Below are 54,341 nucleotides of genomic sequence, written 5' to 3' on the forward strand. Positions count from 1 at the left end.
AGGGCGGCAAGCTCGTCCTGCGCGGCAGCGGCTTCTCGAACACGCTCACCCAGTACGACGACTTCAAGTACGGCACCCTCTTCGACCCCGACGACCTGCCGCCCTTCTCGTTCACCCTGGACAGGTTCGACGCGACGTACGAGAAGAGCGGCCCGCAGCGGGGCACCCCGCGCGACTTCAAGGCGTACGTCACCTTCAGCGAGGGCGCGGCCGGCAAGCCGCAGAAGCGCGAGATCCAGGTCAACGAGCCCCTTCAGGTCGACGGCTCCAAGGTCTACCTGCTCGGGCACGGCTACGCACCGGTCATCTCGGTGACCGACCCCGCCGGCAAGGTGATCTTCAAGGACGCCGTGCCGATGCTCCCCCAGGACGGCAACCTCACCTCCACCGGAGCCGTCAAGGTCACCGACGGCTACAAGGACAAGGACGGCAGGAAGGAGCAGCTCGGCTTCAACGCCGTCTTCGTCCCGACGTTCGCCGGCGAGGGCCAGGGCGTGATGTTCTCGCAGTTCCCGGAGCTGGGTAATCCGCGGCTCATGCTCAGCGCCTGGCACGGCAGCCTCGGCGTCGACTCGGGTCTGCCGCAGAACGTGTACCAGCTGGACACCGCAAAGATGCAGTCGTTCAAGGACGAGTCGGGCCAGCTGTTCAAGCAGAAGCTGGCGACCGGCGAGTCGATGGTCCTGCCGAACGGCGCGGGCACCGTGAAGTTCGAGGGCATCGAGCGGTGGGCCACCTTCTCCGTCACCCACCAGCCCGGCAGCGGCCTCGCCCTCGCGGGCGCGATCGCCGCCATCGCGGGCCTGGCCGGGTCGCTGTTCATCCAGCGCCGCCGGGTCTGGGTGCGCGCGGTGCGCGGCGAGGACGGTGTCACCGTCGTCGAGATGGCCGGCCTCGGCCGCAGCGAGTCCACCCGGCTCCCGGAGGAGCTGGCCGAGCTCGCCGCCACCCTGCACGAGCAGGCGCCGACCGCGACGCCCGCCGAACCTGTCGAAGAAACCACCGAAGGAGAGCGCGGATGACGCCGCTCGCTGCCGCAGCCAACGAGAACCTGGCTCAGATCAGCAACTACCTGGTCTATTCGTCGATGGCGGTCTACATGCTCGCCTTCTTCGCGCACATCGCCGAGTGGACCTTCGGCAGCCGCAGCAAGGTGGCCCGTACGGCCGCCGCGCTGACCGCCGCCGCACCCGCACCCGCCGTGCAGGTCCGCAGCAAGGGGGGCGGTACGGCCGTCCTCGACAAACCGCAGGTCGTCACACGCTCCGCCGCGGGCACGCGCGACGTGCCCGACGGCCCGGGCGCCGCGGGCGGCACCGAGCAGGGTGACCTGTACGGGCGGATCGCGGTCTCGCTGACCGCGCTCGCCTTCCTCATCGAGGCGGCCGGCGTCGTCGCCCGGGCGATGTCGGTGCAGCGGGCCCCCTGGGGCAACATGTACGAGTTCTCGATCACCTTCTCCACGGTGGCCGTCGGCGCGTACCTGGTGCTCCTCGCGCTGAAGAAGAACGTCCGCTGGCTCGGCCTGATCCTGGTCACCACCGTCCTGCTGGACCTCGGCATCGCCGTGACCTGGCTCTACACCGACAGTGACCAGCTGGTCCCGGCCCTGCACTCGTACTGGCTGTGGATCCACGTCTCCACCGCGATCTTCTGCGGCGCCGTCTTCTACATCGGCGCGGCCGGAGCGGTCCTGTACCTCTTCCGCGACTCCTACGAGGCCAAGATCGCGGGCGGCGGCAAGCCGGGCCGGTTCGCCTCCTCCGTGCTGGAGCGGCTGCCCTCGGCGAGCTCGCTCGACAAGTTCTCGTACCGCATCAACGCGGCCGTCTTCCCGCTGTGGACCTTCACGATCATCGCGGGCGCGATCTGGGCGGGCGACGCCTGGGGCCGCTACTGGGGCTGGGACCCCAAGGAGGTCTGGTCCTTCGTGACGTGGGTGGCGTACGCCTGCTACCTGCACGCCCGCGCCACCGCCGGCTGGAAGGGCCGCAAGGCCGCGTACCTCGCGCTCTTCGCCTTCGCCTGCTGGATCTGGAACTACTACGGCGTGAACATCCTGCTCAGCGGCAAGCACTCGTACGCGGGCGTCTGACCGGCGGGAGTGGGACGCTGGTGTCATGCCTCCTGTGAGCCATGGCACCAGCGAGAGCCCCGGCGGCGGCCGCCTGCGGATCCGCTTCGAGCTGCACCTCCCGTACGCGTACGAGGAGCTGTGGCCCGCCCTGACCACGTCGGACGGGCTGCGCGGCTGGCTGGCCGAGGCGGAGGTCCTGGAGCGCAGGCTCGGCGGGGAGGTCACGATGCACCGGCTGGGCAGCCCGACGATGGAGACCGGCCGCGTCACGGCCTGGGACGTCGAGCGGGTCGTGGAGTACACGCTGGGCGGGGACGAGCGGATCCGTTTCCACCTGGAACCGGTGGGGACGGACTCGACCGTCATCCGGTTCGTGAACGAGCGCCGCGTGGACGACCGGGCCGGGGCGGACGAGGCCGAGGCCGACCGCCTGGACTGGCTCGCGGTCTGGCACGACCACTTCGAACTGCTGGAGTCCGCGCTCGCCGGGCAGCCGGTCGACTGGGTCCTGTGGACGGGCGCGCGCCGGGGCGAGCTGTGCGAGGACTACGCGGCCCTGTCCAGGACGTAGGCGCTCACCCGCTCACCCAGCTCGCCCGCTCACCACACCGGCCGCAGGGCCGGCAGTTCCGCGTCCCCGTTGAGGGTGCGCACGACGCGCCAGAGCTCGCCGCGCAGGGCGGGGAGATCGGCGCTGCGGCCGAGTTCGTCCTCCAGCTGGTGCAGGATGCGGCCCGCGACGGCCAGGTGGTCGACGGCCGCCGGGGTCAGCACGACCAGCTTGCGGCGGCCGCCCTCGGGGTGCGGCTCGCGGCGGACGTAGCCGCGCTTCTCCAGGTCGTCCACGAGCTGGCCGGCGGCCTGTTTCGTCACTCCGAGCCGCTCGGCGAGCTCGGAAGCGGTGGCTCCGGGGCCCTTGAGTACCTGGAAGGCCATCCCGTGCTGGGGCCGCAGGTCGGCGTATCCGGCCTCGGCCACCCGCCGCGTGAACTCGCCCAGCAGCAGCTGGAAGCCCAGGCCGAGCAGGAAGGCCAGCTCGACACCCTCGTCTTCGTCTCCGGTCACGGAAACATGGTGACACACATGAGTCAATCTGCTTTACTCATGACAAGTAAAGCTCCTTGACTCGCAGATCGTGAGGAACCGCCTTGCACGTGATCACCACGTCTCCCGAGCACGTCACCGTCTCTCCGAACGCCACCATGACCGGCCTGGCCGCCCCCAGCCGGGGCAGCGCCGAACTCAGCACCTGGCACGTCGACATGCCCGTCGGCGCGACCGGCCCCGAGCACTCCGTCAGCCGCGAGCAGATCTGGACGCTCACGGCCGGATCGCTGGAGATCACCTGGGACGGTGGCCGCACCGAGAAGGTCACCGCGGGCCAGACCCTGGTCCTGCCCCCGGACGTACTCCGCCGGATCCACGCCACCGAGTCCTTCGAGGCCTACGTCGCCATGCGCGCGGACGGCGTGGCCTCGGTCCCGGGCACCGAGGGCACCCGCGTCCTGCCCTGGGCGCAGTGAACGGCCGACCTGGTCCGGGCTAGTCCTTGTCCTTGCCGGTGTCCTTCTTCTTCTCCTGCTCGTCGCGCAGCGACTTCAGGAACTCCGGGTTGTCGTCGGGCGCGACCCACTGTGCCCGGCGCGCCCGGCCGCCGCCGACCGCGGAGCGCTTCTTGCCCGCGGCCAGCCACACCACCGGCCCGACGATGGAGAAGAGCAGGATGATGATCACCCACACCACCTTGGGCAGGTGCTTGACCTCTTCCTCCGGCGTGTTCAGGCAGTCGATGAAGGCGTAGATGGTCAGCGCGAGGATCAGCAGGAACGGCAGATAGCGCAGCACGGTGTGGGACCGACTCCCGGGCAGTGGCGGCGGGCCCGCAGCGGGCCCCGGTGACAGATCCAGGGTAGTTGGTGACGGATACTTGCCCCCATGGCTTACGACGATCTCCGCTCGCTGCTCCGGGCTCTGGAGCGGGAGGGCGACCTCAAGCGCATCAAGGCCGAAGTCGACCCGTACCTGGAGGTCGGGGAGATCGTCGACAGAGTGAACAAGGCGGGGGGTCCGGCCCTCCTCTTCGAGAACGTCAAGGGCTCGGCGATGCCGCTGGCCATGAACGTCTTCGGCACCGACCGCCGCCTTCTGAAGGCCCTCGGCCTGAAGTCCTACGGCGAGATCAGCGAGAAGATCGGCGGCCTGCTCAAGCCGGAGCTGCCCCAGGGCTTCATCGGCGTCCGCGAGGCCTTCGGCAAGCTCGGCTCGATGGTCCACGTGCCGCCGAAGAAGATCAAGGGCGAGGCCCCGGTCCAGGAGGTCGTCCTCACCGGCGACGACGTGGACCTCGACCAGCTGCCGGCGCTCTTCACCTGGCCCAAGGACGGCGGCTCCTTCTTCAACCTCGGCCTCACCCACACCAAGCACCCCGAGACCGGCGTGCGCAACCTCGGCCTCTACCGCCTCCAGCGCCACGACAAGCGCACCATCGGCATGCACTGGCAGATCCACAAGGACAGCCGCAACCACTACGCGGTCGCCGCCAAGCGCGGCGAGCGGCTGCCGGTCGCGATCGCCTTCGGCTGCCCGCCCGCAGTGACGTACGCGTCCACCGCGCCGCTGCCCGGCGACATCGACGAGTACCTCTTCGCCGGCTTCGTCGCGGGCAAGCGGATCGAGATGGTCGACTGCAAGACCGTGCCGCTCCAGGTCCCGGCCAACGCGGAGGTCGTGATCGAGGGCTGGCTGGAGCCGGGCGAGACGCTCCCGGAGGGCCCCTTCGGCGACCACACCGGCTTCTACACCCCGCAGGAGCCGTTCCCCGCGCTGAAGATCGACTGCGTGACGATGCGCAGGCGCCCGCTGCTCCAGTCGATCGTGGTCGGCCGGCCGCCGACCGAGGACGGGCCGCTGGGCCGCGCGACGGAGCGCTTCTTCCTCCCGCTGCTCAAGATCATCGTGCCGGACATCGTGGACTACCACCTGCCCGAGTCGGGCGGCTTCCACAACTGCGCGATCGTCTCGATCGACAAGAAGTACCCCAAGCACGCGCAGAAGGTCATGCACGCCATCTGGGGCGCGCACATGATGTCGCTGACCAAGCTGATCATCGTGGTGGACGCCGACTGCGACGTCCACGACCTGCACGAGGTGTCGTGGCGGGCGCTCGGCAACACGGACTACTCCCGCGACCTGACGGTCGTGGAGGGCCCGGTGGACCACCTGGACCACGCCTCGTACCAGCAGTTCTGGGGCGGCAAGGCGGGCATCGACGCCACCAAGAAGCTCCCCGAGGAGGGCTACACCCGCGACGGCGGCTGGCCCGACATGGTCGAGTCGGACCCGGCGACGGCGGCCCTGGTGGACCGCCGCTGGAAGGAGTACGGGCTGTGAGTACCGCAATGGGTGGCCCGGCGCTGTTCATCGGCGGCGACACGACGTTCGTGCTCCTCGTGCGCCCGGAGCTCGATCCGGCGGACCCGGGCGTCCGGGCGGCCGCCGAACAGGCGGGCGTCTCGCCCGAGGAGTTCGCGGGCCCCGGCGACGTGTGGGCCCTGGTGGTGGACGACACATTCGAGGCCGATGGCGGCTTCGAGCTGCCCGGCCTGCGCGATGCCGAGGCCGACCACTTCGCGGAGCAGCTGCACACCGCCCTGGGCACCGGGGAGCCGTTCACCGTCGAGGCCGGGCCGGTCCTGCGGCTCGACGCCCGCCCGGCAGCCGGCGAGGCCTACGCCTTCACGGCCCACGTCACCCCGCCCGAGCCCGAGGGGGCGCCCACGGTCTCCCTGGAGATCGGCCCCCTGCCCCTCGCCCCGCTCCTGGCCGACCTCGAGGACTTCCGCCGGAGCCTGGCGTGACCCCGAGACTGCGGATCGGTGGCGACGAGGTCTGGGTCGCGCTCACCGCTCCCGAGCAGCCGTCCGACGGCTGGCGGGTCACCGCCGACTGGGGCAGTGAGTTCACCGCGGACTTCGAGGCGTACGTGGAGGCCGAGGAGGTCTCCGCCTTCGCCGAGCTCCTGCTGGCCCGCACTGGCGCCGCCGAACCCGAGGCCTTCCGGGCCGAGGTGAGCGAGGGCCGCGGCAACCCACTGAGGCTGGCCGTCATACCGGTGGACGGCGGGGAGGCCCTCGCCTTCGTGGTCCGGCTGACCCCGATGGGGCACGACGAGACCAATCACCTCGACATGGAGATAGGGCCGGTTCCGCTCGACGGGCTGAGGGCCGAACTCGAACAGTTCCGGAAGGACCTCGCATGATGACCACCGCCGACGGAGTGGTCGGGCCCGGCCCTTCGCCCGAGGCCGGCAACAAGGTCAAGGCCTTCCTGCGGCTCGTGATGATCGAGCACTCGGTCTTCGCGCTGCCCTTCGCCTACATCGCCGCGCTCACCGCGATGTTCCAGCTCGACCGGGACGTGCACTGGGGCAGGCTGCTGCTCGTCACGACCTGCATGGTGGGCCTGCGGACCTTCGCGATGGCCGCCAACCGGATCATCGACCGCGAGATCGACTCCCGCAACCCGCGCACCGCGGGCCGCGAGCTGGTCACCGGCGCGGTCTCCGTCCGCTCCGCGTGGACCGGGGCCGGGATCGCGCTCGCCGTCTTCCTCGGCTCGGCGGCGCTCCTGAACCCGCTCTGCCTGGCGCTGGCGCCCGTCGCGGTGGTCCCCATGGTGGTGTACCCGTACGGCAAGCGGTTCACGAACTTCCCGCACGCCATCCTGGGCCTGGCCCAGGCGATCGGCCCGGTCGGGGCCTGGCTGGCGGTCACCGGCGAGTGGTCCTGGGACGCGGTGATCCTGGGGCTCGCGGTGGGCGTGTGGATCGGCGGCTTCGACCTGATCTTCGGCTCCCAGGACGTGGCCGCGGACCGCACGGAGGGCGTCAAGTCCGTCCCGGCCCGCTTCGGCGTCCCGGCCGCCCTCTGGGGGGCCCGCGGCGCGCACGTCGTGACCACGGCCCTGCTGGTCTGGTACGCCCTCGCCACGGACGCGGGCGTCCTGTTCTGGTCGGGCCTGGCGATCGTCGCCTGTGCCTTCTGCTACGAGCACACCATCGTGAAGCCGCACGACCTGTCCCGCCTGAACCGCGCCTTCTTCACGGTCAACGGCTTCATCGGCATCGCCCTCTTCGTGTGCGCCCTGCTCGACCTCGTGGGCCGCGGTCTGACCTTCTAGACCAACTGGCCCCGGGCCGCCGGACGGACCGGGCGGCGGAAGAACAGGGCCGTCAGGACGCCCACCGCGAGGCCGCAGAGGTGGCCCTGCCAGCTGACCGCGGTGTCCGTCGGCAGGACGCCGAGGAGGAACGAGCCGCCCCAGATCGCGGCGATCACCACGCCCACCGCGATGCCGAGGGCCTTGCGCTCGACGAAGCCGCGGACCACGAGGTAGCCGAAGAGGCCGAAGACCAGGCCCGAGGCGCCGGCGGTGTTGGCGTGCGAGGGGGCGATCAGCCAGATGCCGATCCCGTCCCCGAGGATGACGATGGCGCAGACGGCCAGGAAGTGGCGTATGCCGCTGAGCGCGGCGACGAAGCCGAAGATCAGCAGGGCGACGCTGTTGGCCGCCACGTGCGCGAAGCCGAAGTGCAGGAACGGGGCGGTGAGGATGCCGCTGAGTCCATCGACGCTGCGCGCGGTGATCCCGTACGGGTCCAGGGCGTGGCCGGTGGCGAAATCGACGGCCTCGATCAGCCACAGGAGGGCCACCCAGCCGAGCATCAGCTTGGCCGCGGCCTTCGCGCGGCCGGTCTGCGTCCAGGTGTCCTGAGCCGTGCTCACCGTCGTCCCCTTCGTCGTGCGTCCCACCCCCTGGAACGTCCGGCCACCATAGCGAGTGCCCGCCCGTGGTGGCCGGATAGTCTCGGAGGTATGACTGAGCGCAAGCGCACCCCGTGGGTGGTCGGGGTTTCCGGGGCGTCCGGGACGCCGTACGCGGCGGCCGTGCTCCGCGGGCTGCTCGCGGCGGGGGAGAGCGTCGACCTGGTGGTCAGCCGGGCTTCACGCCTCACTCTGCTGGACGAGACCGGGATCGCCTTCCGCGACGCGCACTGGCGCGACGATCTGACGCAGTGGCTGACATACGGCGCCGACGGCAAGCCGGGAACCTTCGCACCGTTCGAGGGCGATGTCCGGTATTGGGGCGCCGGGGACCTGGCGGCCGGTCCGAGCTCGGGCTCGTACCCCGTCAAGGGGATGCTCATCGTCCCCGCGTCCACGGCCTGCGTGGCGGGGGTGGCGCTCGGGCTGTCGAAGGACCTGCTCCAGCGGGTCGCGAGCGTAACGCTCAAGGAGCGGCGCCGGCTGGTGGTCGCGGTGCGGGAGACCCCGCTGAACGGGCAGACGCTGAAGCATCTGGTGGCGCTGGACGAGGCGGGCGCGATCGTGCTGCCCGCCTCTCCGGCGTTCTACGCGGGTGCGACGCACATCCAGGACCTGGTGGACTTCGTCGCGGGGCGGGTGCTGGACGCGGCAGGGGTGCCGCACCGGCTGTACCGCCGTTGGGAGGGGGACCTCGGTGGATCCCGCCCTCAGGGTTAGGCCTTCTTGGTCCGGCCCGGCTTGCGGGCCTTGTCGATGCGGTGGGCGGCGGCGGGCTGGTGGGCACGGGATCGGTTGGCCAGCTCCTGGAGCTGTCGCATGTGTGCGTAGGCCATCTCGATCGTGTACACGGTGAACCACTCCTGAAGATCGTTATTGATCTGCTGAAAGATTTCGCAGGGCGTTTACCCTGCATGCCTTAGATTCTATACCTAAACTTGCAGGATCGCCGAATAATGGAAGGCTCCACGTAATGGACACGGTGGACAGGCAGCTCATCCAGGCACTTCGCGAGAACGGTCGTGCCTCGTACGCGGAGCTGGGCCGTCTCGTGGGCCTCTCCGGCCCCAGCGTCACCGACCGCATCAACCGGCTGGAGACGGCCGGCGTCATCACCGGCTACCGCGCGACGGTGGCCGCGGCCGAGCTCGGCCTCGGCGTCACGGCGCTGATCGGCATCTCGCTCTCCGATGCCGCCGACCACGAGGACGTGGCCCGCCGGCTGCGCGACCTCGCGGAGATCGAGGACTGCTGGTTCATCGCGGGTGACGACTCCTTCATGCTGAAGGTGCGCGCCAGCGACGTGGACGGCCTGGAGAAGATCATCCGCAAGCTGTCCGGCACCAGGGGCGTCTCGCGTACCCGTACCACCATCGTGCTCTCCACCAAGTGGGAGAACCGGGTCGGGGAACTGCCCGAGGAGGGCTGAGAGTACGGTTGGTCGGGTTGCAGGTCAGGTATCTAGAGGAGGCGACCGGCTGATGGACGCTGGGCTCAAGCGCGAGCTGGAGGAGAAGGTCCGCTCCGGCGAGCGGCTGACCCGTGAGGACGGCATCGCCCTCTACGAGTCGGACGACCTGGCCTGGCTCGGTGGCCTCGCCCACGAGGTGCGCACGCGCAAGAACGGCGACGTCGTGCACTTCAACGTCAACCGCCACCTCAACATGACGAACGTGTGCACCGCCTCGTGCGCGTACTGCTCGTTCCAGCGCAAGCCGGGCGAGAAGGACGCGTACACGATGCGCATCGAGGAAGCCGTGCGCCTGGCCAAGGCCATGGAGAACGACAGCCTCACCGAGCTGCACATCGTCAACGGCCTGCACCCGAACCTGCCCTGGCGCTACTACCCGCGCTCGCTCTCCGAGCTGAAGAAGGCGCTGCCGAACGTCTCGCTGAAGGCGTTCACGGCGACCGAGATCCACCACTTCGAGACGATCTCCGGCATGTCGGCCTCCGACATCCTGGACGAGCTGATCGAGGCCGGCCTGGAGTCGCTCACCGGCGGCGGCGCGGAGATCTTCGACTGGGAGGTCCGGCAGCACATCGTCGACCACCGCACCCACTGGGAAGACTGGTCGCGCATCCACCGGCTCGCGCACTCGAAGGGTCTCAAGACCCCCTCGACGATGCTCTACGGGCACATCGAGGAGCCGCGCCACCGCGTGGACCACGTGCTGCGGCTGCGCGAGCTCCAGGACGAGACCGGCGGCTTCCAGGTCTTCATCCCGCTGCGCTACCAGCACGACTTCGTGGACATGCAGGACGGCAAGGTACGCAACAAGCTCCAGGCGCGGACGACGATGGCCACGGGCGCCGAGGCGCTCAAGACCTTCGCCGTCTCGCGGCTGCTGTTCGACAACGTGCCGCACGTCAAGGTCTTCTGGGTGATGCACGGCGTGCAGACCGCCCAGCTCGCGCTGCAGCACGGCGCGGACGACATGGACGGCTCGGTCGTCGAGTACAAGATCACGCACGACGCGGACAACTACGGCACCCCGAACAAGCTGGGTCGTGAGGACCTGCTGGAGCTGATCCGGGAAGCGGGCTTCCGCCCGGTCGAGCGCAACACGCGCTACGAGATCATCCGCGAGTACCCCGGCCCGGACGCGGGGCTGCGCGAGACGCCGCAGGCGATGCGCGTCTGACGCGCTGTGCGCGTCGTGCTCCGGTGATCCCGGAGTCCCGGGAGCCCCGGTCCGCTGTGCGGGCCGGGGCTTCGCCGGGTCCGGGCGCGGGATGCCGCTGCCGCTGCACTGACCCCAGCGGGCCGGAGCCGGGGCCCGGCGTGCTTCACTGGGTGGGAACGTGCCGCCGTACGACCACGACGAGAGAGAAGGGGTCACCGTGTCCCTCAAGCCGAGCGCAACGATCCGCTACACCGCGATGCGTCTGGGCATCTTCGTCGGATGCCTCGTCGTCGTGTCCGGCCTGGTCCGTCTCGGCTGGGTGCCCGCCGGGCTCGGGGACGCGAACGTCGCCTGGATCGTCCTGCTCGCCCTCGTCCTGTCCGCCCCGCTCTCCTTCGTCCTCCTGCGCAAGCAGCGCGACGAGATGTCCGTGCAGATCTCCGGACGCGTCGCGGGTGCGAAGCAGAAGCTCGCCGAGAACCGCAGCCAGGAGGACCTGGCCGACGACGCGGCGCGCGTGAACTCGTAACGCCGCAGTCGGCACAGTTGGGTTCATCACACGCCGAACCGCCCCAGCACCGGGAATACCACCCGTAGCGCTGGGGCGTTCGGCGTTTTACGTGGGGCGGCGCGGGTCCGGGCGGGAGGACCGCGTGCCCGTGCACCCCTGTCTCAAAGAACGCCTTTGAGATTCTCAAAGGAGAAGTGTTAGCGTGTTCACCATGTCGACCACAGCTGCGCACCCGATGACCGCGAGCATCCTGCTCGTGTCGCGCCTGCACGTCGACCTCTGCCGCCGCGTGTCCGCGGCCTGTTGCTGTTGAGCTGAATCGATACAGCAGCGGTCCTTTCGGTCCCGGCCGGCCCTTCTCCCTCAGGCTGCTGCCGCACCGTGTCACCGCGTCACCACCGCAGAACTTCCCCTGTTTTCGTGCGCCATCTCCGGAGAGTGTCCGTGTCCGCGACCCCTGAAGGCCCTGCCAAGGCCTCGTTCAAATTCCCCTTCTGGGCCCAGATCATCGCCGGTCTGGCCCTGGGCGTCCTCTTCGGATGGATCGCCCGCAGCCAGGACGTCAGCTGGCTCGGCACCACGCTGGAGAAGGTCGGCGACATCTTCATCCAGTTGCTGAAGCTGGCCATCGCCCCCCTCGTCTTCTTCGCCATCCTGGTGTCCATCACCAACCTGCGGAAGGTGAACAACGCCGCGCGGCTCGCCTCCCGCACGCTGCTCTGGTTCATGATCACCTCGCTGATCGCGGTCGGCATCGGCATCGCGATCGGCCTGCTCACCGACCCGGGCGCGGGCACCGGCCTCACCGCCGCCGACGGCAAGGAGCCGAAGAAGGCGGGCTCCTGGATCGACTTCCTGACCGGGATCGTGCCGACGGACATCGTCACGCCGTTCACCCAGCTCAAGGTCCTCCAGATCGTCTTCCTGGCCGTCGTCGCCGGTATCGCCGCCCTCCAGCTGGGCGGCAAGGCCAAGCCGGTCCTCGACCTCGCCGAGTCTGCCCTGGAGCTCCTCCAGAAGGCCCTGTGGTGGGTCATCCGCCTCGCCCCGATCGGCACCATCGGCCTGATCGGCACCGCGATCGCCACGTACGGCTGGGACCTCATCGGCAAGTACGCGACCTTCACCGCCGACATCTACATCGGCTGCGCGCTCGTGATGTTCGGCGTCTACCCGCTGCTGCTCGCCACGGTCGCCAAGGTCAGCCCGCTGCAGTTCTTCAAGGGCGCCTGGCCGGCCATCCAGCTGGCCTTCGTCTCCCGCTCCTCGGTCGGCACCATGCCGGTCACCCAGAAGGTCACCGAGCGCCTCGGCGTGCCGAAGGAGTACGCCTCCTTCGCCGTCCCGTTCGGCGCCACCACCAAGATGGACGGCTGCGCCGCGATCTACCCGGCGCTCGCCGCGATCTTCATCGCGCAGATCTTCGACGTGCAGCTGGGCATCAAGGAGTACCTGCTCATCGTCTTCGTCTCGGTGATCGGCTCGGCCGCGACGGCCGGTCTGACCGGCGCGACGGTCATGCTGACGCTGACCCTCTCCACGCTCGGCCTGCCGCTGGCGGGTGTCGGCCTGCTGATGGCGATCGACCCGATCCTGGACATGATGCGCACGGCCACGAACGTGGCCGGTCAAGCGCTGGTCCCGGTCATCGTCTCGGCCCGCGAGGGAATCCTGGACAAGGAGGCCTACGCGACCGCCTCGGCCTCCCCGCTGGACGAGTCCGCCCCGGTCACGCCGGAGCCGGTCGCCGTGGCCGCCTGACGCCGCCCGCCCGCCCGCCCGCCCGCCTGCACGCGCCGCAGCCCCGCCCCGTCCGGGCGGGGCTGCGGCGCGTGTCAGACCGTCTGGCCGCGGGCGTACGCGACCGTCGCCAGCAGGAGCGGCAGTGCGAACCACCACCGGCCCATGGTCCGCCGGAACACCGGGGTGATGGTGATCAGCAGTCCCAGGAGGCACAGGGAGAGGGAGAGGCCGGCCACCAGCCGGATGTCGTCCCGCAGGCGGTCGTCGCGGGGGTCCGACTGCATGGCCAGGGCGAGGTAGCACAGGTACACCGCAGGGACGTAGACGAGGGCGAGCGGGACTCCGAGCACCCAGCGCAGGCAGCCCTGGTCCTCGGGCAGGTCGATGTTCTCGCGGGGGAGCCTCAGCCGAGCGTCGCGATACGGACCCACGCGATCACCCCCAGCACGGCCGGCGGGACGAGCCACCACAGGCCCACCGTCCGGCGGACGGGCGGGAGGAGGGTGATCACGATCGCGCCCGCGCTCAGGAAGAGCGCGATCAGGCACTCCAGTTCGGTCCCGGCGTACCCCTGGTCGTCCCATGCGCCCGCCGGCCCGTAGGCCAGGGCGTAATAGACGACGACGGCGTTCAGCAGGTGGACGAGCGCGAGGGGTGCCCCGATCCACCAGCGGCGGTACGTCATCGCATCGCGTCCTTCACCTTGCCGAGGCTGTCGCCGAAGTCGTTGCCGTAGAACTGGGCCTTCTCCGACTTCCAGTACGGACCGCCGTTGTAGCGGGCGGCGATCTCCCGCATCTGGGCGTCGGTCAGCTGGTCGGCGGGGACGTCGCCGTAGCCGGCCTCGGCCTTGATCTGGGCGAGGAATCCGGCGGCGATGAAAGCATTCTGCCTCGGGTCCTGGAGCGACTCCTCCACCAGGGCCCGCTGATCGCCGGTGAGGTGCGCCGGATCGTAGCCGAGCACCTCGGCGCCGCGGCGGAGCTGGATGGCGATCGGCCCGAAGGAGGTCTCGTCGGGGGTTCCGCCCGCCCGGCTGAAGAGGTTCTCGGGCGTGATGGGACTGAGCGGCGAGTCGGCCAGCTGCCGGATCGTGTCGATGCCGTCGTCGACGATTCCGGGCTGACCGGCGATCTCCTTCCAGGCGATGCCCGCGACCAGTTCCTCGGGCAACCCGGCGTGCTGGGCGGCCGCCCGGAGGATCTCCTTCTTCTGGGAGATCCAGGCCGCCTTCTCCTTGTCGCCGTCCGGCGGGTTCCAGTAGCTGTCGTCGACCTCGGGCAGTCCCGCGATCCGCGTCCGGATGTCGCGCAGCTCCGGAGACATCTCGGTGTTCCCGAGCGGCCCCGTCATCTCCCGCTTCGGACCGCTGCCCGGCAGGTGGGCCAGCGGGCTGGTGCGGGCCTCCGCCGCCTCCCGGCGGATGTCCGCCATCGCGGCGTACAGGTCGGGCCGCTTGCCGCCGCCCTTCACCTGGAAGTCGGGCAGCAACTCGTACGCCTGCTTCAGCGCGTGCACGCACGCGCTGCGCGCCTCCTGCTCGGTGGTCTTCGCCAGGTGGAAGCTGCTGCCCGCGCCGTCATGGAGCCGGTTCGCCTCGTCCCGGATGTCGTCCACGTCCATCGTGACCTCGGCCAGCCAGTCGAAGACCCCGGTCGTCGCCCGCATGTCCTCCCACTGGCGCATCGGCTCCGCCTCCTGCGCGACCTTGGTGATCGCGGTGCCCTTCGTGCCGATCAGCGCGGCGAGCGCACGCTCGGAGCGCTTGCCGTTGCCGTAGTGGGACTTGGCGGTGGCCAGGGCTGCGGCGTAGGCGTTCAGCGCGCTCGCGGCCTTGTCGTAGCCCTCGGCCATGTGGGTCACCAACTGGCGGGCCTCGCCGAGGCGTCGGGTGTACGTGTGGCTGCCGTCGCTCTCCCATTGCGTACCGGTCTCCGCCCGCCGGGCGGGCTCCTCGACCTGGACGAGGAGATCGCGCAGCCGGCGGAACTCGGCGGCGTTGCGCTCGACGAGGGGCGGGTTGCACTCCTCCAGGAACGCGACGTCCTTGTGGTAGCTGAGGCCGCTCATTTGCACTCCGGCGGTACGTACTGCCCCGATTCGAGCAGGTTGTCGAGGAAGGACCGGGCGGTGCCGTCGTCCACGTGGGCGAAGCTGGTGCCGGTGGTCTTGAGACGGGTGGCCAGTCCGGCGAACAGGGCGATCGCGTCCTTGAACTGGTCGTCGGCGAACCGGGCGAAGTGGAGGGCTTCCTTCGAGACGTCCTCGTGCGCGCGGGGCGCGCGGGCCATGGTGCTCGCGTCGCCGTCCGGGCGGCCTTCGTGCAGGAGCGCGGCGATCTCGATGAGGAGGTTGGCGTTGCCGTTGATGGACTGGGTTCCGGCCAGCAGACTGCCCGCCGCACTGCCGCCCGCCTCGGGCGCCACCTGGTTGAGGCGCATCGCGGGTGACTGCTGCCCGGCCAGGGCGGCAGCCTTGTGCTGCGCCCACTCCGCGTCGAACGACATGTGGTTCCCCCCGACTTGACCCGGAACATGCCAGATCATGCTCATGCTAATACGGGGAAAACGGCACCTCTGCCGTCAGGAGAGCTTCCAGAGCCGGATGGTGGAGTCGCTGCTTCCGCTGGCGAGGGTCTTGCCGTCGTGGCTGAAAGCAACCGACGCGACGCCACTGGTGTGGCCGGTGAGGGTGGCGGTGCTGTTGCCCGATTTGACGTCCCAGAGCCGGACGGTGTTGTCGCTGCTTCCGCTGGCGAGGGTTTTGCCGTCGGGGCTGAAGGCCACCGAATCCACGTCACTGGTGTGGCCGGCGAAGGTGTACCTGCTCCAGCGCTCAATGGCGTCCCAGAGCCGGATGGTGTGGTCGCTGCTTCCGCTGGCGAGCCTCTTGCCGTCGGGACTGAAGGCCACCGACCGCACACCACCGGTGTGGCCCATGAGGGGGGCGGTGCTGGTGTGGGAGGCGAGGTCCCAGAGCTGGAGGGTGGTGTCGCCGCTGCCGCTGGCGAGCGTCTTACCGTCGGGGCTGAACGCCACCGAATGCGTTGCGTTGACAGGGTTGGTGAGGGTGGTGGTGCTCGTACGGGAGGCCATGTCCCACACGCGGACGGCGTTGTCCCAGGCGGCGCTGGCCAGGGACATGCCGTCCGGGCTGAACACCACCGACCGCACGCCACCGGTGTGGCCGGTGAGGGTGGCGGTGCCGGTACGGGAGGCGACGTCCCACAGACGGACGGTGTGGTCACTGCTCCCGCTGGCGAGGGTTTTGCCGTCGGGGCTGAAGGCCACCGAAACCACGGAATTCGTGTGGCCGGTGAGGGTGGTCAGGGTTGTGCGGGAGGCGATGTCCCACAGGCGGATGGTGTTGTCGCCGTAGCCGCCGGCGAGCCGCTTCCCGTCCGGGCTGAACGCCACCGATTCGACGCGAGAGGTGCCGTCGGCGAGGACGACGCCCGGGCCGCCGGTGTCGTCGGCGAAATGCCGAGCGGTGAGTACCCCTGCCGACCCCACGGCCAGTGCGGCGAGGCCGCCGAGGACGACGGTGCGGCGGCGCGGGCCGTGAGCAGGGGTACGCGGCGGTGCCGGTTCGCGGCTGGGCGACGGCAGCGCGGGCTTGGTGGGCGCGGTGTGCAGGTTGTGGGCGGCCGGGGCCGGGTTCAGGACCGCGCGTAGGCGCTCGGCGGTGGTGGGCGCGTCCGGCCGCCCGGCGGGGTCCTTGGCCAACAGCGAAGCGACCAGTTCCGCGAGCTCGGCCGATGCGTCCGCCCGTACGGTGCGCAGGTCCGCCGGTGTCTCGTCCAGGTGCCGGCGCATCAGTGCCCAGGGCTGAGCGGTGACGGGGAACGGCGGGGCGCCGGTCAGCAGGGCGTGCAGCACGCACCCCAGGGCGTACAGATCGCACCGCGAGTCGACGTGCTCGCCGCGCCACTGCTCCGGGGCCATGTAGGAAGGGGTGCCGAAAGGCCGACCGGTGACCGTCAGCCCGTCGGTGGCGTCCGCGGTACGGGCGATGCCGAAGTCGCAGATCTTCAGCCGTCCGTCGGCCAGCAGGAAGAGGTTGGCGGGCTTGAGATCGCGGTGCACCACCTTCTGGACGTGCGCGGCGGCCAGCGCCTCCGCGGCCTGTAACGCCAGTCCGACCGCCTCGGCCACCGGGAGGCCGCCCGGGGACCGGCTCAGCCGATGGGCGAGGTCCTCCCCCTCCAGCAGCTCCATCACGATGAACAGCCGGTTCTCGTGCTGCCCGATGTCGTGGACGACCGTGATCCCCGGATGCTGGAGCCGCGCCCCGATCGCCGCCTCGCGGCGGAACCGCCGTAGCAGTTCGTCCGTTGCGTCGAACTCCAGCAGCACCTTCACCGCGACCGGCCGGCCGAGCTCGACGTCGTACGCCCGCCACACCTCGCCGATGCCGCCGTGCCCGAGCCGGGCGTCCAGCCGGTACCGCCCGGAGAAGTGCTCTCCCGTACGCATGGTCCCTCCGGTCGTACGTGAACTCCCGTTGTGGCACGGGCCATTGTGTAACACGTGGGTCAGGCGGGCGAGATGCCACGAGGTGGCGGGGAGTTGGTCGCCGGTGCGGGCTCATCGGCACGGCGCGCCGCGGCCCGTTGGGTTGAACGCGTTCAATGAATTGTTAGGGTGGCTGTGCCGGGGGGATCCGACCGCCGTCCGGTGGGTTCGTCGTGCCGTGAACGGGGTGGTAGTCGTGGTTGTTGAAGGAAAACGGATGTCCGCCGTGCGGCGGCGGGTGCTGGTCGGGGTGGGTGTGACGCTGGCGCTCGTCGCGGCCGCAGCGCTGTGGGTACGTCAGTTCGCCCCTGGGCAGGAGCCTTTGACCAAGGCCCTGACGGCGAGGCTGGAAGCGACCGAGCTGTGGTGGGTGAACTGCGCGAAGGCGCTGGACTTCGCGGAGGCCACGATGCCCGAACGCGCCACGGATGCGTTCTGCACGAACGACACGTACCCGACGAGCGCCGGCTACATCGCCAACTTCCGGATGCCGCGCGAAGGTCTGGCCGAGGGGCTCAAGGAGGCTTTCCCCCGACTGCGCGCAGATCTTGAGGAGGACAGGCACGGAGTCCTCTCCAGGGGTGCGGACTGCGACCGGTTGATCGGCTGCTTCGACGGCGAAAGTGCGGGCACCCTGAGGCCGAGCCGGGCCTCGCACGTCACGCTGCGGATCACGTACGAGGACGAGCGCACCGCGGTGGTGAAGATGACCTCTTTCAGGGTCTGACCCCCGGAGAAGGGAGTCAGGCGTGGGTGATGAATCCCGTCCAGGCGCGGGGGGTGAAGGCGAGGTGGGGGAGGCGGGTGTCCTTGGAGTCGCGGACGTGGACCGTGGCGGGGGTGGTGGCCACCTCGACGCAGGAGTCGCCTTCGCTGCCGCTGCTGTAGCTGCTCTTGAACCAGTCGAGCTCGGGATTATCGATCATGTCTCTCCCAGCAGTTCCTTGATGAAGTCCCGCGACTCCCGCGGCGTGAGCGCCTCAGCCCGGATGATGCCATAGCGCAACTCAAGGATTCGGAGTCGCTTCGGGTCGGAGACCGGGCGCCCGTTGAACGCCCCCTCGGAACGCCCCACGGCGGTGCCGTCCTCGAACTTCAGGATCTCGATACCGCCGTCCATGCCGGCGTGGGCCTCGCGGCTGGTCGGCATGACCTGCAGGGACACGTTCCTCATCTGCCCCACCTCCAAAAGCCGTTCGAGCTGATGGCGCCACACCATTGTGCCCCCGATGGGACGGCGCAGTGCCGATGCTTCGTGTACGAAGCTGATGGCCGGTGCGGGTGTCCGGCCGAAGACGGACTGTCGGGCCACGCGTGCGGCCGTGTACCGCTCCACCTCGTCCTGTGAGTACGCGGGCTGCCGCATCTCGAACAGGGCCCGCGCATGGTCCGCCGTCTGCAGCAGCCCATGAACGACGTGCGTGCTGTAGACGCTGATCTCAGCAGCGCGACGTTCCATCTTCGCCAGGTCCCGCACCTTCTTCGGGTAGCGGACCTGCTCCATGTCCGCCTTCATCGCGACGATCTTCCCGCCCGCCCGCAGCACCTCGTCCGCCTTGTCCAGGTACTCGGGGCGGGGGATCCGCTTGCCCGCCTCGACCTTGCGGACCAGGTCCTCCCCGTACCCGACCGCCGTTCCGAAGTCGGCGGCCCGCATGCCCGCCTGCTCCCGCCATGCCTTGAGCTGGCGGCCCAGCGCGGCCAGTACCGCCACTCCCTGTTCGTCCTCAGGGTCGACGTCCCAGCCGGCGTCTTCCGTACCGTCACTGTCCACGCTCATGCGCGCCCACCTCCGACGAGCCGATGTCCTCGGCGCCCCATACCCGTCAGGCCGGTCCGGACAGCCAGGACAGCACCGGACAAGCTCCGGACAAACGCGGGACGCACGGGCGGCTTCCCTTCTCACGGTACGCACGGACGGACACGCTGAGTGACGTGATCACTCAACTCGTCGACTTTCACGTCCAGCTGTCCGCCACCCCGCGTGGTGCTCGACTCGGACGCGTACTCGCTGTCGAACAACTGCGCTCCTGGGGGCTGGCTTTGGAGACACCCGCACAGATCATCGCCGAGCTCGTCACGAACGCCGTGACCCATGGGCGGGTGCCCGGACGGGACTTCCGGCTGACTCTCACCGTCACCCCGGGCGTGCTGCGTGTCGAGGTGACGGACGCCAGGGGTGACCGGATCCCGGAGATCCACGAAGCGGGGCGGGGGCTGGTGCTCGTCGAAGCGCTCGCGGACCGGTGGGGCGTCGAGCGCGGGCCCGGTCCGCGCAAGGTGGTGTGGGCGGAGATCGCGGTGGCCTGAGGGGAACGGCGCATGACGTGCAGGCCGCAGGTGGTGCTGATGACGCCTCGCCCGGGTCGTGGGGGCGCGCGACCCGGTGCGGTCGGACGTCACCGCTTTAAAGCACGGGAGGTAAATCCAACCAACCCAACCCCTCCGGCTCCCCGTAACTCACACGGGTGAACTGTGCCAACTCGGCTGGATTTCGGGCCGGTTGCCGGGCATATGCTCGCCCCACAACATCAGGCATGAGACGGCCCCCGGCGGGACGGCAATCCCGGTCGAGGGCCTGACCAACTAGGAAGATTCACCCTTCCCAATGGCTCTTCAGCACCCTAGCGCGCCCTCGCGCGCCTCGTCCCGTGTTCACGCCGGGACCGCCCGATCCGGTGTCCTCCACGTCAACGTGCGGCACGCCGATCACTACACCGTGGTCGGCAACCACCTCGCCCAGCACCGCTCGCTGTCGCTGGTCGCGATGGGGCTCGCGCTCCACATCCAGTCGCTTCCGGACGGTGCGAAGGTCGGCATCAAGCGGCTCACCGACCGGTTCCCGGAGGGGGAGGTGCGGATCGCGTCCGCCCTGCGGGAGCTGGAGGCGTACGGGTACCTGGAGCGCAGCCGCGTACGGCTGGCCACCGGGCAGGTGGTCACGCGGACGGTGTCGTTCAACCACCCGCGCGCCGGGATGGCGGCACCCGTGCCGCCGCTGCCCCCGGAGCCGCAGCCCGAGCCTGCGCCCAGGCCCGAACCGGAACCGGAGCCCGATCCTGCGCCGCGGCCCGAGCCCCAGCCTGAGCCGGACGCGGAGCCCGAGCTGAAGGCCGAGCCGGAGCCGGAACCCCGGCCGCAGCCGGAAGCGGAGCCGGAACCGGACCCCGCACCCCCACCACCCGCCGCCGGGCCCGCCGGGCAGGACTGGCAGGCCCGGCAGGCGGCCGTCGACCTGCTCGCGCGGCTGCGCACCGACGATCCCCGGCTGTTGCTCTCCGACACGGCGGTGAAGCAGCTCGCGCCCGGCGTCACCGCCTGGCTGGACCGCGGGGCCGAACCGGACGCCGTACGCCACGCCCTGGCCGGAGACCTCCCCGGCGACCTCCGGAGCGCCGCGGCCCTCATCGCCCACCGCCTCAAGGCATGGATCCCGCCCCCGCTCCCGGCCCTCCCGGCAGCCGTGCCGGTCCGCCGCCCCGACCCGCTCCAGAACTGCGACGGCTGCGACCGCGCCTTCCGCGCCCCCGAACCGGGCCGCTGCCGTGACTGCCCACCCGACTACGGAGGATCTGAGTACCAGTACTCAGGACCCGGGCCTGCCGGGCTGCCAGCCTCGGCTGCATGAACAAGATCTACGGGGTGGCGGCCAGCGCGGCCGCCGGTGCGGTCACGGGCTGGATGGCGAGGGCCCTGTGGCTGTGGGCCATGGAGGAGGACCGGCGGAGCTGCGCCGACAGCGGCTCGCTCTGCCTGACCTACTACCCGCTCGTCGGGATCGGTCTCTGGGTGTTCCTGTCCGTGCCGGTACTCCTGCTGGTCCTGCGCGTGCTGAACGTACGGCCGTTGAAGGCGACGGTGCCGGCCGCCTTGGCCCTCCAGTTCTTCATCATCCAGGTTCTCGCCGGCCTCTCCCGGCGCGAGCTCCCCGGCTCCACGGCCCTGACCGTCGGAGCCATGGCCGCAGGCCCGGCGCTCGTCGCCCTGTGCACCGATCCCGCGCGGCGCCGGTACGGGATCGGCGGCATCGGCGTGCTGGGGGTGACCGGTCTCGCGCTCACCGCAAACCCGGGCACGTTCTACCTCTAGAGCAGCCGCGGCACGTCGTCGCCCGGGCCCGGCGATCAGCAGCGCCACGAGGGCGGCGAGGTCGGCCGCGCCAGGGGCGTCGTCCGCGTAGCGGGTCGTCTGCAGGGGGCCCACTGCCACCAGCCCGCCATGCCGGACAGGACGGGCGGTACCCACTCCTCGATCAGGGCGCGGACCAGGGGCTCCTCGTCCTCGTCCCAGGTGAACGGGTGCTGCTCGGGGTCGAGTTCGTCCCAGGCCGGCGGCCACGGCGGACCCGGGGGGACCCGGTTCTCGGGAAGGTCGATGGTGTCCCGGGTGTACGTCACCCCCCGAGCCTCGCCTCCGCGTGCGGCGCGGGCCAGCGAATTTGCGAGGTGACGGCATGCGGCCGTTGCGTGGAGCGTCCGTGAAAAAGCAGTTCAGGGGGGTGGTCGGGCGGGGTTACGGCTGCGTAGATTACCGGCGGTAACGCTCGTGCCGAACCGAGGAGAGAACGCCGTGGAAGCCGAGCTGAGGCTGGTCAGAACCGTCGAGCCCGTCAAGACAGTCGTCGACGGAGTGGTCCGCGAGGTGCGCGTGCCCGCGCTGGCACCGGTCGCGGAGCACGGCTCGCTCGGGGACATCCCCTTCCAGAACGCCCGGGAGGCCCCCCGCGAGGCGGTGCTCGCGCGCAAGGACCGGGACGGGACCTGGCGGGACGTCACGGCCGCCGAGTTCGCCGCCGAGGTGCTCGCCGTGGCCAAGGGGCTCATCGCCGAGGGACTGCGCGAGGGCGACCGGCTCGCGATCATGGCCCGCACCACCTACGAGTGGACCCTGCTCGACTTCGCCGGATGGGCCGCCGGGCTGGTCACCGTACCCGTCTACCCGACCTCCTCCGCCCTCCAGGCCCGCTGGATCCTCCACGACTCCGGCGCCGTCGCCTGCGCCGTCGAGGACACCGCGCAGGCGCGGATCATCAGCGCCGAGCGGGCCAATCTGCCCTGGCTGACCCACCTGTGGGAGTTCGACACCGGCGCGATCGCCCGCCTGGTCACGGCCGGGAAGCACCTGCCCGACGCGGTCGTGCACGCGCGCCGGGCCGGCCGTACGCCGGACTCCGTCGCGACCCTGATCTACACGTCGGGCACGACCGGGCAGCCCAAGGGATGCGTCATCACGCACGGCAACTTCTTCGCCGAGGTGGACAACGCGGTGGAGCTGCTGCACCCCGTCTTCAAGTCCGTCAGCAAGGACCCGGCCTCCACCCTCCTCTTCCTGCCGCTGTCCCACGTCTTCGGCCGGATGGTCGCCGTCGGCTGCCTGCGGGCCCGCGTGAAGCTGGGGCACGCGCCCAGCATCAGCACCGAGGACCTCCTCGCCGACCTCGCAGGCTTCCGGCCGACCTTCCTCCTCGCCATCCCGTACGTCCTGGAGAAGGTCTACAACACCGCCCGCGCCACCGCCGAGAAGATGGGCCGGGCGTCGTCCTTCGACCGGGCCGCGCGGATCGCGCAGCGCTGCGGGGAGCTGGTCGAGGGCAAGGCCCCCGGGTTCGTGCTGCGCGCCGCGCGGGCCCTGTACGACCCGCTCGTCTACCGGCGGATCCGGGCGGCGCTCGGCGGCCGCGTCCGCTACGTCCTGAGCGGCGGCTCCCCGCTGGGCACGCGGCTCGCCGCCTTCTACACCGGCGCCGGCATCGAGGTCTTCGAGGGCTACGGGCTGACGGAGACGACCGGCGCGAGCACCGTCACCCCGCCGCAGCGGCCGAGGCTGGGCACGGTCGGCTGGCCGCTGCCGGGCACGGGCGTACGCATCGCGGACGACGGCGAGGTGCTGCTCGGCGGGCGCCACGTCTTCGCCGGCTACTGGAACAGCGGGCAGGCCCTGCCGGCCGGCAGCTGGCTGGCGACGGGCGACATCGGCGAGCTCGACGCCGACGGCTACCTCACCATCACCGGCCGCAAGAAGGACCTGATCATCACCTCCGGCGGCAAGAACGTGGCCCCCGCGCCGCTGGAGGACTGGCTGCGGGCCCACCCGCTGGTCGGGCAGTGCATGGTGGTCGGCGACAACCGGCCGTACGTCACCGCCCTGATCACCCTGGAGCCGGACGGCCTGCTCCACTGGCGCCAGATGCACAAGAAACTGGGCGTGCCGATCTACGAGCTGGTGCGGGACGAGGAACTGCTCGCGGACCTCCAGCGGGCGGTCGACGAGGCCAACCAGCTGGTGTCGCGCGCCGAGTCGATCCGCCGCTTCGCCGTCATTCCGGGCGGCTTCACGGAGGCGCGCGGCCACATGACCCCCTCGATGAAACTCAGGCGGGGTGCGATCGCCCGCGACTACCGGGACCGGATCGACGAGCTGTACCGGGGGCCGCGCGAGCGGTGAATCCCGGACGCGGGGCCCGTGCCCGGTCCCGTCCCGGTCGTCGACGGGCGGGGGCGGGGGAGGGCGTTTAGGGTGGGCTGAGCGGTCCGGGGGGCCATCCGAGGAGCGTGCAGTGCACCGACCCCGAACCCGATCCGGCTCCCCAGCCAGCTCCCCCTCCGGCTCCCGAACCCGATGCCGATCCCGTTCCCGTCGGCGGCCCCGTACCGTCGCCGCCGCCTGTGTGCTGGTCCTGGCCTGCTTCACGGCCGCCCCGACGCCCGCGCCCGCCGACGACCCGCTGGAACGTTTCCACGGGCAGCGCATCCGGTGGGGGGACTGCCCCGAGAAGCGGGTGCCCGCCGGGATGCGCTGCGGGACCGTCCGGGTGCCGCTCGACTACGCCGCCCCCGCCAAGGGAGCGGTCGAGATAGCCCTGGCCCGGATACCGGCCTCGGACCCCGACAAGCGCCTCGGCTCGCTCCTGCTGAACTACGGCGGCCCCGGTGGCCCGGGCATCGCCGGGCTGGCCGCCGACCCCAAGGCCTTCGCCGACCTCGGCGAGCGCTACGACCTCGTCGCCTTCGACCCCCGCGGCGTCGGCCACAGCGAGCCCGTCTCCTGCGGCGGCTCCCAGCAGGTCTCCGACGAGGCCCAGGCCGACGCCGCCGCGCAGCTGGCCGCCCTGCGCGCCGTGGTGCGGCGCTGCGAGCTCGCCTCCGGCCCGGTCCTCCCGCACATCGGGACCGTCAACGTCTCCCGCGACATGGACGTGCTGCGCCAGGTGCTGGGCGACCGCAAGCTCAACTACTTCGGCTTCTCCTACGGGACCCGGCTCGGCGCCGTGTACGCCGCGCAGTTCCCCGGGAACACCGGCCGGATGGTCCTCGACGGCGTCGACACCCTCGTCGAACCGCTGGCGGAGCAGGCGCTCGTCACGGCGCGCGGCCAGCAGCGGGCCCTGGACCGCTTCCTGTCCTGGTGCGCCGGCCGGGAGGGCTGCGTCTACGGGAGCAACACGCGCTCCGCCAAGGAGAAGGTCAACGCGCTGGTGGCGCGGCTCGACAAGGAGCCGCTCGTCGGCCAGGACGGCTCGTACGTGACCGGACAGGACGCCGTCCGCTCCATCGCCGCCGCCCTGTACTCACGGCAGACGTGGCCCCAGCTCGCCGACGCGCTCGCGACGGCCGAGCACGACCGCGATCCGGTGGGGCTGCTCCAGCTCGGCGGGCCGACGGACCCCTCCGAACCGCACGATGCCGAGGAGCAGAGGGCCGACGGGCCCGGGGCGGTGCCCGGGGACAATGCCGAGGCCGCCCTCACTGCCGTGACCTGCGCGGACGACCCGGACCGGTCGAACGACAAGGCCAGCCCGGCCTCCATCGCGAGGGAACTGGCCGAACTGAAGGACGAGTTCCTCAAGGCCTCCACGGTCTTCGGACCGCGCCAGCTGATGACGGTGCTCGCCTGCTACGGGCGCCCCGCCGGCACCGACTTCATCCGCAAGATCGACCGCCCGGGCGCGCCGCGGATCTTGCTGGTCGGCACCCGAGGGGACCCGGCGACGCCGTACGAGTGGACGGAGGAGACGGCGAAGCGCCTGGGCTCGGCGGTCGTCGTGGACTACAAGGGCGACGGGCACACCGGCTACGCGGTCTCCTCCTGCGTACGGGAGTACGCGCACCGCTTCCTGCTCGACGGGCGGCTGCCGACCGGGACGCGGTCCTGCCCCGCCGTGGAGTCGGAGTGAGCGGTCAGCCCCGGCGTGGGTGCCGTATCAGGCGGCGTGTGCCCTGAGGCTGCCCTGCGGCGTCTGCTCCGCGTGCTCGGGCCCGCCGTGGTCGGGCCTCATGGGGATGAGCGTGCCGGTGGAGGGGGGCATCGGGGAGGCGCCGACGGCGCTGGGGGCCAGCCGTATGGCTCCCACCGCAATGGCGGCCTTGAGGAGGGCGAGGCGGTGGATGCTGGTCATGGGGTTCTCCTTCGCGCTGTGGGGAGCGGGGCCCGGTCTGCCGGGACGTGCAGGCCGGGCCCCGTGCCTCCATTGGGCCCCGGCAGCAGCCACCGCGTCACGCCACTGGATCTCGGGGCTTGACAGCGGGCCGAGGCGGCGCCGTCCGCCAGGCCCGTGAGGTCCGTCCGTCAGGTCCCGAGGAGCCTGATCAGCTGGGTGACCAGCACCGTGTGCGCAAGGCCATGGGGTTACCGGCCAAGGGGGCGGCCGACGGGGCTCGCCGGTCCCGTCCCTGATGCCGCCCAGCGGACGTCCCGCCCCCCAAGCCCCCGCCCCACCGCACGACCCGACCATCGCGGGCACAGGATGTCGGGTGCGGGAGGGGTGCTCCTTCCTAGCGTGAGACGTGAAACGGAAGGAGGTCCGGGGTGCTGGAAGGGCTCAACCAGGCCATGGACCACGTCGAGGCGCGCCTCGACGGGGCGATCGACATTGCCGAGCTGGCTCGGATCGCGATGACGTCGGAGTACCACTTCCGGCGGCTGTTCTCGGCGCTCGCCGGGATGCCGCTGTCGGAGTACATCCGGCGCAGGCGGCTGACCGTCGCGGGCGCCGAGGTACTCGCCGGCGAGCGGACCCTGCTCGACATCGCCGTGCGCTACGGCTACGGGTCGGGCGAGTCCTTCGCCCGCGCGTTCCGTGCCATGCACGGCGTCGGGCCGGGTGAAACCCGGCAGACCGGCGCGGCCCTGCAGTCACAACCCCGGATGTCCTTCCGACTCGTCGTCGAAGGGAGCAGCAGCATGCAGTACAAGGTCGTGGAGAAGGACGCGTTCAAGGTGGTGGGCAAGAAGGCCCGCGTCCCCCTCGTCCACGAGGGGATGAACCCGGCCATCGCCGAGTTCATCCGGGGCATCGGGCCGGACACGGTGCGGCGGATCGCCGACCTGTCCGACCAGGACCCGGAAGGGATCGTCTCGGTCAGTGACGACCTCGACCCCAGCCGGGCCGAAGGGACCGAACTGGACTACTACCACGCCGTGGTGACGGGCGCGGCCGACGTACCGCAGGACCTGGACGTGCTCCACGTTCCGGCGGGCACCTGGGCCGTCTTCGAGAACTCCGACCCCTTCCCGCAGGCGCTCCAGTACCTGTGGCGGGACGTGTTCACGCAGTGGTTCCCGTCCAACCCCTACGAGAGCCGCCCGGGCCCCGAGATCCTCCGGGTCCAGCCGGACGAGTCCGGCGAGGCCGAGACCGCCCTGTGGATCCCGGTCGCCCGGTCGGCTACGCCGACGCGCGGCTGAACCGTACGAAGTCGGCCCACGCTCCAGGGTTGACCGCCAGCTCCGGCCCGGCGGTCACCTTGGAGTCCCGGACGTGGACGGCGGAGGGGCAGGCCGCGACCTCGACGCACTGGCCGCCCTCGCCGTCGCTGTAGCTCGACTTGCGCCAGTCGAGCGCTACTTCGACGCAGTCGCCGCCTTCGCCACCGCTGTAACTGCTTTTGAACCAGGCCAGTTCGGTGCTCTTCATCGCTCTCCCAGCTTCTTCTCGATCAAGGCCAGGGACTCGTCGGGCGAGAGCGCCTGTGCCCGGATGATCCCATAGCGCTCCGCGTAGATGCGGACTTCTTCGGGGTCAGTGATCAAGCGCGCATGGTTGTAGGTCTCCGTGTAAGCGACCTGTTGCCGGCCCTTCGGGTGCAGGAGGTTGAACGAGCCTTCCATCGCCGGATGTTCGGTACGGCTCGTCGGCATCACCTGGAGGTGCACCGTCCGAAGGCTGCCGATCCGAAGGATCCTCCGCAACTGCTCGCGGTGTACATCCGGGCCCCCGATCGGGCGGTTGAGGATGGCCTCCTCCAGGACGAAACTGAAGGTGGGGGCAGGCCACTTGTCGAAAATCACCTGACGGGACAGCCGGTCGGCCACTCGCTTCTCGACGGTCGCCTCGTCGAGTACCGGCCGCCGGTGCGAGAAGACCGAGCGGGCGTGCGCCTCCGTTTGGAGCAGACCGTGCACTGCCTGAACGCTGTACACGTGGAGGGCCAGAGCCTCGGCTTCGGCCTGGGCGTAATCCCGGAACCAATCCGGATGCCTGGTCCGCGCCCGCTTCAGCGCCTCCCTGACCTCCGGGACCGCCGCCCTCAGGACGCCCCGTGCGCCCAGGACGACATCCGCCCGTTCCAGCAGGTCCGGCTGCGGGGTGCGGACACCCCGTTCGATCGCGCCGATCAGGTCCTCGCCGACGTGCAGGAGCGCGGCCAGTTCCTTCTGGTGGAGGTCGGCCGCCTCCCGTAATGCCTTGATCTGTTTGCCCAGGGCACGGAACAGGTGTGCCGTGCCGTCCGCCTCCACCGGGCGCTCGGGGCGTTCTTCGCGGTCTGACAGGTCGTTCATCGGCTGGTCCGCCCTCATCCGTACGGGCCGTACACGAACAGGCCGCATCCCTACGGATCACGCTCGTAGCGCCGCCGCCTCTGGGAAGCGTACGGCTCCGCCGCCACGCTCGGTGAGGTGACGACCGAAATCAGTGACATGGCACCGGCCTTCCAGCAGCGGTTCAGTGCGACGCGCCGCGGGGCCACCCTCGCCCGGCGGCTCGCGCAGGTGCAGCTGGCCTTCTGGGGGGTGCCGTACGGCTGCCCGCTCTCCGACGACGTCGGGCTCGTCGTCGCCGAGCTCGCCGCCAACGCCGTGCTCCACGGGCAGGTGGCCGGGCGGGACTTCGAGCTGCGGCTGGACTACGACGGGCGGGGGAGCGTACGGGTGGCGGTCAGCGACACCCGTGGCGACAAGGCGCCGCCGCCGGTGCCCGGGGCCGTCGATCCGTGGTCGGCGGAGGGCGGGCGGGGGCTGCTGGTGGTGGCGGCCGTGGCCGAGGAATGGGGGGTCACGGCGCGGGAGCCCGGGAAGACGGTGTGGGCGGAGGTCGGGCAGGTGGGGGCGCGCCCGTGACGACGTGAGCGGCGCCCGGTGACAGGCATCGGGCGCCGCTCACGCGTCCACCGCTGCCCTACTTACGGTGGCGGCCCGCTCCTCGGACCGCCCAGTCGACGGCGGCGACGAGGACGACGACCATCAGGCCGCCCACGAACTCGGGCGCCGCCTGGGTCAGCACGGTCTCGACGGTCTCGCGCAGGCCCTGCGGCGCCGCCGCGCACACCTGCGCGGCGTCGATCCGGTCGGGAAAGGGAAGCATGAGCGGTCTCCTTCACGGGGTGCCCCATTCCTCCGTCAGGCGGGGCGCGGTGAGGCGACAATGGAGAACCGGGCGAGCGCCCCCAAGGGCTGTGGGGACGCGCGGGGACGTGCTGGGACAGGGGGGCAGGCAGAGCGCCGGACACCTGTTCGTCCCAGGGACGTGGTGACGGGGACAGGGCGGGCAGAGTGGCCGAAACAGGGGACCAGGACCGGTACCGGGACCGGGATGCCGCCGACGGCGGTCCCCGGCAGCAGCTGACGAGATTCCTTCGCCGGGAGGCGCAACAAGCGGGCCTGGGCAGCCGGGACATCGCGGCTGGTCTCCTGGCTGCCAAGGAGGCGTCCGCCGCGAAGGCGGACGGTACGGATTCTCCCGACCCGCTCGCCAGGATCCCGCATTCCAACTCCCACCTGGACCGGCTCCTCAAGGGCCGGACGCCCGTGCCGTCATGGCCGTTCACCCGGGAGTTCCTGAGGATCACCAGTCGGGCCGCGGGCCTGACCGCCGAGGAGTACCGCAAACGGTGCGACGCGGCTCAGACGCTCCTTCGTACCGCCGCCACCCAGGACGTTGCCCCGGCCGTGCGCGACGCGAGCCCGTCCGGCGCCGTCGCGTCGGCCGACACCCTCGCCGCCCTCCGCCTGGAGGTGGAACTCGAACGCGCCCTGCACGCCGAGACGCGGCTTCGCTACGCGCTCCGGGACGCGCAGTTCCTCATGACCACCTTGTGGTTCATCATCAGCGCGCTGCGCGACATCATCGCCGACCGCGACGCCCTGCTGGCGCGTGCCCGTCACGGTGCGGTTGATGCCGAAGGGATCGCACGGCTGCGGGACGAGACCCGGCAGGCCCTCACGCACAAGCGCACCGCCGAAACGGAGGCGGACCGGGCCGTCGCCCGCATCCGTACGCTCGAGGTGTTCTGGGAGCGGGCTCGCGGCGATCTCCGGCGCCTCGCCCTGAACCCGGACGCCGCCGACCTCACCTCGGCGCCCGGCCCCGGCGCCGGGACGGTGCCGGCGCTGGCTCCGCAGGAGTTCCTGGCCCAGCCCGCCCTCGACGACATCGCCGGCGCCCTGGCCAAGGCCCAGGCCCTCAACGCCAGTGCGGACGACTCCGCGCGCGCACTGGAACAGACCCTCGGGTCGGTGGAACGGCTGGGCGACGCGGACGACGAGTTGGCCGTCCTGCTCGCCGCCGCGAAGCTTCCCGACGACAGCCTTCGCCGCGAGGCCGCCAGGTTGCTCGCAGCGCGCTGGGCGGACCGGCCGGAGACGCGCGAGACCTTGCTGCGCCTGATCGACGACCCCGGCACGCGACTCGTGGCCATCGAGGGTCTTGCCGAGGTATGTCCCGGCGATCCCGACGCGTTGGCCGCTCTCCTGTTCCTGGCGAGGGCGATGGGTCATCGTTCGGAAATCCGACGAGCCGCCGTGCGCGCCCTGTCCCATGGGTGGCCCGGAGACCCGGAGGCGCGGGACATCTACCTGGCGATGGCCGCAGTCCCTGGGGACCGGACGTACGCCGTGCAGGCCATGGCAGTCGGCTGCGCGGGCGATGCCTCGGTCCGCGACCACGTCGTTTCCCTTGCGGACAGCACTGACGCGCACAGTCGTTCGGCTGTCGCGGCGGCTTTGAAGGAGGGCTGGCGAGGCGACGAAGCCACCCTCGACGGCCTCCTGCACCTGGTCGCCGACGAAGAGTCGCAGGTACGGATCGCTGCCGTCCAGGCACTCGGAGCCGGGTGGCCCGGCGACCGGAGAGTGCGCACCGTCCTCATGGGTCTCGTCACGGGCGACGACCACGTGGGCGTGGGCGCCGTAGCGGCGGGAGAGCTCCTGGCCGGCTGGCCGGGCGACGAGGAGATCGAAGACGTCCTGGATGAAATCGCCCGCGATCTCGGAGAGGTGAGGACACGGTTCTTCGGCTGGCCGGCGCGTACAGCGAAACCATGATGGGGCCGGACACGGACTAGTGGGCCTGGTGGGCCCTAGCCCTCCGGGAACTCCGTGAGGCGGTTCACCTCGGCCACGTGGCGGCTGAGGCGGTTGTCCGTGGAGCCCGAGGTGTAGAGGACCGTGCCGACGACGGCGAAGGGGAGGGAGAGCAGGAGGACGGCGAGGAGGTCGGCCCAGTCGCGCTCGACGGCGCAGATGGTGCCTTCCGCGTCGGCGTACGACCCCCTCGTGCCCTCGTAGAAGACCCGCGAGGCGCACTCCCGGTCGCCGCGGCCGTGCTCCACGGTGTACGGGAGCAGCAGCTGGCAGGCGAGCCAGAGCCAGATCCCCGAGGCGACGGCGATCAGGCCGAAGCCCCAGGTCTGCTTGCGGCTCGCCCGCGCGCGGAAGGCGGTGTCGTACACGAGTGCTCTCATCCGGCCGAAACTAGCGGCTGTTGAACCGCTACGGGCTGCCCGTGCGGCGATGTTCACCGTCTGCGGGCAGCAACTCCACGATCGGCTCCCCCGGGTCGGGCATCCCGGGCCCTGTCGGAGCAGGTTGGTGCGACCGGCTCCGTTCGCAGAAGTCGTCGCCCCGTCGGTGCCCACTGGCCCGGGTCGGCGGCCGTGCCGCCCCGGCCTTGGGCGGATGCCGAGGCCGTCGCCGCCGAACACTTCGCGTGCGCACCCGACAACATGACCCAGGGCTGGGACGAGGCCCTCCGCGCCTACGCGAGCGAACCCGTCAGGGTACGGTGAGGCGGCGGAAAAAGGGGTCATGTGGGCATTTCGGGCGGGGACTTGGGTCCCTCTGTCCGCTCGGTCGTGAGAGACCGGTGAAGCCGAGACGAATGGTGCGTCACAACTGCACGGGGGACGGCGAGTCTCTTTCGAATACCTGATAGACAGTGAATATTCACGGCTCGACCAGCCGTGCCGCTGAGGGCTCCTGGGGGGATCGCCGTACTGTGAAGCCGCTTCACCGTCACCTCGTCAACACCTCGCGCAAGGTCCTGTGCACGGCCGCTCTCGCGGCCAGCCTGACCACCGCCGCGGTCGTGACCAACCCGTCGACCGCCGACGCGGGGGAGTCCGAGCCGACCCCGGACAGCCCGCAGGCCGCCGACCGCGGTGATGCACGGCTGGACCTGCCCGGGGACGTCGCCGATCCGCAGGTTCCCGCGGCGGCCGGGACCGCCACGGAGGGGGCCAGCGGGATACCCGCGACCGCCCTCGACGCCTACAAGCGTGCCGAGCTGTCGGTGGCCGCCGCGCTCCCCAACTGCAAGCTGCCCTGGCAGCTGCTCGCCGGTATCGGCCGGGTCGAGTCGGTGCACGCCTCGGGCTACGGGCTGAAGACCGACGGCTACACCGAGAAGCCGATCCGCGGCCCCCGTCTCGACGGCAACGGCTTCGCGGAGATCCGCGACACCGACAAGGGCGAGTGGGACGCGGACGCCGAGTTCGACCGGGCCGTCGGCCCGCTGCAGTTCATCCCCTCCACCTGGAAGACCTGGGGCGCCGACGGCAACGGCGACGCCAAGCGCGACCCGAACAACATCTACGACGCGGCGCTGGGCGCGGGCCTCTACCTGTGCGCGGGCGACCGGGACCTCTCGGACCCGGCCAAGCTCGACTCGGCGATCCTCAGCTACAACAACTCCCGCGAGTACGTGAACACCGTGCTCGGCTACATGCGGCAGTACCAGGACGGCGGCGCCGCCGAGGTGCCGAACCCGCCGGTGGGCAACTACCCGACGCAGCCGCCGGGCACCCGGCCCACCCCGCAGCCGCAGCAGCAGAAGCCGGCCCCGAAGCCCACGCCGACGCCGACTCCGACCCCCACGCCGACTCCGACCCCGACGCCCACCCCGACGCCGACTCCGGCAGCGCACCTGACGGAGCTGTCGGTGCTCGGCGGCCCCGGTCTCACGGCCGAGGCCGGGGCGGCGTTCGCCGACGCCCCGCGGGTCAAGGCGGTCCTCAGCGACGGCAAGCCCGCCGTCGGGCAGGAGGTCGTCTTCGCGGTCGAGAGCGACACGACCGGCGGCACCGGCTTCCCGCAGGCTCCGGCGAACTCGCTGGTGGTCAAGACGGATGCCCAGGGCATCGCGGCCGCGCCCGGCCTCAAGGCGGGCGCCAAGGAAGGCACCTTCTCCCTGCGGGTCTCGGCCTACGACAAGACGGGTCGGCTCACGGTGACCTTCACCGGCAAGGTGACGCCGAAGCCGTCCGCCGACCGTCTGGCCCGCCCTGAGGGTTCCAAGCCCCTGGAGGCGGTCGCCGGTTCGAGCGTCAAGGGCGTCGAGGTCTTCGCCACGGCCGGCGGCAAGGCCGTGGAGGGTACGGAGACCCGCGCCGACCTGGTGGTGAAGGACGCGGACGGCAAGTGGGTCCCGGTGGACCCGGCGACCGCGAAGGGCCCGTACTTCAAGGACGCGGCCGGCAAGAAGACCTTCAGCCTGCCGCTCCTCGTGGCGGGCGCCGACGGCAAGATCGTCCTGCCGGAGCTCTTCACCGACGCCGACCTCCCCGCGGGGACGTACTCCCTGCGGCTGATCACTCCGCAGAACGTGACCCTGGTCCTGGACATCAAGATCACGGTCCCGGCTGCGACGCCGGCTCCTACTCCGGCCGGGCCCGTCAAGCCCGCCTGACGCCAACGACCTGGGGCCCGCACCGTGCGCACACGGTGCGGGCCCCAGGTCGTACCCCGCCAGACCCACCACCCGTCCAGAAACGGGAAAGGGCAGGAGGCAAAAAGGCAGGAGCCCTGCCGCTCTGCTCGCGCAGAGGTGACAGGGCTCCTTGGGTACTGCTCTTCCAACCCGCGATTAGGTTGGCCCAGGCGACTAGGCCGGGGTGACGTTCTCCGCCTGCGGGCCCTTCGGACCCTGCGTGACGTCGAAGTTCACCTGCTGGTTCTCCTCCAGGGAGCGGAAGCCAGAGGCGTTGATCGCGGAGTAGTGGACGAAGACATCCGGGCCGCCGCCGTCCTGGGCGATGAAGCCGAAGCCCTTTTCAGCGTTGAACCACTTCACGGTTCCGGTAGCCATGAGCCCTCCTATGGGCCAAAGGGTCGCCCTGCTCCAGAACCTGCTAAGAAGTCTGAAAACTACAAAAGCCTGCGGGTCACATTCTCCGCAGGCCTCGTACTGCAAGGGAAACCAAACTGCAACTTGCGGCGAGCCTAGCACGCACCCTGCGGCCGAGACCAGAGGGAAAGATCACGTCACCCGGACGTTTGAGACCCGTCGGAAGGCTGACGCAGATACGGGGGCTAGTCTCGCGATGTGGACGTCTATCGCAGCCGGCCCCGCGTCGGCCACATCCAGTTCCTGAACTGCTTGCCCCTCTACTGGGGGCTGGCCCGAACCGGCACTCTGCTGGACCTGGAGCTGACCAAGGACACCCCCGAGAAGCTCAGTGAGCGCCTGGTCCAGGGCGAGCTCGACATCGCCCCGATCACCCTCGTGGAGTTCCTCCGCAACGCCGACCAGCTCGTCGCCTTCCCCGACCTCGCGGTCGGCTGCGACGGTCCCGTGATGTCCTGCGTGATCGTCTCGCAGGTGCCGCTGGAGCAGCTCGACGGTGCCCGCGTCGCCCTCGGCTCCACTTCTCGTACATCCGTACGCCTCGCCCAGCTGCTGCTGGCGGAGCAGTTCGGGGTCCGGCCCGACTACTACACCTGCCCGCCTGACCTGGGGCTCATGATGCAGGAGGCGGACGCGGCCGTACTGATCGGCGACGCCGCGCTGCGCGCTTCCCTCCACGACGCCCCCCGGCTCGGCCTGGCCGTGCACGACCTGGGCCAGATGTGGAAGGAGTGGACCGGGCTGCCGTTCGTCTTCGCCGTCTGGGCCGCCCGCAAGGACTACCTGGCCCGCGAGCCCGTCGTCGTGCAGAAGGTCCACGAGGCCTTCCTCGCCTCCCGGGACGTGTCCCTGGAGGAGGTCACCAAGGTCGCCGAGCAGGCGGCCCGCTGGGAGGCCTTCGACGCCGAGCTGCTGGAGCGGTACTTCACGACGCTCGACTTCCGTTTCGGGCCGGAACAGCTGGCCGGCGTGAGGGAATTCGCACGCCGTACGGGACCGACGACCGGCTATCCCGCGGATGTCTCCGTGCAGCTCCTGGAAGCGGCGGTCCCGGAACCGGTCATGGAGCCGGTCCTGGAGTCCTGACCGATTTACCCGCCGTTTCCGGTGGCTTTCATTCCTTTCCCGCTTTCCGCGCGCCCGGCAGTGGAATGCGGAAAGGAATGCAATGCCCGCCACCGGCGCCGCCGCGCGGGCGCTACGGGGTGTCCGCCAGCAGGCTCAGGCCGACGAGCAGCCCGAACGCGGCGGCGAAGGCCAGCAGCGTGACCAGGAGCATCACCCAGCCCCCGAGGACGCCCGCCAGGGCCATGCCCTTTCCATCCCCCGACAGCCGTCGGGCCCGGAAGCGGCCCACATGCCCGGCCGGGATCGCGATCAGCGCGCACAGGAGGGCCAGGCCGATCGTGATCGGCGGATTGAGCCAGCCGATGGGCGTGGCGAAGTTCGCCATCGCGGCGAAGCTCCCCAGGGCGAAGAACGCGCTGACCTTGGCCGCCCGGTTCCTGCCGGGCAGGACCGCCTCGCTCATGTTCCGTTCCCCCTTCGCGGACGTACGACGCCGGACACCGTAACGCCCTAAGGTGCTGTCAAGGATCTTCCTGGGGGATGGGGGAAACGATGCAGCCGCTCGAAGCGGGCGAACCACGGACCATCGGCGCGTACCGGCTACTCGGCCGGCTCGGCGCGGGTGGCATGGGCCGGGTCTATCTGGGCCGCAGCGCGGGCGGCCGGACCGTGGCCGTCAAGATCGTGCACCCGCACTTCGCCGCCGACGAGGAGTTCCGGGCCCGGTTCCGCCGCGAGGTCGAGGCCGCCCGACGGGTCGGCGGCGAGTGGACCGCGCCCGTGCTCGACGCGGATCCGGAGGCCCCGGTCCCGTGGGTGGCCACGGGGTACGTGGCGGGCCCGTCCCTGGACCGGGCGCTTGCCGCGCACGGGCCGCTGCCCGAGGCCTCGGTACGGGCGATCGGCGCGGGGCTGGCCCGGGCCCTGGTGGCGGTGCACGGGCTGAGCCTCGTACACCGCGACGTGAAGCCGTCGAACGTGATGCTGACCCTCGACGGGCCCCGGCTGATCGACTTCGGGATCGCCCGGGCCACGGACGGAACGGCCTCGCTGACCTCCACCGGGGTCTCCGTCGGCTCGCCGGGCTACATGTCGCCCGAGCAGATCCTCGGCAAGGGGGTCACCGGGGCGGCCGACGTGTTCTCGCTGGGGGCGGTACTGGCCTTCGCGGCGACCGGGTGCCCGCCCTTCACCGGGGACAACTCGGCGACCCTCCTCTACAAGGTCGTCCACGAACCGCCCGAGCTCGGCGCGGTCCCGGCCGGGCCGCTGCGCGACCTGATCGAGGCCTGCCTGGCGAAGGCCCCCGCCGACCGCCCGGACCCGGCGGCCGTCGCGGCGGCCCTCGCCCCCGCCCTGGGCGCCCCGGGCTGGCTGCCCGCACCCCTGGTCGAGGAGGCCAGCCGGGCCGCGGTGGCCCTGCTCGACCTCGACGCCGGCCCCGCCGAAGCCGGGTTCGGGCCCCCGCCCGCCGCCGAGGCCCCGTCCGGGCCGGTGCCGTTCACGACCCCGTCGTACGGGGGCCAAGCCGCCGGGGCTTCGTACGGTCCTCCGGGCACGGGCGGCGGCCCGTACGCCCCCTACGCCCCCTACGCCCCTGCGGGCCCGTACGGCACGCCCGGCGGGACCGCCGGAGGTGTGCCGCAGCCGCGGACCGCGCCGGACGCCGGGCGGCAGGTCAGCGTCACCACGGCCGGGCGCCGCTTCAGCTGCACGCTCGTGCTGGCCGCCGCCGCGGTGCTGACCGGGCTCGTGGGCGGGCTGTACGGGATGGGGCTGCTGCCCGGGCAGGGGCAGGGAAAGGAGCGGGATCTGGCCGACGGCCACACCACCGCGTCGCCGCCCGCCGGGTCCCGGCCCACGGGGACGGCCACGGAGGTGCCCCCCGCCGCGACGCCGAGCGCGAGCGGGACCCGTACCGACGTCCCCAAGGAGCTCATCGGGACCTGGAAGGGCACCGTCACCACCAGCGCGCGTCTGACGACCGAGTTCGAGATCACCATCAAGGCCGGCAAGGTCGGTGAGGTCGTCGCCCGTGACAAGTCGATCATCCCCGTCCTCGGCACCGACTGCAGCGGCGACTGGAGGTTCGCCTCGGCGACCGACCGCTCCCTCGTCCTGGACACCTCCGCCGGACCCAACCCGGCGCCCGGCATCTGCTCCAACGGCTCCGCCAATGAGCGCTTCACCCTCAACGCCAACGGGACACTGCACTACAAGTCGGGCGACGGCCCGGCCGGAAACCCCGAGGGCGACCTGACCCGCAGCCCCTGATCGCCGCCGACGGCCCCTGGCGTAGGCTGGATCGGTCCGGACCTCTTGACACACCGCCGAAAGGTGACGCACCGGTGACCGACCAGGCCGCTCTCCAGTCTGTCCTCGACCGCGCCGCCGCAGGGGGCCGGATCACCAAGGAAGAGGCGCTCGACCTCTACCGCTTCGCGCCGCTGCACGCGCTCGGCCAGGCCGCCGACGCGGTGCGCCGCCGCCGTTACGCGGGCACCGAGCACATCGCCACGTACATCATCGAGCGGAACATCAACTACACGAACGTGTGCGTCACGGCGTGCAAGTTCTGTGCCTTCTACGCGGCCCCCAAGGACACGAAGAAGGGCTGGTCCCGCGACCTCGACGACATCTTGCGCCGGTGCGCGGAGACCGTGGAGCTCGGCGGCACGCAGATCATGTTCCAGGGCGGCCACCACCCGGACTACGGCGTCGAGTACTACGAGCACCACTTCTCCGCCATCAAGAAGGCCTTCCCGCAGCTGGTCATCCACTCCCTCGGCGCGTCCGAGGTCGAGCACATGGCCCGGATCTCGGGCGTCTCGGCGGAGGAGGCCATCAAGCGCATCCACGCCGCCGGTCTCGACTCCTTCGCCGGCGCCGGCGCCGAACTGCTGCCGGAGCGCCCGCGCAAGGCGATCGCCCCGCTCAAGGAGTCCGGCGAGCGCTGGCTGGAGATCATGGAGATCGCCCACGAGCTGGGCGTGGAGTCCACCTCCACGATGCTGATGGGCACCGGCGAGACCAACGCCGAGCGCATCGAGCACATCGCGATGATCCGGGACACGCAGGACCGTACGGGCGGCTTCCGCGCCTTCATCCCGTACACGTACCAGCCCGAGAACAACCACCTCAAGGGCCGCACCCAGGCGACGATCTTCGAGTACCTGCGCATGATCGCCATCGCGCGCCTCTTCCTCGACAACATCGCCCACATCCAGGGCTCCTGGCTGACCGTCGGCAAGGAGGCGGGCCAGCTCTCGCTGCACTACGGCGCGGACGACCTCGGCTCGATCATGCTGGAGGAGAACGTCGTCTCCTCGGCCGGTGCCAAGCACCGCTCCAACCGCCAGGAGATCATCGACCTGATCCGCAAGGCGGGCCGCACGCCGGCGCAGCGCGCGACGACGTACGAGCACCTCCTGGTGCACGACGACCCGGCGAACGATCCGGCCGACGACCGCGTCGTGTCGCACATCTCCTCCACCGCCATCGAGGGCGGTACCGCGCACCCCGAGCTGAAGCTCATCTCCACGAACTGATGCGCACGCTGCACACCGCCGAACTCCTCGTCCCGGGGCCGGGAGCCGCGCCGCTGCGCGACGGCGCGGTCCTGGTGGAGGGGGACCGGATCGAGGCGCTCGGCCCCTTCGCGGAGCTCGCCGCGCGGAACCCGCACGCGCGGGTCCGGCGCTGGCCCGGGGTGCTCACCCCGGGACTGCTGGTGCGCGGGGCGGACACGTTGCTGGAGCGGACGTACTACCCGGACGACCCGTACGAGACCGCCGAGCTCGGCTCCGAGCCGATCAGCGGGCCGGACGCGCTGGACGCCCTGAAGATGACCGAGGCGCGCTGGGGCAACAGCGCCCGGCGCGGTACCCAGAAGCTGCTGGCCCGCGGGGTGGTGGCGGTCACCGGCCGCTTCGCGATCCCCGCGGTGCGCACGGCGGTGGTCCGCTCGGGGCTCACCGTCCTGCCGCCGGCGCCCTACGAAGGGCTGCCCGCCCTGGACCCCTTCGCCGGGCGGGAGAGCGCGGCGGACGCCTTCCACGGGGTCCTGGAGCCGGGCGCCCCGGCCCGCTTCGCGGTCTTCGCGGTGGCGGACGAGGCCGAACTGCGCTCCCGCGGCGCGACCACCTGCGTGGCCACGGTCATCGGAGGCCGCCTGCTCCACCGCCGCCGCTGATCCGTGTGTCCTGGTCCTGTCGGGCGAGGGCGGCGAGCACGCAGGCCTGCAGGCGGCTGATGCCGCCCAGTTTCGTGCGTATGTTGCCCACGTGGAACTTGACCGTGCTGACCGACAGTTGGAGCTCGGCGGCGAGCTCCGCGTTGGAGGCGCCGGTGGCCAGGCACAGGAACACGGCGGACTCCTGCTCCGTCAGCTGGGCGTGCGGCGGTCCGGCGGCGTCGTACGAGGGAAACCACGCGGGGACGTTGAAGCTGACGACGCGCACGGTTACCACTCCTCGCCCCCGGCCGGCCCATCCGATGGCCGGCTCTCCCTTTTGTTAAGGGACGTGCGGGCCGGACAGATAAGTTCCGTTCGCGTCGAACGGCCATGCGTTGGACTTGCATCCGAGCAGGCCCTTGATCTGCTGCATCATGGCGGGGGCCTGCTTGCCCGGGCCCGGGCAGGTCTCGTGCTCGTGGCCGAGTTCGTGCCCGACCTCGTGGTTGACGATCAGCGCCCGGTACTCCTCGACGGGGCCGCTGAACTGCGGTGATCCCTCATGCCAGCGCTTGAGGTTGACCACGACGGTGTGCCCGGCCCGGCAGTTGGTCTCGCCGATCAGCTCGGGGGTCACCACCTCGCACAGGCGGTCGGTGGTCGTGGGCGTCGCGATCTTCACGGTGAAGTCCACCGGCTCGCCCGGTCCGGCGAGCCGGAAGCCGTACGCCGGATCCTTGGTCCAGCCGCGCGGGTCCGCGAGGATCGCCTCGACGGAACGGGCGGCGGAGTCCGGGTCGACCCCGCTGCCCTCCTCGACCTCGATCCGCCAGCGGAGGGCGGGCCCCTTGCCGTGGGCCTTGCCGGAGGCGCCGGAGGCCTGGAAGGTGCCCGGCCCGGAGGCGGGCACCGACGTGGAGGGCGCCGCGGGACTGGGGGAGGCGGGTGTGGGCGAGGCCGGGGCCTGATGCGAGGGGGAGCCGGACCGTGTCGCCGGGTCGGGCGAGCGTCTGCCGCCCTGCGCGGCCGCGTCCGAGCCCTCGGCGGATTCCCCGTCCTGCTGGTCGGGCCGGGCAGCCACCGGCCGGCCGTCCGCCGACGTACCCGCATCGTCGCCCGGTGCCAACGCGTACGCGGTCGCCGAGACCGCGACGAGGGCCGCCGAACCGAGGATGATCGTACGCCGCAGCCGCTTGCGTCGCTCGGCCCGGCGCTGCGCGCGCGGGCTGAGGCGGGAGCGACCGGTGGAATGGCCTGCCGGCATCGTGAAGCCCTTTGCTCGTGGCGGCCGACACGGATCCGGCCGCTGGTCAGGGCCATGATCCAATGGGTGGCCGTCACCTGGCCGCACCACCCCCAGTCAACGGTCCCAGGGGCCCCGGGCGTAACTGTCCTTCGGGCCAGTTGTCCGGTTCCATCCGGTCGTGGGGCGTGTCTCCCCGGTCGGGCACGGCCTGAGAGGATGGGCCCGTACCCGCCGATCCGCACACACCGAGGGGCGAACACCAGTGACAAGGGCTTCCCTGGACAAGCAGCCGCACGAAGTCGCCTCCATGTTCGACGGGGTCGCGGCGAACTACGACCTCACCAACGACGTCCTCTCGCTCGGCCAGGCCCGGCTCTGGCGCAAGGAGGTCGCCAAGGCGGTCGGCGCGCGCCCCGGGCACAAGGTCCTCGACCTGGCCGCCGGGACCGCCACCTCCTCGCTGCCGTTCGCCGCGACCGGCGCGTACGTGGTCCCCTGCGACTTCTCGCTGGGCATGCTGCGGGAGGGCAAGAAGAAGCACTCCTGGCTGCCGCTGACCGCCGGGGACGCGACGAAGCTGCCCTTCAAGGACGGCGTCTTCGACACCGTGACGATCTCCTTCGGGCTGCGCAACGTCCAGGACACCGACACGGCGCTGCGCGAGCTGTACCGGGTGACCAAGCCCGGCGGCCAGGTCGTCATCTGCGAGTTCTCGCAGCCCACATGGGCGCCCTTCCGCACGGTCTACACCGAGTACCTGATGCGGGCCCTGCCGCCGGTCGCCCGCGCGGTCTCGTCCAACCCCGACGCGTACGTGTACCTCGCCGAGTCCATCCGCGAGTGGCCCGACCAGCCCGCGCTGGCGGGGCTGCTGCAGAAGGCCGGCTGGTCCAAGGTGGCCTGGCGCAACCTCAGCGGCGGCATCGTGGCGCTGCACCGGGGCATCAAGGGCTGATCTGTGGACGCTGCGCCCATGAACTACGCCGGGCTGCTGGAGCAGATCGCGGCCGACATCGCCCCGCTGGTGGGCAGCGGCACCCCCGCCGAGTACATCCCGGCGCTCGCGTCCGTGGATCCCGGGCAGTTCGGGATGGCGATCGCCGACCTCGACGGCAACGTCTTCGGGGTCGGTGACTGGCAGGTCCCCTTCTCCGTCCAGTCCATCACCAAGGTCTTCGCGCTCGCCCTGGCGCTGGCCGAGGGCGGCGACGCGCTGTGGGAGCGGGTCGGGCGGGAGCCCTCCGGCAACCCGTTCAACTCGCTCGTGCAGCTGGAGTACGAGAACGGCATCCCGCGCAATCCGTTCATCAACGCGGGTGCGCTGGTGGTCACGGACCGGCTCCAGACCCTGACGGGTGACGCGAGCAGCGAACTGCTCGGCTTCCTGCGGGCGGAGAGCGGCAATCCGGACATAGGGTTCGACGCCGAGGTCGCGGCCTCCGAGCAGGAGCACGGTGACCGCAACGCGGCCGTCGCCCACTTCATGGCCTCGTACGGGAACATCGACAACCCGGTGCCGGCGCTGCTGGAGCACTACTTCTGGCAGTGCTCGATCGAGATGACCTGCGCGGACCTTGCCCGCGCCGGGCGCTTCCTCGCGCGGCACGGGCTGCGCGCGGACGGGTCGCGGCTGCTGACGCGCAGCGAGGCGAAGCAGATCAACGCGGTGATGCTGACCTGCGGGACGTACGACGCGGCGGGCGAGTTCGCGTACCGGGTGGGCCTGCCGGGCAAGAGCGGCGTCGGCGGCGGCATCGTGGCGGTCGTCCCGGGCCTGTGCGTGCTGGCGGTCTGGAGCCCGGGCCTGGACGCCCACGGCAACTCGGTGGCGGGCGTGGCGGCCCTGGACCGCTTCACGACCCTGACGGGCCTGTCGGTGTTCTAACGGGCTCTGCTGCGCCGGTGCCGGTGCCGGGGCCGGTGCCGGGGTGGGGTGCCGGCCGGGACTGCATGATTTATGGCGCCCTGGGCCGTGCTTCGGCCCTTGCTGGCCTGGCACGCGCCACACATCACGTTTTACGTCCCGGCCGGCACCCCACCCCGTCCCCGTCCCCGGCCAACCCGTCGGGCCCGCTTCAACACGGCGTCGTCCAGCGCCCGTCGGCTACTCGCCCTGGAGGGAGATCTCGTAGCGGCGGCCGTAGCGGGTGCCGCTCGGGAGGAGGAAGCGGTCCGCCAGGGTCATGCCCAGCCGTTCGGCCACGGCTATCGAGCGGACGTTCTCGTCGTTGATCATCGCCACGACGTGGGGGAGACCGGCCTCCCGGACCCGGTCGAGCGTGGCGAGCGCGGCGGCGTACGCGTACCCCTGCCCCCAGAACCGGCGGCCCAGCCGCCAGCCGATCTCGATCTCGCCGACCGGCCCCCACACCCTCTCCTCGGGCCACGGCTGCGCCCCGGTGAAGCCGATCACCGTGCCCTCCCCGTCCAGCAGGGTCCACAGGCAGTAGCCGAGCCGTGCGTCGTGCAAGCGCTGGCGCGCGGTGAGCTCCTCGTACAGCGACAGCTCGGCGGGACCGCCGAGGAACTCCATGACTTCGGGGTCGTCGAAGACGCGGTGCCAGGCGCGCGCGTCCTCGTCGGTGGGCACGCGGAGCTGTACGGCGGGGAGCGGCCGGGTCGGCGAGGTGGTCATCGGGGGCAGCCCTTCGGTTCGCGATCTCTCTCGCTGCATAGACTGCACATGTCCGGTGCCGCCCGGCACCCTTTATCGAGTATCGAGCCTTCGGGAGACCCCGCAGTGACCGAGCCCCTCTCCGAACACTCCGCGGACGTGATCGTCGTCGGGGCCGGGCCCGCCGGCTCGACCACCGCCTACTACCTCGCCAAGGCCGGACTGGACGTCCTGCTGCTGGAGAAGACGGCTTTCCCGCGCGAGAAGGTGTGCGGTGACGGGCTGACGCCTCGCGCCACCAAGCAGCTCGTGGCGATGGGCATCGACATCTCCGAAGAGGCCGGCTGGCTCCGCAACAAGGGCCTGCGCATCATCGGCGGCGGACAGCGGCTCCAGCTGGACTGGCCGGAACTCGCCTCCTTCCCGGACTACGGACTCGTCCGCAAGCGCGACGACTTCGACGAGATCCTGGCCCGCCAGGCGCAGAAGGCCGGTGCCCGGCTGTACGAGCGCTGCAACGTCGGCGAGCCGGTCCGCGACCCGCGCACCGGGCACATCACCGGCGTGCAGGCGAAGATGGGCGAGGAGAAGACGCCCGTCACCTTCCACGCCCCGCTGGTCGTCGCCGCCGACGGCAACTCCTCCCGGCTGTCCCTCGCCATGGGCCTGCACCGGCGCGAGGACCGCCCGATGGGCGTCGCCGTCCGTACGTACTTCACCTCGCCCCGGCACGACGACGACTACCTGGAGTCGTGGCTGGAGCTGTGGGACCGGCGCGGTGCGCAGGACCGGCTGCTGCCCGGCTACGGCTGGATCTTCGGCATGGGCGACGGCACGTCCAACGTCGGCCTCGGCATCCTCAACTCCTCCTCGGCCTTCAAGGAGCTGGACTGGCGCGAGGTCCTCAAGGCCTGGTGCGCGTCCATGCCGGAGGACTGGGGCTACACCCCCGAGAACATGACGCACCCGATCCGCGGCGCGGCCCTGCCGATGGCCTTCAACCGGCAGCCGCACTACACCAAGGGCCTGCTGCTGGTCGGTGACGCGGGCGGCCTCGTCAACCCGTTCAACGGCGAGGGCATCGCCTACGCCATGGAGTCGGGCCAGATCGCGGCCGACGTCATCGTGCAGGCCAACGCCCGGGCCACCCCGGCCCAGCGCGAACTGGCGCTGCACAACTACCCGAAGGTGCTCAAGGAGACCTACGGCGGTTACTACACGCTGGGCCGTGCCTTCGTGAAGCTGATCGGCAACCCGAAGGTCATGAAGATCGCGGCGCAGCGCGGCCTGACCCACCCGGTGCTGATGAGGTTCACGCTGAAGATGCTGGCCAACCTGACCGACCCGACGGGCGGCGACGCGATGGACCGCATCATCAACGGCCTCTCGAAGGTGGCTCCGAAGGCCTGACAGGCCCTGGCCGGCACAACGGGCGGGCCGGGCGGGGGTTACCCGCCGCGGCCCGCTTCCGTTTCCGCGTCCGCGCCGCCGTGCACGGTACGCACGCACTTGGCCAGCAGCACCAGACCGCACAGCAGCAGCGCCCCCGAGGCGCTCCAGCCGAGCCCGAGGGTGAGGGCACTGCCCGGCTTGTGCCAGGGGCGGGCGGTGGTCAGCAGCCAGCCGCCGACGCCGAGGAGGCCGAGCCCGAGCGCGGCCGGGCCGGCGGTCGGGTCACCGGCGCCGTGGTAGACGTACGGCTTCAGGTTCACGGGACGACCACCTCCAGGTCGAACGGTGAGAACGCACCACCGCCGGCTTCATCTTCGCAGGGCTTCGGCCGGTTCGGCACGGGCCGCCCGCCAGGCGGGACGGAGCCCGGCCGGCAGTCCCGGGAGCGGCCCGGCGGGCCTCGCCCGAGGAACGCCGAAGGGCCGGCACTCCACCCCCGAGCGGGGGAGTGCCGGCCCTTCGTACATTTTGGACGGTTCAGCCCATACGGCTCAACTCAGAGGACGCGGACGGCGCCCGTCGGCTTGTCGTAGCTGAGGTTGCGCTCGACGATGCCCGTGCTGGGGTTCTGCGCGCCGACGAACTTGCCGCCGCCGACGTAGATGGCGACGTGGTACGCGCTGCCACGGGAGCCCCAGTACAGGATGTCGCCCGGCTGCAGGGCGCTCAGCGAGACCGAGGTGCCCGCGGAGGACTGGGCCTGGGACACGCGCGGCAGGGAGATGCCGGCCTGACGGTACGCGGCCTGGACGAGGCCCGAGCAGTCGAACGAGGACGGGCCGGTACCGCCCGACACGTACGCCTTGCCGACCTGCGCGCGGGCGAAGTTCACGATGGCGGCGGCGGAGCCGGTCGCCGGGGCGGCCACGGAGGCGCCGGAGCCGTCGCTGGGGGTCGCGCTGGAGGACGACTTGGTCGACAGCGTGGTGCGGGCGGAGGCGCGGGTCGCGCGCTCGGCCTCGGCCTTGCGAGCCGCCTCTTCCTGGGCCTTCTTCTCGTCGTCGGCCTTCTGCTGGGCGTCTTCCTTGGCCTTCTTCGCCTCGGCGGCGGCGCCGGTGCGGGCGCTCTCCTCCTGGGCGGTCAGTTCGCCCGCAACGGCCGCGGCACGGGTGTTCTCCGCGGCCGTGGTGACGGCGGAGGAGACCTCGGCGGCCAGGTCCAGGTTGAGGACCGGCATTTCGAGCGTCGTCTCGGCCACGGGCTCGGCGGACGGGGACGCGCTCGCGGTGCCGGCCATGGCCAGGGTGCTGAGGACGCCACCGGCAACTCCGGCGCGGACCGCGAGCTTCGAGGCGCTGCGGCGGGGCTTCCGGTGGCTGGGTATGTGAGCGGTGGTGGACATGAGAACAACCGCTATCAGGGTGTCCGGGTTCCCTTCAAGAAACGTGGGCTGCGCCACAGTTGTGCGCGAAAGGCGCTAACCGGGCGCGCCGCACTCCTTATTGACGCCGTAACGGGCGAAACGGACAGGCCTTCACAAGGCTGTGATCATGGGTTATCGACAATAAGTCCGAATTGATCCTTGACCTACCATCTCGCCGCACAGATGGCCAAGCCCCCTTTCGGAAGCGTCAATTCAGAGTGGCGCAGGTCACAGGAGCGTCACGTTGTGCGGACGCTGTGGCCTGTCCGTGATCCCGCCGTGAACTCCCCGGCCGGTTCGTGAGCGGATGCACGCGGCCGACGGCTCCCCAGGGGTCGCGTCTGCCCTGCGTCCACCTCCGTACACATGGGCTCCCCCGACCGGGCGACGCCGATCCCCTTATCACTCCAGCGCTGCCGTCACCAATTTGCCTGCAAAGGCCACCATTTGGTAATGCACGACCCCTCCTACCTGCGGTAACGGGGTCAGATGTCACCTTTGGTGATCATGTGGATGCTTCGCGTATGAAGATCACCACTCATCGGACTTCATGATCGTTCGCCAGGTGGTGGAGATCACAAACTCGTTGTTGTAACCCGTGTCGCAGATCACAGAGGAGCAGGCATAAGATGCGCACCAGTCCGGCTTGTGAACTGCCTCACATGCGAGCGAGGCGGGGCACTCGGCGCCGGCAGCGGTCCAACGGTCAAGGACGACTGGAAGGAGCGAGGAGCGTGAATGCGTACGCACCCATCCTCGTGCTCGGCGCCCTCGGCGCAGGGTTTGCGATCTTCTCCGTGGTCATGGCCACGCTGATCGGCCCAAAACGGTACAACCGGGCAAAGCTTGAGGCATACGAGTGCGGCATCGAGCCGACTCCGGTGCCGGTTGGCGGCGGTCGCTTCCCCATCAAGTACTACCTGACGGCGATGCTCTTCATCGTCTTCGACATCGAGGTTGTCTTCCTCTACCCCTGGGCCGTCACCTTCGACTCCCTGGGGATCTTCGGGCTCGTCGAGATGCTGCTCTTCGTGCTCACCGTCTTCGTCGCCTACGCCTACGTCTGGCGCCGCGGCGGCCTGGAATGGGACTGAGGGGCTGAATTTTCCATGGGACTGGAAGAGAAGCTGCCGAGCGGCTTCCTGCTGACCACCGTCGAACAGGCCGCGGGGTGGGTGCGCAAGTCATCCGTCTTCCCCGCGACCTTCGGCCTGGCGTGCTGCGCCATCGAGATGATGACCACCGGAGCGGGCCGGTACGACCTGGCCCGCTTCGGCATGGAGGTCTTCCGCGGCTCGCCGCGCCAGGCCGATCTGATGATCGTGGCGGGCAGGGTCAGCCAGAAGATGGCGCCGGTGCTGCGGCAGGTGTACGACCAGATGCCCGCTCCCAAATGGGTCATCTCCATGGGGGTTTGCGCATCTTCAGGCGGAATGTTCAATAACTACGCGATTGTCCAGGGCGTCGACCACATCGTCCCCGTGGACATCTACCTGCCCGGCTGCCCGCCGCGCCCCGAGATGCTGCTGGACGCGATCCTCAAGCTCCACCAGAAGATCCAGGGCTCCAAGCTCGGCGTCAACAGGGAAGAAGCGGCCCGCGAGGCGGAGGAGGCGGCCCTCAAGGCCCTCCCCATCATCGAGATGAAGGGGCTGCTCCGGTGAGTGAGACCCGCGAACCCAACCCCGACAAGGAACTCAGCCGCCAGAACCTGCCCGGCCAGCGCGGAGACCACGGCGAGGAGGTACGCGTCCAGCGCGGCATGTTCGGCGCCCAGAACGGCGGCGACACCTCCGGCTACGGGGGCCTCGTGCGCTCCGTACGCCTGCCCGGCGCGACCAGCCGCCCGTACGGCTCCTACTTCGACGAGGTGGCCGACGAACTCGAAGGCGCCCTGGAGGAGCAGGACCTGGTCCCCGAGAACGCCATCGAGAGGACGGTGGTCGACCGGGGCGAGCTCACCCTCCACATCGCCCGCGAGCACCTCGTCCGGGTCGCGGGCATCCTGCGCGACGACCCCGCCCTGCGCTTCGAACTCTGCACCGGCGTCTCCGGCGTGCACTTCCCGCAGGACAAGGGCCGCGAGCTGCACGCCGTCTACCACCTGCGCTCGCTCACCCACGGCCGCGTCCTGCGCCTGGAGGTGTCGGTACCGGACAGCGACCCGCACGTCCCCTCGCTCGTCTCCGTCTACCCGACCAACGACTGGCACGAGCGCGAGACGTACGACTTCTTCGGCCTGATCTTCGACGGGCACCCGGCCCTCACCCGGATCATGATGCCGGACGACTGGCAGGGCTTCCCGCAGCGCAAGGACTACCCGCTCGGCGGCATCGCCGTCGAGTACAAGGGCGCCCAGATCCCGGCTCCCGACCAGCGGAGGTCGTACAGCTGATGTCCCCTACCTCGAACCACGCGGAAAACCACGCCTCCGCCGACCACGCCTCCGCGCGCGAGACGACCGAGGGCACCGTGTACACCGTCACCGGCGGCGACTGGGACGAGATCGTCCAGTCCGCGGCCAAGGCCGACGACGAGCGGATCGTCGTCAACATGGGTCCCCAGCACCCGTCCACCCACGGAGTGCTCCGGCTGATCCTGGAGATCGACGGCGAGACGGTCACCGAGGCCCGCTGCGGCATCGGCTACCTGCACACCGGCATCGAGAAGAACCTCGAATTCCGGAACTGGACGCAGGGCACCACCTTCGTCACGCGCATGGACTACCTGACGCCGTTCTTCAACGAGACGGCCTACTGCCTCGGCGTCGAGAAGCTGCTCGGCATCACCGACCAGATCCCGGACCGCGCCACCGTCATCCGCGTCCTGCTGATGGAACTCAACCGGATCTCCTCCCACCTGGTGTGCATCGCCACCGGCGGCATGGAGCTGGGCGCGACCACGATCATGATCTACGGCTTCCGCGACCGCGAGCTGGTCCTCGACATCTTCGAGCTGATCACCGGCCTGCGCATGAACCACGCGTTCGTCCGCCCCGGCGGCCTCGCGCAGGACCTGCCCCCGGGCGCCGTCGACCAGCTGCGCGAGTTCGTGAAGACCATGAAGAAGAACCTGCCGGAGTACGACAAGCTCGCCACCGGCAACCCCATCTTCAAGGCCCGCATGCAGGACGTCGGCTACCTCGACCTCACCGGCTGCATGGCGCTCGGCGCCACCGGCCCGATCCTGCGCTCCGCGGGCCTGCCCCACGACCTGCGCAAGTCGGAGCCGTACTGCGGCTACGAGAACTACGAGTTCGACGTGCCGACCACCGACACCTGCGACTCCTACGGGCGGTTCCTGATCCGCCTGGAGGAGATGCGCCAGTCGTTGCGGATCGTCGAGCAGTGCCTGGACCGGCTGGCGGCGGGACCGGTCATGGTCGCCGACAAGAAGATCGCCTGGCCGGCGCAGCTGGCGATGGGCCCGGACGGCCTCGGCAACTCGCTCGACCACATCAAGAACATCATGGGCACCTCCATGGAAGCCCTCATCCACCACTTCAAGCTGGTGACCGAGGGCTTCCGGGTACCGGCCGGGCAGGCGTACAGCGCCGTCGAGTCGCCGAAGGGCGAGCTCGGCGTGCACGTCGTCTCTGACGGAGGCACCCGCCCGTACCGGGTCCACTTCCGCGACCCGTCCTTCACCAACCTGCAGGCCATGGCCGCGATGTGCGAGGGCGGCCAGGTCGCCGACGTCATCGTCGCCGTCGCCTCCATCGACCCCGTGATGGGAGGCGTCGACCGATGACCGACATCCAGTTGGGGATGCCCCAGCTTCCCGCCCCCGACTTCCCGGCCGAGGTGCGCGCCCGGCTCGAAGCGGACGCGCGGGAAGTCATCGCCCGCTACCCCGACAGCCGCTCCGCGCTGCTGCCCCTGCTGCACCTGTGCCAGTCGGAGGAGGGCCACGTCTCGCGCACCGGCATCCGCTTCTGCGCCGACGTACTGGGCCTGACCACGGCCGAGGTCACGGCGGTGGCCACCTTCTACACGATGTACCGGCGCAGGCCCTCCGGGGACTACCAGGTCGGCGTCTGCACGAACACCCTGTGCGCGGTGATGGGCGGCGACGCCATCTTCGAGGAGCTCAAGGAGCACCTCGGGGTCGGCAACAACGAGACCACCCCGGACGGCAAGGTCACCCTGGAGCACATCGAGTGCAACGCGGCCTGCGACTTCGCGCCCGTGGTGATGGTCAACTGGGAGTTCTTCGACAACCAGACGCCCGAGTCCGCCAAGGCCATGGTCGACGACCTGCTGGCGGGCCGCGAGGTCTCGCCGACCCGGGGCGCGCCGCTGTGCACGTACAAGGAGACGGCCCGGATCCTGGCCGGCTTCCCGGACGAGCGCGAGGGCGCGGTCGAGGCCACCGGCGGCGCCGGCCCCGCCTCCCTGATCGGGCTGCGCATCGCCCGCGGGGAGTCCACCCACACCCCGATCGTGCACCCGCGTGGCGAAGCCCCTGGCGAGACCACCAACGAGGGAGGGGAGTGATGACCGTGTCGTCTGAACTGAGCAATGGGGGCGCTTCCCGGCCGCACGCCGGCGGAGGGACGAGCCCGGACAAGCTCCTCGCACCCGTCCTGTCGGCGTTCTGGGACGAGCCCCGGTCGTGGACGCTGGAGACGTACCGGCGCCACGAGGGCTACGAAGGGCTGCGCAAAGCCCTCGCGATGACCCCGGACGACCTCATCGCCTACGTGAAGGACTCGGGTCTGCGCGGACGCGGCGGCGCGGGCTTCCCCACCGGAATGAAGTGGCAGTTCATCCCGCAGGGCGACGGAAAGCCGCACTACCTCGTCGTGAACGCGGACGAGTCGGAACCGGGAACCTGCAAGGACATCCCCCTTCTCTTCGCCAACCCGCACTCCCTCATCGAGGGAATGATCATCGCCTGCTACGCGATCCGGTCGCAGCACGCCTTCATCTACCTGCGCGGCGAGGTGGTGCCGGTCCTGCGGCGCCTGCACGAGGCGGTGCGCGAGGCGTACGAGGCCGGTTACCTCGGGAAGGACATCCTCGGGAGCGGGCTCGACCTCGACATCACGGTGCACGCGGGGGCGGGCGCGTACATCTGCGGCGAGGAGACGGCTCTGCTCGACTCCCTCGAAGGCCGGCGCGGTCAGCCCCGGCTGCGTCCTCCCTTCCCTGCCGTCGAGGGGCTCTACGCGTGCCCCACTGTCGTCAACAACGTCGAGTCCATCGCCTCGGTTCCCGCGATCCTGAACAAGGGCAAGGACTGGTTCAAGGCGATGGGGACGGAGAAGTCCCCCGGCTTCACGCTGTATTCGCTCTCCGGGCACGTGGCCGGCCCCGGCCAGTACGAGGCCCCGCTCGGGATCACCCTGCGCCAGTTGCTCGACATGAGCGGCGGGATGCGGCCCGGACACCGGCTGAAGTTCTGGACTCCGGGCGGCTCCTCCACCCCGATGTTCACGGACGAGCACCTGGACGTCCCGCTCGACTACGAGGGCGTGGGCGCGGCCGGCTCGATGCTCGGCACCAAGGCCCTCCAGTGCTTCGACGAGACGACCTGCGTGGTGCGGGCCGTCACCCGGTGGACCGAGTTCTACGCCCACGAGTCCTGCGGCAAGTGCACCCCGTGCCGCGAAGGAACGTACTGGCTGGTCCAGCTGCTCCGCGACATCGAGGCCGGCAAGGGCGTCATGTCCGACCTCGACAAGCTGAACGACATCGCCGACAACATCAACGGCAAGTCCTTCTGCGCGCTGGGCGACGGTGCGGCCAGCCCGATCTTCTCCTCGCTCAAGTACTTCCGCGAGGAGTACGAGCGGCACATCACGGGCAAGGGCTGCCCTTTCGACCCCAAGAAGTCGACCCTCTGGGCTGACACGGAGGTGAACGCATGACCGTCGCCAGTAACGCTGCCGCCGGTGGCGGAGGGGCCGCGGGGCGGCCGAAGGACGCCGAGAACGCAGTGTCCCTCACCATCGACGGCGTCGAGCTGTCGGTCCCCAAGGGCACCCTCGTCATCCGGGCGGCCGAGCAGCTCGGCATCGAGATCCCCCGGTTCTGCGACCACCCCCTCCTCTCCCCGGCCGGCGCCTGCCGCCAGTGCATCGTCGAGGTCGAGGGCCAGCGCAAGCCGATGGCCTCCTGCACGATCACCTGCACCGACGGCATGGTGGTCAAGACGCAGCTCACCTCCGAGGTCGCCGACAAGTCCCAGCGCGGGGTGATGGAGCTGCTGCTCATCAACCACCCGCTGGACTGCCCGGTCTGCGACAAGGGCGGCGAGTGCCCCCTGCAGAACCAGGCGATGTCCCACGGCAACGCGGAATCGCGTTTCGAGGGCAAGAAGCGCACCTACGAGAAGCCCGTCCCGATCTCCACGCAGGTGCTGCTGGACCGCGAGCGGTGCGTGCTCTGCGCGCGCTGCACCCGCTTCTCCAACGAGATCGCCGGCGACCCGATGATCGAGCTCCTGGAGCGCGGCGCGCTCCAGCAGGTCGGCACCGGCGAGGGCGACCCGTTCGAGTCGTACTTCTCCGGCAACACCATCCAGATCTGCCCCGTCGGCGCGCTCACCTCCGCCGCGTACCGCTTCCGCTCCCGCCCCTTCGACCTCGTCTCCTCCCCGAGCGTGTGCGAGCACTGCGCGGGCGGCTGCGCGACCCGGACCGACCACCGCCGCGGCAAGGTGCTGCGCCGGCTGGCCGCGGAGGACCCCGAGGTCAACGAGGAATGGGTCTGCGACAAGGGCCGCTTCGGGTTCCGGTACGCGCAGCAGCGGGACCGGCTCACCACCCCGCTCGTGCGCAATGCCGCCGGGGTCCTGGAGTCGGCGAGCTGGCCCGAGGCGCTGGAGGCCGCGGCGAACGGGCTGGCCGCGGCGCGCGGCCGGGCCGGAGTGCTGACCGGCGGCCGGCTCACCGTCGAGGACGCCTACGCGTACTCCAAGTTCGCCCGGGTGGTGCTCGACACCAACGACATCGACTTCCGGGCCCGCGTGCACAGCGCGGAGGAGGCCGACTTCCTGGCCGCCACCGTGGCCGGCACCGGCAAGGATCTCGGGGGCGGCACGGGCGTCACGTACACCTCGCTGGAGGCGGCGCCCGCGGTGCTGCTCGTCGGCATCGAGTCCGAGGAGGAGGCGCCGGGGGTCTTCCTGCGGCTGCGCAAGGCCCACCGCAAGCACAAGCAGCGGACCTTCGCCCTCGGGCCCTTCGCCACCCGCGGCCTGGAGAAGGCGGGCGGCACCCTGCTGGCCTCCGCTCCCGGCACCGAGCCCGAGTGGCTCGACGCACTCGCCTCCCGTACCGGCCTGGAGGCCGGCGGCGCGGAGGCCGCCGACGCGCTGCGCGAGCAGGGCGCCGTCATCGTCGTCGGGGAGCGCCTCGCAGGGGTGCCCGGCGCGCTGACCGCCGCCGTACGGGCGGCCACCGCGACCGGGGCCGCCCTGGTGTGGATCCCGCGCCGGGCCGGTGAGCGCGCGGCCGTCGAGGCCGGGGCGCTGCCGTCGCTGCTGCCCGGCGCCCGTCCGGCCACCGACCCGCGGGCGCGTGACGAGGTCGCCACCGCCTGGGGCCTGGACGAACTCCCGCACCGCTACGGCCGCGACACCGGCCAGATCGTCGAGGCCGCCGCCGGGCGCGAACTGTCCGCCCTGCTGGTGGCAGGCGTCGAGGTCGCGGACCTGCCGGACCCGGCCCGCGCCCGGATCGCACTCCAGGAGGCCTTCGTGGTCTCCCTGGAACTGCGGCCCGGCGAGGTCACCGACCACGCCGACGTGGTCCTCCCGGTCGCCGCGGTGGCCGAGAAGGCGGGCACCTTCATCAACTGGGAGGGCAGGATCCGGCCGTTCGAGGCCGCGCTCAAGCCCGACCAGATGACCCGCCGGCTCGCCCCCGCCGACGCCCGCGTGCTGCACATGCTCGCCGACGCGGCCGACCGGCCGATCGCGCTGCCCGACGTACACGCCGTACGCCGGGAGCTCGACGGCCTCGGTCCGTGGACCGGGGAGCGCGCCGCCGAGCAGTCCGCGGACACCGCGGCGCTGCCCCGCCCGGGAGCGGGCGAGGCGGTCCTCGCGGGCCACCGGCTCCTCCTCGACCAGGGCAGGCTCCAGGAGGGCGACGACGCCCTGGCCGGTACCCGGCACGAGGCGAACGCCCGGCTCTCGGCGGCCACGGCCGCCGAGACGGGCGTCAAGAACGGGGACGTCCTCGCGGTCACCGGCCCGGCCGGCTCCGTGGAACTCCCGCTCCGGATCACCGAGATGCCCGACCGGGTGGTCTGGCTCCCGCTGAACTCCACCGGCTCGGGCGTCCTCGCCGACACCGGTGCCCGCCCGGGCACCCTCGTACGCATCGGCCCGGCGACCCCGGCCGGAGCGGGCGACACCACTGCGGAGGTGGGCGCGTGAACGCGGTACACGGTGATCTCGTACAACTTGCCGCCGAGGACCTGTCCCTGTTCGGCAAGGACGTCTGGTGGCTGGTCGTCGTCAAGGCGGTGTTCTGCTTCGCCTTCCTGATGGTGACCGTGCT

General features: G+C 70.9%; 62 protein-coding genes (2 of these 62 cut by a window edge). 38 read left to right on the forward strand and 24 right to left on the reverse strand.

Annotation, left to right across the window (positions count from 1 at the left end; genetic code table 11):
• The 3 genes in view from OG737_RS17185 to OG737_RS17195 are tightly spaced (at most 25 nt apart) and all read left to right on the forward strand, a layout consistent with a single transcriptional unit that may run on beyond the window.
• A protein-coding gene (locus OG737_RS17185; protein ID WP_405921725.1) for a cytochrome c biogenesis protein ResB crosses the window boundary here: on the forward strand, positions 1-1,022 show its 3' portion. Its footprint begins 694 nt before the window's first position; the window shows 1,022 of its 1,716 coding nt (coding positions 695-1,716); its start codon lies beyond the left edge, outside the window; its stop codon occupies positions 1,020-1,022.
• Positions 1,019-2,095 (forward strand): c-type cytochrome biogenesis protein CcsB, encoded by a 1,077-nt coding sequence (gene ccsB, locus OG737_RS17190; RefSeq protein WP_405679037.1) that lies wholly within the window; start codon positions 1,019-1,021, stop codon positions 2,093-2,095. The genes OG737_RS17185 and ccsB overlap by 4 nt, the downstream gene beginning before the upstream one ends.
• 25 nt (positions 2,096-2,120) lie before the next feature.
• Entirely contained in the window at positions 2,121-2,648 is a 528-nt protein-coding gene (locus tag OG737_RS17195) for an SRPBCC domain-containing protein (RefSeq protein ID WP_405921726.1), read from the forward strand.
• A gap of 29 nt (positions 2,649-2,677) precedes the next feature.
• On the opposite strand, the gene OG737_RS17200 is transcribed toward OG737_RS17195, so the two are convergent.
• Positions 2,678-3,142 carry a MarR family transcriptional regulator gene (locus OG737_RS17200; protein WP_328927035.1) on the reverse strand — a complete coding sequence of 155 codons (465 nt, stop codon included), beginning with the start codon at positions 3,140-3,142 and terminating at the stop codon, positions 2,678-2,680.
• Between the two features lie 89 nt (positions 3,143-3,231).
• Here OG737_RS17200 and OG737_RS17205 point away from each other — a divergent pair, with 89 nt between their 5' ends.
• Positions 3,232-3,600: a cupin domain-containing protein gene (locus OG737_RS17205; RefSeq protein WP_405921727.1), complete on the forward strand. Its 369-nt coding sequence runs from the start codon at positions 3,232-3,234 to the stop codon at positions 3,598-3,600.
• 19 nt (positions 3,601-3,619) lie between these two features.
• On the opposite strand, the gene OG737_RS17210 is transcribed toward OG737_RS17205, so the two are convergent.
• Positions 3,620-3,922, reverse strand: coding sequence for a PLD nuclease N-terminal domain-containing protein (locus OG737_RS17210; protein WP_328927037.1), 303 nt, complete (start codon positions 3,920-3,922; stop codon positions 3,620-3,622).
• Positions 3,923-4,012: 90 nt separating this feature from the next.
• Between OG737_RS17210 and OG737_RS17215 the strand changes: the two genes are divergently transcribed.
• The 4 genes from OG737_RS17215 to mqnP are packed head-to-tail and all read left to right on the forward strand — an operon-like array spanning position 4,013 to position 7,255.
• Positions 4,013-5,467, forward strand: a complete 1,455-nt coding sequence (locus tag OG737_RS17215; RefSeq protein ID WP_328927038.1) for a menaquinone biosynthesis decarboxylase — start codon at positions 4,013-4,015, stop codon at positions 5,465-5,467.
• Positions 5,464-5,934, forward strand: coding sequence for a hypothetical protein (locus OG737_RS17220; RefSeq protein ID WP_405921728.1), 471 nt, complete (start codon positions 5,464-5,466; stop codon positions 5,932-5,934). Before OG737_RS17215 ends, OG737_RS17220 begins: the two co-directional genes overlap by 4 nt.
• On the forward strand, positions 5,931-6,335 hold the full coding sequence (locus tag OG737_RS17225; RefSeq protein ID WP_328927040.1) for a hypothetical protein: 405 nt from the start codon (positions 5,931-5,933) through the stop codon (positions 6,333-6,335). The genes OG737_RS17220 and OG737_RS17225 overlap by 4 nt, the downstream gene beginning before the upstream one ends.
• Positions 6,332-7,255: a menaquinone biosynthesis prenyltransferase MqnP gene (gene mqnP, locus OG737_RS17230; protein ID WP_405679032.1), complete on the forward strand. Its 924-nt coding sequence runs from the start codon at positions 6,332-6,334 to the stop codon at positions 7,253-7,255. The genes OG737_RS17225 and mqnP overlap by 4 nt, the downstream gene beginning before the upstream one ends.
• On the opposite strand, the gene OG737_RS17235 is transcribed toward mqnP, so the two are convergent.
• Positions 7,252-7,860 carry a rhomboid family intramembrane serine protease gene (locus OG737_RS17235; RefSeq protein ID WP_405679030.1) on the reverse strand — a complete coding sequence of 203 codons (609 nt, stop codon included), beginning with the start codon at positions 7,858-7,860 and terminating at the stop codon, positions 7,252-7,254. The genes mqnP and OG737_RS17235 overlap by 4 nt on opposite strands.
• A 90-nt stretch (positions 7,861-7,950) precedes the next feature.
• On the opposite strand from OG737_RS17235, the gene OG737_RS17240 reads away from it, so the two are divergent.
• Positions 7,951-8,619 carry a UbiX family flavin prenyltransferase gene (locus tag OG737_RS17240; RefSeq protein WP_328927041.1) on the forward strand — a complete coding sequence of 223 codons (669 nt, stop codon included), beginning with the start codon at positions 7,951-7,953 and terminating at the stop codon, positions 8,617-8,619.
• Here OG737_RS17240 and OG737_RS17245 read toward each other — a convergent pair.
• Positions 8,616-8,750, reverse strand: a complete 135-nt coding sequence (locus tag OG737_RS17245; RefSeq protein ID WP_328927042.1) for a hypothetical protein — start codon at positions 8,748-8,750, stop codon at positions 8,616-8,618. The two genes, OG737_RS17240 and OG737_RS17245, sit on opposite strands and share 4 nt — an antisense overlap.
• A 122-nt stretch (positions 8,751-8,872) precedes the next feature.
• Here OG737_RS17245 and OG737_RS17250 point away from each other — a divergent pair, with 122 nt between their 5' ends.
• The 4 genes from OG737_RS17250 (at position 8,873) to OG737_RS17265 (ending at position 12,798) form a co-directional block, all read left to right on the forward strand.
• Complete coding sequence (locus tag OG737_RS17250; RefSeq protein ID WP_328927043.1) at positions 8,873-9,328, forward strand: Lrp/AsnC family transcriptional regulator; 456 nt, start codon at positions 8,873-8,875, stop codon at positions 9,326-9,328.
• A gap of 52 nt (positions 9,329-9,380) precedes the next feature.
• A complete protein-coding gene (mqnE, locus tag OG737_RS17255) occupies positions 9,381-10,544 on the forward strand; it encodes an aminofutalosine synthase MqnE (protein ID WP_266944315.1) in 1,164 nt (387 codons plus the stop codon).
• Between the two features lie 238 nt (positions 10,545-10,782).
• Positions 10,783-11,055, forward strand: coding sequence for a DUF4229 domain-containing protein (locus OG737_RS17260; RefSeq protein ID WP_405681380.1), 273 nt, complete (start codon positions 10,783-10,785; stop codon positions 11,053-11,055).
• 420 nt (positions 11,056-11,475) lie between these two features.
• Positions 11,476-12,798 carry a dicarboxylate/amino acid:cation symporter gene (locus OG737_RS17265; protein WP_328927045.1) on the forward strand — a complete coding sequence of 441 codons (1,323 nt, stop codon included), beginning with the start codon at positions 11,476-11,478 and terminating at the stop codon, positions 12,796-12,798.
• 74 nt (positions 12,799-12,872) lie between these two features.
• Here OG737_RS17265 and OG737_RS17270 read toward each other — a convergent pair whose 3' ends face one another.
• From OG737_RS17270 to OG737_RS17290, 5 genes are all read right to left on the reverse strand, one after another.
• Positions 12,873-13,211 (reverse strand): hypothetical protein, encoded by a 339-nt coding sequence (locus OG737_RS17270; RefSeq protein ID WP_405921729.1) that lies wholly within the window; start codon positions 13,209-13,211, stop codon positions 12,873-12,875.
• On the reverse strand, positions 13,184-13,465 hold the full coding sequence (locus tag OG737_RS17275; protein ID WP_328927047.1) for a hypothetical protein: 282 nt from the start codon (positions 13,463-13,465) through the stop codon (positions 13,184-13,186). Before OG737_RS17275 ends, OG737_RS17270 begins: the two co-directional genes overlap by 28 nt.
• Complete coding sequence (locus OG737_RS17280; protein ID WP_328927048.1) at positions 13,462-14,850, reverse strand: hypothetical protein; 1,389 nt, start codon at positions 14,848-14,850, stop codon at positions 13,462-13,464. Before OG737_RS17280 ends, OG737_RS17275 begins: the two co-directional genes overlap by 4 nt.
• Positions 14,847-15,287, reverse strand: coding sequence for a hypothetical protein (locus OG737_RS17285; protein ID WP_405921730.1), 441 nt, complete (start codon positions 15,285-15,287; stop codon positions 14,847-14,849). Before OG737_RS17285 ends, OG737_RS17280 begins: the two co-directional genes overlap by 4 nt.
• Before the next feature lie 75 nt (positions 15,288-15,362).
• A complete protein-coding gene (locus OG737_RS17290; RefSeq protein WP_328927050.1) occupies positions 15,363-17,255 on the reverse strand; it encodes a serine/threonine-protein kinase in 1,893 nt (630 codons plus the stop codon).
• 256 nt (positions 17,256-17,511) lie between these two features.
• Here OG737_RS17290 and OG737_RS17295 point away from each other — a divergent pair, with 256 nt between their 5' ends.
• Positions 17,512-18,021 carry a hypothetical protein gene (locus OG737_RS17295; RefSeq protein WP_328927051.1) on the forward strand — a complete coding sequence of 170 codons (510 nt, stop codon included), beginning with the start codon at positions 17,512-17,514 and terminating at the stop codon, positions 18,019-18,021.
• A gap of 16 nt (positions 18,022-18,037) precedes the next feature.
• Here the strand turns inward: OG737_RS17295 and OG737_RS17300 are convergent, their stop codons facing one another.
• Together OG737_RS17300 and OG737_RS17305 are read right to left on the reverse strand one after the other, a co-directional pair.
• The gene (locus tag OG737_RS17300) at positions 18,038-18,220 is read right to left on the reverse strand and encodes a DUF397 domain-containing protein (protein WP_328927052.1); all 183 of its coding nucleotides are present in this window, start codon (positions 18,218-18,220) and stop codon (positions 18,038-18,040) included.
• Positions 18,217-19,074, reverse strand: coding sequence for a helix-turn-helix transcriptional regulator (locus OG737_RS17305; RefSeq protein ID WP_328927053.1), 858 nt, complete (start codon positions 19,072-19,074; stop codon positions 18,217-18,219). The genes OG737_RS17300 and OG737_RS17305 overlap by 4 nt, the downstream gene beginning before the upstream one ends.
• Before the next feature lie 155 nt (positions 19,075-19,229).
• Here OG737_RS17305 and OG737_RS17310 point away from each other — a divergent pair, with 155 nt between their 5' ends.
• From OG737_RS17310 to OG737_RS17320, 3 genes are all read left to right on the forward strand, one after another.
• Positions 19,230-19,604, forward strand: coding sequence for an ATP-binding protein (locus OG737_RS17310; protein ID WP_328927054.1), 375 nt, complete (start codon positions 19,230-19,232; stop codon positions 19,602-19,604).
• A 298-nt stretch (positions 19,605-19,902) separates the two neighbouring features.
• Positions 19,903-20,922: a helix-turn-helix domain-containing protein gene (locus tag OG737_RS17315; RefSeq protein WP_405679023.1), complete on the forward strand. Its 1,020-nt coding sequence runs from the start codon at positions 19,903-19,905 to the stop codon at positions 20,920-20,922.
• Positions 20,919-21,383 (forward strand): hypothetical protein, encoded by a 465-nt coding sequence (locus OG737_RS17320; RefSeq protein WP_328927056.1) that lies wholly within the window; start codon positions 20,919-20,921, stop codon positions 21,381-21,383. The genes OG737_RS17315 and OG737_RS17320 overlap by 4 nt, the downstream gene beginning before the upstream one ends.
• Before the next feature lie 35 nt (positions 21,384-21,418).
• Here OG737_RS17320 and OG737_RS17325 read toward each other — a convergent pair whose 3' ends face one another.
• The gene (locus OG737_RS17325; protein ID WP_405921731.1) at positions 21,419-21,691 is read right to left on the reverse strand and encodes a hypothetical protein; all 273 of its coding nucleotides are present in this window, start codon (positions 21,689-21,691) and stop codon (positions 21,419-21,421) included.
• Between the two features lie 172 nt (positions 21,692-21,863).
• Between OG737_RS17325 and OG737_RS17330 the strand changes: the two genes are divergently transcribed.
• Together OG737_RS17330 and OG737_RS17335 are read left to right on the forward strand one after the other, a co-directional pair.
• Positions 21,864-23,738: an AMP-dependent synthetase/ligase gene (locus OG737_RS17330; protein WP_405921732.1), complete on the forward strand. Its 1,875-nt coding sequence runs from the start codon at positions 21,864-21,866 to the stop codon at positions 23,736-23,738.
• Positions 23,739-23,961: 223 nt separating this feature from the next.
• Positions 23,962-25,467, forward strand: a complete 1,506-nt coding sequence (locus tag OG737_RS17335) for an alpha/beta hydrolase (RefSeq protein WP_328927059.1) — start codon at positions 23,962-23,964, stop codon at positions 25,465-25,467.
• A gap of 27 nt (positions 25,468-25,494) precedes the next feature.
• Here the strand turns inward: OG737_RS17335 and OG737_RS17340 are convergent, their stop codons facing one another.
• Entirely contained in the window at positions 25,495-25,689 is a 195-nt protein-coding gene (locus OG737_RS17340; protein WP_328927060.1) for a hypothetical protein, read from the reverse strand.
• Between the two features lie 410 nt (positions 25,690-26,099).
• On the opposite strand from OG737_RS17340, the gene OG737_RS17345 reads away from it, so the two are divergent.
• Positions 26,100-26,978 (forward strand): GyrI-like domain-containing protein, encoded by an 879-nt coding sequence (locus OG737_RS17345; RefSeq protein WP_405921733.1) that lies wholly within the window; start codon positions 26,100-26,102, stop codon positions 26,976-26,978.
• Here OG737_RS17345 and OG737_RS17350 read toward each other — a convergent pair.
• Both OG737_RS17350 and OG737_RS17355 read right to left on the reverse strand, forming a co-directional pair.
• The gene (locus OG737_RS17350) at positions 26,959-27,207 is read right to left on the reverse strand and encodes a DUF397 domain-containing protein (protein WP_405921734.1); all 249 of its coding nucleotides are present in this window, start codon (positions 27,205-27,207) and stop codon (positions 26,959-26,961) included. The genes OG737_RS17345 and OG737_RS17350 overlap by 20 nt on opposite strands.
• Positions 27,204-28,091, reverse strand: a complete 888-nt coding sequence (locus OG737_RS17355; RefSeq protein WP_405921735.1) for a Scr1 family TA system antitoxin-like transcriptional regulator — start codon at positions 28,089-28,091, stop codon at positions 27,204-27,206. The genes OG737_RS17350 and OG737_RS17355 overlap by 4 nt, the downstream gene beginning before the upstream one ends.
• A 99-nt stretch (positions 28,092-28,190) precedes the next feature.
• On the opposite strand from OG737_RS17355, the gene OG737_RS17360 reads away from it, so the two are divergent.
• The gene (locus OG737_RS17360) at positions 28,191-28,631 is read left to right on the forward strand and encodes an ATP-binding protein (protein ID WP_405921736.1); all 441 of its coding nucleotides are present in this window, start codon (positions 28,191-28,193) and stop codon (positions 28,629-28,631) included.
• A gap of 58 nt (positions 28,632-28,689) precedes the next feature.
• Here OG737_RS17360 and OG737_RS17365 read toward each other — a convergent pair whose 3' ends face one another.
• On the reverse strand, positions 28,690-28,875 hold the full coding sequence (locus tag OG737_RS17365) for a hypothetical protein (protein ID WP_405921737.1): 186 nt from the start codon (positions 28,873-28,875) through the stop codon (positions 28,690-28,692).
• Between the two features lie 188 nt (positions 28,876-29,063).
• Here OG737_RS17365 and OG737_RS17370 point away from each other — a divergent pair, with 188 nt between their 5' ends.
• Positions 29,064-30,833: a HEAT repeat domain-containing protein gene (locus OG737_RS17370; RefSeq protein WP_405921738.1), complete on the forward strand. Its 1,770-nt coding sequence runs from the start codon at positions 29,064-29,066 to the stop codon at positions 30,831-30,833.
• Between the two features lie 35 nt (positions 30,834-30,868).
• Here OG737_RS17370 and OG737_RS17375 read toward each other — a convergent pair whose 3' ends face one another.
• Positions 30,869-31,252: a hypothetical protein gene (locus OG737_RS17375; RefSeq protein ID WP_328927064.1), complete on the reverse strand. Its 384-nt coding sequence runs from the start codon at positions 31,250-31,252 to the stop codon at positions 30,869-30,871.
• A 533-nt stretch (positions 31,253-31,785) separates the two neighbouring features.
• Here OG737_RS17375 and OG737_RS17380 point away from each other — a divergent pair.
• Positions 31,786-33,474 (forward strand): hypothetical protein, encoded by a 1,689-nt coding sequence (locus OG737_RS17380; RefSeq protein ID WP_405921739.1) that lies wholly within the window; start codon positions 31,786-31,788, stop codon positions 33,472-33,474.
• Positions 33,475-33,669: 195 nt separating this feature from the next.
• Here the strand turns inward: OG737_RS17380 and OG737_RS17385 are convergent, their stop codons facing one another.
• Positions 33,670-33,873 (reverse strand): cold-shock protein, encoded by a 204-nt coding sequence (locus tag OG737_RS17385; RefSeq protein ID WP_007265804.1) that lies wholly within the window; start codon positions 33,871-33,873, stop codon positions 33,670-33,672.
• A gap of 237 nt (positions 33,874-34,110) precedes the next feature.
• On the opposite strand from OG737_RS17385, the gene OG737_RS17390 reads away from it, so the two are divergent.
• Positions 34,111-34,998, forward strand: coding sequence for a menaquinone biosynthesis protein (locus OG737_RS17390; RefSeq protein WP_328927067.1), 888 nt, complete (start codon positions 34,111-34,113; stop codon positions 34,996-34,998).
• Positions 34,999-35,110: 112 nt separating this feature from the next.
• On the opposite strand, the gene OG737_RS17395 is transcribed toward OG737_RS17390, so the two are convergent.
• Positions 35,111-35,443, reverse strand: a complete 333-nt coding sequence (locus tag OG737_RS17395) for a DUF4190 domain-containing protein (protein ID WP_405921740.1) — start codon at positions 35,441-35,443, stop codon at positions 35,111-35,113.
• A gap of 89 nt (positions 35,444-35,532) precedes the next feature.
• Between OG737_RS17395 and OG737_RS17400 the strand changes: the two genes are divergently transcribed.
• The 3 genes from OG737_RS17400 (at position 35,533) to OG737_RS17410 (ending at position 39,172) form a co-directional block, all read left to right on the forward strand.
• The gene (locus OG737_RS17400) at positions 35,533-37,254 is read left to right on the forward strand and encodes a serine/threonine-protein kinase (protein ID WP_405922427.1); all 1,722 of its coding nucleotides are present in this window, start codon (positions 35,533-35,535) and stop codon (positions 37,252-37,254) included.
• Between the two features lie 74 nt (positions 37,255-37,328).
• Positions 37,329-38,528 carry a cyclic dehypoxanthinyl futalosine synthase gene (gene mqnC / locus OG737_RS17405; RefSeq protein ID WP_328927069.1) on the forward strand — a complete coding sequence of 400 codons (1,200 nt, stop codon included), beginning with the start codon at positions 37,329-37,331 and terminating at the stop codon, positions 38,526-38,528.
• Positions 38,528-39,172 (forward strand): imidazolonepropionase-like domain-containing protein, encoded by a 645-nt coding sequence (locus tag OG737_RS17410; RefSeq protein WP_405921741.1) that lies wholly within the window; start codon positions 38,528-38,530, stop codon positions 39,170-39,172. Before mqnC ends, OG737_RS17410 begins: the two co-directional genes overlap by 1 nt.
• On the opposite strand, the gene OG737_RS17415 is transcribed toward OG737_RS17410, so the two are convergent.
• Positions 39,138-39,440 (reverse strand): helix-turn-helix transcriptional regulator, encoded by a 303-nt coding sequence (locus OG737_RS17415; RefSeq protein ID WP_328927071.1) that lies wholly within the window; start codon positions 39,438-39,440, stop codon positions 39,138-39,140. The two genes, OG737_RS17410 and OG737_RS17415, sit on opposite strands and share 35 nt — an antisense overlap.
• A 54-nt stretch (positions 39,441-39,494) precedes the next feature.
• A complete protein-coding gene (locus OG737_RS17420) occupies positions 39,495-40,418 on the reverse strand; it encodes a DUF3152 domain-containing protein (RefSeq protein ID WP_328927072.1) in 924 nt (307 codons plus the stop codon).
• Between the two features lie 244 nt (positions 40,419-40,662).
• Here OG737_RS17420 and OG737_RS17425 point away from each other — a divergent pair, with 244 nt between their 5' ends.
• Together OG737_RS17425 and OG737_RS17430 are read left to right on the forward strand one after the other, a co-directional pair.
• Complete coding sequence (locus tag OG737_RS17425; RefSeq protein WP_328927073.1) at positions 40,663-41,355, forward strand: demethylmenaquinone methyltransferase; 693 nt, start codon at positions 40,663-40,665, stop codon at positions 41,353-41,355.
• An 18-nt stretch (positions 41,356-41,373) separates the two neighbouring features.
• Complete coding sequence (locus tag OG737_RS17430; protein ID WP_328927074.1) at positions 41,374-42,285, forward strand: glutaminase; 912 nt, start codon at positions 41,374-41,376, stop codon at positions 42,283-42,285.
• A gap of 219 nt (positions 42,286-42,504) precedes the next feature.
• On the opposite strand, the gene OG737_RS17435 is transcribed toward OG737_RS17430, so the two are convergent.
• Entirely contained in the window at positions 42,505-43,035 is a 531-nt protein-coding gene (locus OG737_RS17435) for a GNAT family N-acetyltransferase (protein ID WP_328927075.1), read from the reverse strand.
• 105 nt (positions 43,036-43,140) lie between these two features.
• Here OG737_RS17435 and OG737_RS17440 point away from each other — a divergent pair, with 105 nt between their 5' ends.
• Complete coding sequence (locus OG737_RS17440; protein WP_405921742.1) at positions 43,141-44,424, forward strand: geranylgeranyl reductase family protein; 1,284 nt, start codon at positions 43,141-43,143, stop codon at positions 44,422-44,424.
• 38 nt (positions 44,425-44,462) lie between these two features.
• Here OG737_RS17440 and OG737_RS17445 read toward each other — a convergent pair whose 3' ends face one another.
• The gene (locus tag OG737_RS17445) at positions 44,463-44,726 is read right to left on the reverse strand and encodes a hypothetical protein (RefSeq protein ID WP_328927077.1); all 264 of its coding nucleotides are present in this window, start codon (positions 44,724-44,726) and stop codon (positions 44,463-44,465) included.
• 236 nt (positions 44,727-44,962) lie between these two features.
• Positions 44,963-45,808, reverse strand: coding sequence for an NlpC/P60 family protein (locus tag OG737_RS17450; protein WP_328927078.1), 846 nt, complete (start codon positions 45,806-45,808; stop codon positions 44,963-44,965).
• A gap of 755 nt (positions 45,809-46,563) precedes the next feature.
• On the opposite strand from OG737_RS17450, the gene OG737_RS17455 reads away from it, so the two are divergent.
• The 8 genes in view from OG737_RS17455 to nuoH are tightly spaced (at most 15 nt apart) and all read left to right on the forward strand, a layout consistent with a single transcriptional unit that may run on beyond the window.
• On the forward strand, positions 46,564-46,923 hold the full coding sequence (locus OG737_RS17455) for an NADH-quinone oxidoreductase subunit A (protein ID WP_328927079.1): 360 nt from the start codon (positions 46,564-46,566) through the stop codon (positions 46,921-46,923).
• 15 nt (positions 46,924-46,938) lie between these two features.
• Entirely contained in the window at positions 46,939-47,493 is a 555-nt protein-coding gene (locus OG737_RS17460; RefSeq protein WP_328927080.1) for an NADH-quinone oxidoreductase subunit B family protein, read from the forward strand.
• Entirely contained in the window at positions 47,490-48,224 is a 735-nt protein-coding gene (locus OG737_RS17465) for an NADH-quinone oxidoreductase subunit C (RefSeq protein ID WP_328927081.1), read from the forward strand. Before OG737_RS17460 ends, OG737_RS17465 begins: the two co-directional genes overlap by 4 nt.
• A complete protein-coding gene (locus tag OG737_RS17470) occupies positions 48,224-49,579 on the forward strand; it encodes an NADH-quinone oxidoreductase subunit D (protein WP_328927082.1) in 1,356 nt (451 codons plus the stop codon). Before OG737_RS17465 ends, OG737_RS17470 begins: the two co-directional genes overlap by 1 nt.
• On the forward strand, positions 49,576-50,325 hold the full coding sequence (gene nuoE, locus OG737_RS17475; RefSeq protein ID WP_328927083.1) for an NADH-quinone oxidoreductase subunit NuoE: 750 nt from the start codon (positions 49,576-49,578) through the stop codon (positions 50,323-50,325). Before OG737_RS17470 ends, nuoE begins: the two co-directional genes overlap by 4 nt.
• Positions 50,325-51,701, forward strand: a complete 1,377-nt coding sequence (nuoF, locus tag OG737_RS17480) for an NADH-quinone oxidoreductase subunit NuoF (protein WP_328927084.1) — start codon at positions 50,325-50,327, stop codon at positions 51,699-51,701. Before nuoE ends, nuoF begins: the two co-directional genes overlap by 1 nt.
• Entirely contained in the window at positions 51,698-54,217 is a 2,520-nt protein-coding gene (locus OG737_RS17485) for an NADH-quinone oxidoreductase subunit G (RefSeq protein ID WP_405921743.1), read from the forward strand. Before nuoF ends, OG737_RS17485 begins: the two co-directional genes overlap by 4 nt.
• Positions 54,214-54,341, forward strand: partial view of an NADH-quinone oxidoreductase subunit NuoH gene (gene nuoH, locus OG737_RS17490; protein WP_328927086.1) — the 5' portion only. The gene runs 1,246 nt beyond the window's last position; the window shows 128 of its 1,374 coding nt (coding positions 1-128); the start codon lies at positions 54,214-54,216; its stop codon lies beyond the right edge, outside the window. The genes OG737_RS17485 and nuoH overlap by 4 nt, the downstream gene beginning before the upstream one ends.

The sequence above is a fragment of the Streptomyces sp. NBC_00122 genome, assembly GCF_045160845.1.
In the GTDB taxonomy this organism is placed as follows: domain Bacteria; phylum Actinomycetota; class Actinomycetes; order Streptomycetales; family Streptomycetaceae; genus Streptomyces.

What these genes read in the sequence shown, in the direction of transcription:
- ccsB (WP_405679037.1), top strand. Translation starts at nt 1,019, where the DNA reads ATGACGCCGCTCGCTGCCGCAGCCAACGAGAACCTGGCTCAGATCAGC.
- OG737_RS17195 (WP_405921726.1), top strand. Translation starts at nt 2,121, where the DNA reads ATGCCTCCTGTGAGCCATGGCACCAGCGAGAGCCCCGGCGGCGGCCGC.
- OG737_RS17215 (WP_328927038.1), top strand. Translation starts at nt 4,013, where the DNA reads ATGGCTTACGACGATCTCCGCTCGCTGCTCCGGGCTCTGGAGCGGGAG.
- mqnP (WP_405679032.1), top strand. Translation starts at nt 6,332, where the DNA reads ATGATGACCACCGCCGACGGAGTGGTCGGGCCCGGCCCTTCGCCCGAG.
- OG737_RS17240 (WP_328927041.1), top strand. Translation starts at nt 7,951, where the DNA reads ATGACTGAGCGCAAGCGCACCCCGTGGGTGGTCGGGGTTTCCGGGGCG.
- OG737_RS17250 (WP_328927043.1), top strand. Translation starts at nt 8,873, where the DNA reads ATGGACACGGTGGACAGGCAGCTCATCCAGGCACTTCGCGAGAACGGT.
- mqnE (WP_266944315.1), top strand. Translation starts at nt 9,381, where the DNA reads ATGGACGCTGGGCTCAAGCGCGAGCTGGAGGAGAAGGTCCGCTCCGGC.
- OG737_RS17260 (WP_405681380.1), top strand. Translation starts at nt 10,783, where the DNA reads ATGCGTCTGGGCATCTTCGTCGGATGCCTCGTCGTCGTGTCCGGCCTG.
- OG737_RS17275 (WP_328927047.1), bottom strand. Translation starts at nt 13,465, where the DNA reads ATGACGTACCGCCGCTGGTGGATCGGGGCACCCCTCGCGCTCGTCCAC.
- OG737_RS17280 (WP_328927048.1), bottom strand. Translation starts at nt 14,850, where the DNA reads ATGAGCGGCCTCAGCTACCACAAGGACGTCGCGTTCCTGGAGGAGTGC.
- OG737_RS17285 (WP_405921730.1), bottom strand. Translation starts at nt 15,287, where the DNA reads ATGTCGTTCGACGCGGAGTGGGCGCAGCACAAGGCTGCCGCCCTGGCC.
- OG737_RS17290 (WP_328927050.1), bottom strand. Translation starts at nt 17,255, where the DNA reads ATGCGTACGGGAGAGCACTTCTCCGGGCGGTACCGGCTGGACGCCCGG.
- OG737_RS17295 (WP_328927051.1), top strand. Translation starts at nt 17,512, where the DNA reads ATGTCCGCCGTGCGGCGGCGGGTGCTGGTCGGGGTGGGTGTGACGCTG.
- OG737_RS17300 (WP_328927052.1), bottom strand. Translation starts at nt 18,220, where the DNA reads ATGATCGATAATCCCGAGCTCGACTGGTTCAAGAGCAGCTACAGCAGC.
- OG737_RS17305 (WP_328927053.1), bottom strand. Translation starts at nt 19,074, where the DNA reads ATGAGCGTGGACAGTGACGGTACGGAAGACGCCGGCTGGGACGTCGAC.
- OG737_RS17315 (WP_405679023.1), top strand. Translation starts at nt 19,903, where the DNA reads ATGGCTCTTCAGCACCCTAGCGCGCCCTCGCGCGCCTCGTCCCGTGTT.
- OG737_RS17320 (WP_328927056.1), top strand. Translation starts at nt 20,919, where the DNA reads ATGAACAAGATCTACGGGGTGGCGGCCAGCGCGGCCGCCGGTGCGGTC.
- OG737_RS17340 (WP_328927060.1), bottom strand. Translation starts at nt 25,689, where the DNA reads ATGACCAGCATCCACCGCCTCGCCCTCCTCAAGGCCGCCATTGCGGTG.
- OG737_RS17350 (WP_405921734.1), bottom strand. Translation starts at nt 27,207, where the DNA reads ATGAAGAGCACCGAACTGGCCTGGTTCAAAAGCAGTTACAGCGGTGGC.
- OG737_RS17355 (WP_405921735.1), bottom strand. Translation starts at nt 28,091, where the DNA reads ATGAGGGCGGACCAGCCGATGAACGACCTGTCAGACCGCGAAGAACGC.
- OG737_RS17365 (WP_405921737.1), bottom strand. Translation starts at nt 28,875, where the DNA reads ATGCTTCCCTTTCCCGACCGGATCGACGCCGCGCAGGTGTGCGCGGCG.
- OG737_RS17375 (WP_328927064.1), bottom strand. Translation starts at nt 31,252, where the DNA reads ATGAGAGCACTCGTGTACGACACCGCCTTCCGCGCGCGGGCGAGCCGC.
- OG737_RS17385 (WP_007265804.1), bottom strand. Translation starts at nt 33,873, where the DNA reads ATGGCTACCGGAACCGTGAAGTGGTTCAACGCTGAAAAGGGCTTCGGC.
- OG737_RS17395 (WP_405921740.1), bottom strand. Translation starts at nt 35,443, where the DNA reads ATGAGCGAGGCGGTCCTGCCCGGCAGGAACCGGGCGGCCAAGGTCAGC.
- OG737_RS17400 (WP_405922427.1), top strand. Translation starts at nt 35,533, where the DNA reads ATGCAGCCGCTCGAAGCGGGCGAACCACGGACCATCGGCGCGTACCGG.
- OG737_RS17410 (WP_405921741.1), top strand. Translation starts at nt 38,528, where the DNA reads ATGCGCACGCTGCACACCGCCGAACTCCTCGTCCCGGGGCCGGGAGCC.
- OG737_RS17420 (WP_328927072.1), bottom strand. Translation starts at nt 40,418, where the DNA reads ATGCCGGCAGGCCATTCCACCGGTCGCTCCCGCCTCAGCCCGCGCGCG.
- OG737_RS17430 (WP_328927074.1), top strand. Translation starts at nt 41,374, where the DNA reads ATGAACTACGCCGGGCTGCTGGAGCAGATCGCGGCCGACATCGCCCCG.
- OG737_RS17435 (WP_328927075.1), bottom strand. Translation starts at nt 43,035, where the DNA reads ATGACCACCTCGCCGACCCGGCCGCTCCCCGCCGTACAGCTCCGCGTG.
- OG737_RS17450 (WP_328927078.1), bottom strand. Translation starts at nt 45,808, where the DNA reads ATGTCCACCACCGCTCACATACCCAGCCACCGGAAGCCCCGCCGCAGC.
- OG737_RS17460 (WP_328927080.1), top strand. Translation starts at nt 46,939, where the DNA reads ATGGGACTGGAAGAGAAGCTGCCGAGCGGCTTCCTGCTGACCACCGTC.
- OG737_RS17470 (WP_328927082.1), top strand. Translation starts at nt 48,224, where the DNA reads ATGTCCCCTACCTCGAACCACGCGGAAAACCACGCCTCCGCCGACCAC.
- nuoE (WP_328927083.1), top strand. Translation starts at nt 49,576, where the DNA reads ATGACCGACATCCAGTTGGGGATGCCCCAGCTTCCCGCCCCCGACTTC.
- nuoF (WP_328927084.1), top strand. Translation starts at nt 50,325, where the DNA reads ATGACCGTGTCGTCTGAACTGAGCAATGGGGGCGCTTCCCGGCCGCAC.
- OG737_RS17485 (WP_405921743.1), top strand. Translation starts at nt 51,698, where the DNA reads ATGACCGTCGCCAGTAACGCTGCCGCCGGTGGCGGAGGGGCCGCGGGG.